Raw genomic sequence first — 57671 nt, forward strand, 5'->3', positions numbered from 1 at the left:
ACATGCCATTGCGCGCGCACGCCCGCTGCGTATGGCACCGATATGACAGATCGATTGCGCGCGCATCGGAACGAACGAAAAACGTTTCGGACATGAAACGCAGGCCTCGAATCGCGCGGCTTTTCGTTTCAGCGATGTCGATGAGCGGTTTCGGCGATGTTCGATGAGTGCGGTCGAACAGGCGTTTCAGTCGCCGCGTTGAAGGACGCGCAACTCGTCGACTGGAATGTGGCAGCGGATGCGATGCCCGTCGCCGGCATCGGTGAAGGGTGGGTCCTGCTGTTCGCAGATCGCGCCGAGCTTGCGCGGACAGCGCGTGTGAAAGACGCAGCCCGAAGGCGGCGAAGCGGGACTCGGCAATTCCCCCGACAGGCGGATGCGCTGCGTGCGACCGTTATTGCGTGTTTCGTCCGGCTCGCCGGCGTGCCCATCGAGCGTGGGCACGGACGACAGCAGCGCTTCCGTATAAGGATGATGCGGACCGCCGAACACGGCGTCGGCGGGACCGATCTCGAGCAGCCGGCCGACGTACAGGACCGCGATGCGATCGGACAGATAGCGCACGACATGCAGATCGTGCGAGATGAACACATAGCTCACGCCGCGATCGCGCTGCAGATCGGCGAGCAGATTGAGGATCGCGGCCTGCACGGACACGTCGAGCGCGGACGTCGGCTCGTCGCACACGACGATGCGCGGATCGCCCGCAAACGCGCGCGCAATCGCGACGCGCTGTTTCAATCCGCCCGACAGTTGCCGCGTACGCGACGTCAGATAGCGGTCGGGCAGCCGCACGGCTTGCGTTAGTGACGCGAGCCTTTCGTCGCGCGCCGGCCCGTGCAGCGAGGACAGGCGCGACAGCGCGCGGCCGATCAGACGCTTGACGGAATGCGCGCGGTTGAGCGCAGAGTCCGGATTCTGGAAGACGATTTGCAGCGACTTCACCTGATCGTCGTTGCGATTCGTGACGCGCGGCGGCAGGCGCGCGCCGTCGAGTTCGATGACGCTGCCCGCATCGGGCGAGATCAGGCCTAGCAGCAGTTTCGCGAGCGTCGTCTTGCCGCTGCCCGATTCGCCGACGAGGCCGAGCGTCTCGCCCTTCGCGAGTTCGAGCGACACGTCGTCGACGGCGCGCAGTGTCGCGCCCGGGACGTGAAAAGTCTTCGACACGTTTTCCGCGCGCAGAACGGCCGAATGATCGTGCGCGCTGCGTGCGGTATCGGACACATCGTTGGGCGCGTCGTCGGAAGCATGTAAGGCCGTCACGCGCGGCAGTTCGATCGCGCGTTCGTGATAGTGGCAGCGCGCCATCTGATCGCCGCGCTGCGACCGCACGCGATAGGGCGGCGGTGCTTCGCGACGGCAGCGGTCATCGGCGAGACGGCAGCGCTCCGCGTAGATGCAGCCCTGCGTGACGGCGCCCGGCTGCGGCAGGCTGCCCGCGATCGTATCGAGCCGGTCGGTGTCCTTGCTGCGGCCCGAAGTGGGCAGACAGCGCAACAGGCCCACGGTGTACGGATGACGCGGCCGCGCAAACACGTCCTGCGTCGCGCCTTCTTCGACGAGCTTGCCCGCGTACAGCACGCCGACGCGTTCGCACATCCGCCCGATCACCGCGAGGTTATGGCTGATGAAGAGCACAGCCGTGCCGAACTCTTCGCGCAGTTGCGCGACGAGGTCGAGCACTTCGGCTTCGACGGTGGCGTCGAGCCCAGTCGTCGGTTCGTCGAGAATCAGCAGCGCGGGTTGCGACGCGAGCGCCATGGCGATCACGACGCGCTGCTGCATGCCGCCCGACAACTGATGCGGATAACTCTCCATCACGCGCTCGGGCTCGGCGATGCGCACCTTGCGCAGCATCTCCGCGGTCCGCGTGAGCGCTTGATCGTAGGTCGCACCGGATGCTTCGAACGCTTCCGACACCTGGCGCGCAACAGTCAGCGAAGGATTCAGCGCGCGCGACGGGTCCTGATAGACCATCGAGATCGCGTTCGCGCGCATCTCGCGCAGCGCGGCGGCGTCGAGCGAATGCACTTCCTTGCCCGCGATCGAAATGCGGCCCGCCTTCACGCGGCCATTGCGCGGCAGATAGCGCAGCGTCGCCATTGCGACCGTCGACTTGCCGCAGCCCGATTCGCCGACGAGCCCATACGATTCGCCGCGCCTGATGCGAAACGACACGTCCTGCAGCACTTCGCGCTCGCGTCCGAGCGTGCGGTAAGTGACGGTGAGGCCGACGATCGTGAGCGCATCCGACTGTTCGCTCTTCGACACGTCGAACGCGGGAAACGAGGCGGGAGGTGAGGGAGGCGGCCCGTTCATCCGTCGACGGCTCCTTGCACGGCATCCGCGATCAGGTTCACGCCGACCACGAGCGAAGCGATGGCCGCCGCGTCGAACACGACTGTCCACCACGCGCCGCCCGCCATCAGCGTGTACGACTCGGAGAGCGCGAGGCCCCAGTCGGCGGAAGGCGGCTGGATGCCGAAGCCGAGAAACGACAGCGTCGCGACGGCGAAGATCGCGTAGCCCAGGCGCACCGTCGCCTCGACGATGATGGGCGGCAGCACGTTCGGCAGGATCTCCGCGAACATGATGTAGAGCGCGTTCTCGCCGCGCAGCTGCGCGGCCGCCACGTAGTCGAGATGCCGTTCGGCGAACACGGCGGCGCGCACCGTGCGTGACGTGATCGGCGCGAACGTGATGCCGATCACGAGAATCACCGTCGCGTTCGATGCGCCGACGGCCGCCAGCGCGAGCAGCGCGACGATCACCAGCGGCAGCGCGAGCACGGCGTCGATTGCGCGTCCGATCACGTTGTCGACCCAGCCGTCGAAGTAGCCGACCACGAGCCCGAGCGCGGTGCCCGCGAGCGTGCCGAGCAGCGTCGCGAGCGGGGCGATCGTCAGGATGTCGCGCGCGCCGACGATCACGCGCGAGAGCACGTCGCGGCCGAGCTGATCGGTGCCGAACCAGTGTCCCTGCGCGGGCGGCGTGAGCGAGTTCAGCGGATCGGATGCATACGGATCGAGCGGCACGATCCACGGGCCTGCAATCGCGCACACGATCCACCACAGCACGATGACGGCGCCGACGATGAACGTCGGCGAGTGCAGCAACACGCGCAGCGTGTCGTAGCGGCGCTCGCGCGAACGCGGCGTCGGTGCTTGCAGCGGCGTTTGCGGTGGCGTTTGTGGTGGCGTGACGGGAGAGGCGGGCGTCGTGCTCATTCGGCGCTCCTCACGCGCAGGCGCGGATTGAGCAGCACGTACAGCGCATCGGCGATGAGATTCACGGCCGTATACACGACGCCGATCGTCAGCACGCCCGCTTCGAGCATCGGAAAGTCCTTGGCCTTCGCCGCGTTGTAGATCAGCGAGCCGATGCCCTGATAGTGAAACAGCGTCTCCACGACGACGAGCCCGCCGATCATGTAGCCGAGCTGCGTCGCGGCCACCGTGATGGTCGGCAGCAGCGCGTTGCGCAGCACGTGCCGCCAGATCACGATGTGCGGCGGCAGCCCCTTGAGGATCGCGGTGCGCGTGTAGTCGGCGTCGAGCGCCTCGACCGTGCCCGCGCGCGCCATCCGCGCGATATAGCCGAAGAACACGAAGACGAGCGGCAGCACGGGCAGGATCAGGTACTTCAGTTGCGTGAGCATGCCCGCATTGGCCGGATACGATGCCTCGATGGGCAGCCATTGCAGCCACACGCCGAACACGAGTATCAGCACGATCGAAGACACGAACTCCGGCACGACCGTCGCCGACAAGCCGGCGATGCTGATCGTGCGGTCGAGCCAGCGTCCCGCGTGCATCGCGGCCCACACGCCGCCCGCGATGCCGAGCGGTACGACCACGATGAACGCGAGAAAGCCGAGCTTCGCGGAGTTCTCCAGCGCGTTGCCGACGAACGGTGCAACCGGCTCGCGAAACGCGTACGACATGCCCATGTCGCCGTGTACGAAGTGCGTGATCCACTGCGTGTACTGCGTGAGAAGCGGCCGGTCGGCGCCCAGTTGATGATTGAGCGCAGCGACGGCGCGCGCATCGGCGAGCGGTCCGAGCAGCGCGCGGCCGATGTCGCCGGGCAGCAACTGCCCGCCCGCGAACACGATGATCGACAGCAGCCACAGCGTGATCAGCGACAAGCCGACGCGCGTCGCGACAAAACGCGCGACACGCGCCGTACTGCCGCCCGTGCTGCGAGCGATGGAAGAGGAGGCCGTGGTCGACATCGATATCTCTTGCTCGCTGCTATATCGCGCGGGGTCAGGCCGCGAGCGTCGCGCGATCGAAATACAGCTGCGCGATCGCGGTGAAGCGCACGCCGTTCAGCTGCTTGCGCGCGGCGATCAGCTGATCGTAGAAGAACGGAAAGATCACGGGCGTTTCGTCGAGCAGCAATCTCTGGATCTGCCCGGACACTTTCTTTTGCGACGCGAGATCGAGTGCCGCGACGTAATCGGCGACCAGCTTGTCGTACTGCGGGTTCTTGAAATGCGCGGCGTTCCAGGTGCCCGTGCTCGTCAGCGGCGCGTTGAGGAACACGTTCGGCACGCCGCGGCTGCCGTAATCGGTGATGCCCAACGGCGAGTCGAGCCAGTCCGACTTGCCCGGCGTGCCCGAGCCGTAGTACTGCGACTGGCCCTCGACCTTCAGGTTGATGCGTATGCCGATGGCCTTCGCGTAGTTCTGCACGACGACGGCGAGGTCGGGAATCTCCATGAACTTCTCGGTCGTGAGCGTCACGTCGAAACCGTTCGGCACGCCCGCCTGCGCAAGCAGCTGCTTCGCCTTGGCGACGTCGATCTTGCGCTGCGGCACCCCCGCATCCGACGACGGAAACGCAGGCGCGAACGGGCTGTCGTTGCCGACCTGCGCGCGGCCCTTGAAGAGGCCCTTGACGATCACATTGCGATCGAGCGACAGCGCGAGCGCCTGGCGCACGCGCTTGTCCTTGAACTGCGGGCTGTCGACGCGCATGTGAATCTGCCGGTGCGCGCTCGACTTCACGCCGATCACCTTGAACTCGGGATTGTTCATCAGGCCCTGGCCGCCCTGCACGGTGAACGTGCCCATCACGTCCGCCTGATGGCCTTGCAGCGCGAGTACCTGTGCCTGCTGGTCCGCGTAGAACGTGAACTGCACGCGCTGCGGCAACGCTTTTTCACCCCAGTAGTCGGGATTGCGCACGAACGTCGCGCCCACTTTCGCCTGATACTTCTCGAGCTTGAACGGGCCCGTGCCGATGAAGCTCTTCTCGTATCCGCCCGTATAGCTCGCGGGCAGGATCACCGCGTTGTAGTTGTCCGACGAAACGTAGTACGGGAAATTGCCGTTGGGCGCGTCGAGATGGAACGCGACGGTGTGATCGTCGACGACCTTCGTCCCGCCTTTCGACAGCACGCCCTTCAGCACCGACAGCGCGGCCGAACCGGCGGCGGGATCGGCGAGACGGTCGAAGGTCGCGGTGACGTCCTTCGCGGTGAACGGCTGGCCGTCGTGGAACTTGACGTTCTCGCGCAGCTTGAAGGTCCACACGTCGCCCTTGTCGTTCGGCTTCCACGACAACGCGAGCGCGGGCTTGAGCACCTGCTTTTCGCCGTCGTCGTCGATCAGGAATTCGCCCGTCTGATTCAGCAGGCAGAGGCTGGCGGCATCGGTGACGGTCATCGGATCGACGGCGCCCGCGGGCGTCAGGTGCGCGACGCGGATCGTTCCGTTCGCCGCGCCTTGCGCGCGGGCGCTGCGCGGCGCGAGCAGGCCGCCGCCCACGAGCGACATGCCGATCACGCTCGCGTATCGCAGCAGCTCGCGCCGCGTGAGGCGGCCGGCCAGCCATTCGTCGATCGCATGATTGCCGTAGGCGTCGGCGCTGCGGCGTGTCGCCTCGACGTCAAAACCGGCTTCTGAAACAGGCGCAAAACGCGGGTCCGCGGAATTCTTCATCGATGGATAGTCCGATCCGTTCTGTTGGGACGCCACGCGTTGTGCGCGCGGCGCTGCGGGTTGACGCAAGCGGTACTGCGGCGACGATGCGGGTTCAGTGTAAGCGATTGCCTATGTGTTGGGAGCATTCGTGTCCGCGATGGGTTCCCTTCAGACGAATCGGCGATGAACATGTGTCGCGCACACAACGGCGCGGCGCGTCTGCGGGCCGCTCGACGCCGTTGCGGCGGCCGATCCGGCGTTCGGGCGACGCATATGCCGTGCTCAGTCGGTGTTTATGGAGCGCTTATGAGGCGCATGCATTCCTGCATCAGCTTGCGCGTGACGGCATCGATGGCGGCGATGTGGTCCGCGTCGACCGCGTGCCGCAGTCCGAAGCCATACGCGAGTAGCGCTGTGCCGAGCAGCAGCGGATAGTGGCGAAACGCGATCAGCGCCCACGCCCACGCGGCGACGTTTGCGCCGATCAGTCCGGCGTACAGCGTGACGAGGCGAGGGCGCAGGGAAGACGGCGGCGTCATGCGGGCGTCGTGCCCGGCGTTGTACTGAGGTTGCGCAGGACGTCAGTGATCGTGCGGATGCTTGTGAATCGGATCGACCCAGTAGACGGTCTCGGGCTTTTCGACGGCATCGATATTCAGGTTCACGACGACGGCTTCGTTGTCGCTGCGCACCAGCACGCATTCGAGGGGATCGTCGGTGCTCGCGTTGATCTCCTGATGCGGCACGTACGGCGGCACGAAGATGAAGTCGCCGGGGCCGGCTTCCGCGGTGAATTCCAGGTGCTCGCCCCAGCGCATCCGCGCATGGCCGCGCACGACGTAGATGACGCTCTCGAGCGCGCCGTGATGATGCGCGCCCGTCTTCGCATTCGGATAAATCGTCACGGTGCCCGCCCACAGCTTCTGCGCGCCGACGCGGGCCGCGTTGATCGCGGCGGCCCGGTTCATGCCGGGCGTTTGCGGCGTGTTCGTGTCGAGCTGGTCGCCCCTGATGACCTTTACGCCGTGCTCGCGCCAGTCGATCGGCGCCTGGGGCGCTTGCTGATGTTCGTCGCTCATGTGTCGTCTCCTTGCTCGGGCGGCGTAGTGCGCGAGTGTTTCCTTTCGCGCTCGCCGCCATGCGTACAACGATGTGATTGCGATATGAGTGGAGTCATTCTGGCACGGCCAAAAACTTCGCGTATGAAGCTGCGCCAGAACGCGAGCGCACACAAAAAAGCCCGTTCCAACGGAACGGGCTTTCATGCTCAACGAGGAAAACGCCTACTTCCCCTTCGAATTGATAATCGCCTCCGACACGTTGTTCGGCGTCTCGGCGTAATGCTTGAACTCCATCGTGTAGGTCGCGCGGCCTTGCGTCAGCGAGCGCAGCGACGTCGAGTAGCCGAACATCTCGGCAAGCGGCACTTCGGCGCGCACGAGCTTGCCGCCGCCGCCCGCAATGTCCTCCATGCCCTGCACGATGCCGCGGCGGCCCGACAGGTCGCCCATCACGTTGCCCATGAAGTCCTCGGGCGTTTCCACTTCGACGGCCATCATCGGCTCGAGCAGCGCCGGCTTCGCGCGGCGCATGCCTTCCTTGAACGCCATCGAGCCGGCCATGCGGAACGCGTTTTCGTTCGAGTCGACGTCGTGGTACGAGCCGAAGGTCAGCGTCACCTTCACGTCGACGACGGGATAGCCCGCGAGCACGCCCGCCTTCAGCGTCTCCTGGATGCCCTTGTCGACGGCCGGAATGAATTCGCGCGGAATCACGCCGCCCTTGATCGCGTCGACGAACTCGTAGCCCTTGCCCGGATCGGGTTCGAGCGTGATCACCGCGTGACCGTACTGGCCGCGTCCGCCCGACTGCTTGACGAACTTGCCTTCGACGTTCTCGATCTTCGTGCGCACCGTTTCGCGATACGCGACCTGCGGCTTGCCGACCGTCGCCTCGACGCCGAACTCGCGCTTCATCCGGTCGACGAGAATTTCCAGGTGCAGCTCGCCCATGCCGGAAATGATGGTCTGGCCGGATTCCTCGTCGGTGGTGACGCGGAACGACGGGTCTTCCTGCGCGAGCCGGTTGAGCGCGATGCCCATCTTCTCCTGGTCGGCCTTGGTCTTCGGCTCGACGGCCTGCGAGATCACCGGGTCGGGGAAGATCATCCGCTCAAGGATGATGATGTTGTTCGGGTCGCACAGCGTGTCGCCTGTGGTCGCTTCCTTCAGGCCGACAGCGGCCGCGATGTCGCCCGCGCGCACTTCCTTGATTTCCTTGCGCTCGTTCGCGTGCATCTGAAGAATCCGGCCGAGACGCTCCTTCTTTTCCTTTACCGGGTTGTAGACGGTGTCGCCCGATTCGACCACGCCCGAGTACACGCGGAAGAAGATCAACTGACCGACGAACGGGTCCGTCATGATCTTGAACGCGAGCGCCGAGAACGGCTCCTCATCGCTCGGATGACGCTCCGCTTCCTTGTCGTCCTCGGTGTGGCCGAGGATCGCGGGCACGTCGACGGGTGACGGCAGATAGTCGATCACGGCGTCGAGCATCGCCTGCACGCCCTTGTTCTTGAACGCGCTGCCGCACAGCATCGGCACGATTTCGTTGGCGATCGTGCGTTTGCGCAGCCCCGTCTTGATCTCGTCTTCCGTCAGGCTCTCGTGATCGGTCAGGTACTTTTCGAGCAGCGCCTCGCTCGATTCGGCCGCTGCCTCGACCATCTTTTCGCGCCACTCGTGCGCGAGGTCCTTCAAGTTGTCGGGAATCTCTTCGTAGGTGAACTTGATGCCCTGGCTCTCGTCGTCCCAGACGATCGCTTTCATCTTCACGAGATCGACGACGCCCTGGAAGTGGTCTTCCGCGCCGATCGGAATCTGGATGGGCACGGCCACGCCCTTCAGGCGCTCGCCGATCTGCCGCTGCACGCGGAAAAAGTCGGCGCCGACGCGGTCCATCTTGTTGACGAACGCGATGCGCGGCACCTTGTACTTGTTCGCCTGGCGCCACACGGTTTCGGACTGCGGCTGCACGCCGCCGACGGAGTCGTACACCATGCACGCGCCGTCGAGCACACGCATCGAGCGTTCGACTTCGATCGTGAAGTCGACGTGTCCCGGCGTGTCGATGATGTTGATCCGGTGCTCCGGATAATTGCCGGCCATGCCTTTCCAGAACGCCGTCGTGGCCGCCGACGTGATCGTGATGCCGCGCTCCTGCTCCTGTTCCATCCAGTCCATCGTCGCCGCACCGTCGTGAACCTCGCCGATCTTGTGAGTCACGCCGGTGTAGAAAAGAATGCGTTCGGTGGTGGTGGTCTTGCCGGCATCGATGTGAGCACTGATACCGATGTTCCGGTATCGCTCGATAGGAGTCTTGCGGGGCACGTGAACCTCCATGAGTTGGCGCGCCGGTAAATGGCGCCGGGCTTTCCGCTGACATCTGCTGCGCGGCCCGGACGATCTCTCTCGGTGCTGCGGGTGAGACTATAAGAATAGCGTGTCGCCCTGGCTTTTGCAGGAATCCTGCCAGCACGCGCGCGATGCCGCACCTGCTTTGCGTTGCGGTGCAGCGGGCGCAAAAAAGCCGGCGAGCCTTGAGGCTGCGCCGGCTTGTGTTCGTTCCGGCCATCGGCGGTTTCCGGCTTGCGCGGTGCGCGTGCTTATCGCGGCTATTGCGGCTATTGCGGCGCCGGCAGCCCCTGAATCTTCATTCCGGGCTTGATGCCCTTCGACGTGAACCAGCCCTTGCTCATCTCGAGCGCATACACGCCATTGTTTTTCGGGCAATGGTTGTTAGTGGTTTCGGCCTGCATCTCGTCGATGTCGGTGATCGTGCCGTCGGCGCGCATGAATGCGATCGACAGCGGAATCAACGTGTTCTTCATCCAGAAGCAATGCACGGCGTTCTCGCCGAACACGAAGAGCATGCCTTCGTTCGGCGCGAGTTGCGTACGGTACATGAGGCCCTGCTCGCGGTCTGCATCGTTCGCGGCAACGGCGGCGTCGATGACGAACATGCCTGCCGAGAGTTTCGCGCGCGGAAAATCGCCCGGCTGTTTAGCGCCCTGAGGCATCTGCTGTGCAAGGGCGTCCTGAGAGGACAGCGTTGCCAGCGACACAACGGACAATGCGGCGACAGGCAGTGCAACTGCAATTGCGAAGCGCGCCATCAACGAGCGCAAAGAAAATCGCACGACGTGACTCCTTGCTGAATATGAACCGCGAATGTTACGCGAGCGCGTCAAAAACAAAAAGGCAGAGAGCCTTGCGGCCATCTGCCTTTCAACGCCGTAAGAACGGCAATGAAGCTAATTCTTGACTGCGTTATTGCAACAAGCTTATTCCGAAGCTGCCGAAGCTGCTGCTGCCGGAGCTGCCTTCTTGTGCGACTTCTTGTGCGATGCCTTCTTGTGCGACGACTTGTGAGCCGACGAAGCTGCTGCTGCCGGAGCTGCCGAAGCTGCTTCCGGTGCCGAAGCTTGTGCGAATGCTGCCGTTGCGAAGAGGCCAGCGACCAGAGCGGCGATCAGTTTGTTCATTTTGTGAATCCTCGACTTTAGTTAATTAACCAAATGACCCGGTTAGGTTGAGTCATGTCGTTAAACGTGCCGTCCACCTTTCGGTTGACATCCGCATCGAAGAAATTTTTCTCAGCGGCTGCTAGCGTTCGGACACCCCATACAGGTCGTCGAAGCGGCTTGTATCAAGGCTCTTGAGGCTCAATGCCGGACAGCTTCAGCGGCATCTGCGTCGAATAACGCGTGAAGTTGCGGCACGGTTGACGAAAATCTTCTGGAATTTTTTTGAGTACGCCGCGCGGACTTTCGAGTGCTTTCTTGAGGCTTTATCGCACGCTTTTCAAATAGCGAAAAGAACAGAAAATGTTTGCCGATACAACGGCTTAGTGCTCTGCCGACAAGGCTTTTGCGAGGTACGGCGATTGCTACGCGAGGCCATCCCATGGTGCGCGCGATGGCAACTCGATGCTCTCGCCGGGCTGCAATCCGAGCGAAAAGATATCGAGCGCGCCGACACCGACGCGCACGAGACGCAGCGTCGGAAAACCGACGGCTGCCGTCATGCGGCGCACCTGACGGTTCTTGCCTTCGGTGATCGACAGTTCGATCCACGTCGTGGGAATCGCTGCGCGATAGCGGATAGGCGGCGTGCGGGCCCATAGCGCATCGTCGGGCTCGACGAAATCCACGCGGCAGGGGCGCGTCACATAGTCGCCGAGATCGACGCCGCGCGCGAGCGCCTTCAGATCGCTCGCACCGGGCGCGCCTTCGACTTGCGCCCAATAGCGCTTCACCAGCTTGTGGCGCGGCTCGGCGATGCGAGCTTGCAATGCGCCATCGTCGGTGAGCAGCAGCAGGCCTTCGCTGTCGGAGTCGAGCCGGCCGGCGGGATAGACGCCGGGCACCTTCACCCAATCGGAAAGCGACGCGCGCGTTTCGTGCGGCGAGAACTGGCAGATCGTGCCGAAGGGCTTGTTGAGAGCGAGCAAAGTCATGCGTGAGCGAAGCACTGTGCGGACGCGGCGTCCGTGCGGCCGCAGCAATGCGATCGCCGTGCGCCGACGGCCAGTACGGGGAGATCCGGTGGCAAATGGCGAGATCTTAATGCATAATACGGAACGTTATGTCTTGTGTCTTATATAAGACATAGGACGCTTGATTCTTCTCGCGCCAGCGAGGCCGCAGCGACGCGCGTCGGTGCTCGACCCGAGGGCGGCGTCACGCCGACGTGGGCTAGAATACCCGCCTGCCTGTCTGCTGCATGGGCCCTGGCTCGCAGTATCGGGCATCGGCATTCGCAGCGGCATCTTGCCTCATCGCGCGCAAGAGGAGCGCCCCGGTTTCGCAGTTCCAACCTGTTCTCACAGACCAGCCATCACTGGAGTCCGATCATGGCGTATCAGCACATCAAGGTTCCGACTGACGGTGACAAGATCACAGTCAACGCGGATTTCTCGCTCAACGTTTCCGACCAGCCGATCATTCCTTACATCGAAGGCGACGGCACGGGCTTCGACATCACGCCCGTGATGATCAAGGTCGTCGATGCGGCCGTTGAAAAGGCCTACGGCGGCAAGCGAAAGATCCACTGGATGGAGATCTACGCGGGCGAGAAGGCGACCAAGGTCTACGGTCCCGATGTGTGGCTTCCCGACGAAACGCTGGAGGTGCTGAAGGAATACGTCGTGTCGATCAAGGGGCCGCTGACGACGCCCGTCGGCGGCGGCATCCGTTCGCTGAACGTCGCGCTGCGCCAGGAACTCGACCTGTACGTGTGCCTGCGTCCCGTACAGTACTTCAAGGGCGTGCCGTCGCCGCTGCGCGAGCCGGAGAAGGTCAACATGGTGATCTTCCGCGAGAACTCGGAAGACATCTACGCGGGCATCGAATGGCCGGCCGAATCGCCCGAGGCGAAGAAGGTCATCAAGTTCCTGCGCGAAGAAATGGGTGTGAAGAAGATCCGCTTCCCGGATACGTCGGGCATCGGCGTGAAGCCGGTGTCGCGCGAAGGCACGGAACGGCTGGTGCGCAAGGCGATCCAGTACGCGATCGACAACGATCGCCGCACGGTCACGCTGGTCCACAAGGGCAACATCATGAAGTACACGGAAGGCGCATTCCGTGACTACGGCTACGCGCTCGCGCAGAAGGAATTCGGCGCGGAGCTGATCGAAGGCGGCCCGTGGATGAAGGTGAAGAATCCGAAGACGGGCAACGACATCGTCGTGAAGGACGTGATCGCCGATGCGTTCCTGCAGCAGATCCTGCTGCGTCCCGCCGAATACGATGTGATCGCCACGCTGAACCTGAACGGCGACTACATCTCCGATGCGCTGGCAGCGCAGGTCGGCGGCATCGGCATCGCGCCGGGCGCGAACATGTCCGATTCCGTCGCGATGTTCGAAGCGACGCACGGCACGGCGCCGAAGTACGCGGGCAAGGACTATGTGAATCCGGGCTCGGAAATCCTGTCGGCGGAAATGATGCTGCGCCACCTGGGCTGGACGGAAGCGGCCGACGTCATCATCTCGTCGATGGAAAAGTCCATTTTGTCGAAGCGCGTCACGTATGACTTCGCCCGTCTGATGGAAGGCGCGACGCAAGTTTCCTGCTCGGGTTTCGGGCAGGTGATGATCGAGCATATGTGATCGCGTCCTGACGTTTCGGTATCCTGCACGGACCCCGGCAAGCTCATGCTTGTCGGGGTTTTTCGTTTGGGCTTGCGTCATCAACGCATCGACCGCACTGCGTTATGATCCCGTGATCCGCTTTGTCATCGGACATCGCATTCCCGTACCCGTCGATAGATACGCATGACTCTGCTTTCGCGCATCCTCATCGTGTTGACGCTCGCCTTGCTCGGCATGCAGGGCGCGTCGGCGTGCGAGCATGAGCATGTGTCGACGTCGACTCGTGCGATGCGCTCGCACGAGTCGATGCGCGTCGTTGCAACGCATTGCGATGCTTCGATGGACACGCGCGATGCCGGCTCGCCTTGCCGCCACGCGCACTCGCTCTGCTGCATGTCGATGTGCGGCGTGCACTGCGCGATGCTGTCGACTGCGGGTGTTCCCGCGCGCATGTCGTCGGCCGACGTGCCGGTTCCTCGCAGTGACCCGGCGCGCACCAGTGTCACGCGTGCGCCGCCCGTGCGGCCGCCGATCGTGTGACCGTTTCGTGTCGTCGCGCTTTTTAGGGGCGCTCAAAACGTAGTTCGATGCGTGAGCGCGCGCGCTCGCAAGTCGTCACACGATCCATGCGCGCAGCGAGCAAATCTGATTGCCGCGCCGCATCAGCAAGGAAACGATCCATGATTCGCAGGGAATTTCTCGTCCGCACGTTGAGCGCCGCCGTTGCTTCACTCTTCGCGCGCGATGTCTTCGCACAGCACTCGATGCACGGCATGTCCGGCATGGACGATATGAAAGACATGCCCGGCATGTCGCCGGATCATGCGGCGCACTCGCACGCCGCTCCGTCCGCTGGGAAGCTCGCTCCCGAAACGGCGCTGCCCGCGGGCGCGCCACTTGCCGCATTCCGCAAGCTCGCGAACGAGAGCAGCAAGCCGGGCGTCTTTCGCGCGACGCTCGTCGCGCAGCCCGTGCGCCGCCAGTTGATGCCGGGCCATTCCACCGCGCTGTGGCTCTACGGCGATGCCGCGCAAGGCTCGATCGTCGGTCCGCTGATCGACGTGCGCGAAGGCGACACCGTCGAAATCCGTTTCGTCAACCAATTGCCGCAGCCGTCGACGATCCACTGGCACGGGCTGCCCGTGCCGCCCGACCAGGACGGCAATCCGACGAACCCCGTCGCGCCGGGCGCCACGCACGTCTATCGCTTCACGCTGCCACGCGGCAGCGCGGGCACGTACTGGTATCACCCGCATCCGCACATGTTGACGGCGGAGCAGGTGTTTCGCGGGCTGGCTGGGCCGATCATCGTGCGCGCGGCCGACGATCCGCTCGCCGCCTATCCGGAACGGCATCTGTTCTTCTCGGACCTGAAGCTCGCGAGCGACGCGTCCATCGCGCCGAACGACATGATGGACTGGATGAACGGCCGCGAAGGCCAGTTCGTCCTGGTGAACGGCGCGCGCCGTCCGCGTCTCACCGTTGCGCAAGACGAGCGCTGGCGTTTGTGGAACGGGTGCAGTGCCCGCTATCTGAGATTGTCGCTCGGCAACGAACAGATTTTCACGCAGGTCGGCACGGACGGCGGTTTGCTCGACAAGCCGCGCGACGGTCTGACGGAGCTGCTGCTCGCGCCCGGCGAGCGCGCGGAGATTGTCGTGCGCGCAGGTGCGCAGCCGTCGACGGCGGTTCTCACCGCTGCAGTCTATGACCGCCGCAAGATGACGATGACGGAAGGCCGCAGCCTGCCCGCTGATCCGGCGAAAGTGCTCGCCGATGTCCGCTTCGAGCCGGGCCCGACGGCGGCGCGCGCCGTGCCGCCGACGCTGCGTCCCATTGCGCCGCTGTTGTCGTCGGGTGGCACGGCAGCCGACAAGGTGCCGCGCAAATCCGTCGTCTTCGACGAAGCGATGGACATGAAGGCGATGCACCGTCGGGGCGCGATGATGTCCGCGCTGCCGCCCGGCATGAAGTTCATGATCAACGGCGCGACTTTCGATCCATCGCGCATCGCGCTAACCAGCCGGGCGGGCGAAGTCGAAATCTGGTCGATCGAAAACCGCACTGACATGGATCATCCGTTTCATCTGCACGGCACGCAGTTCCAGGTGATCGAGCGCGAGCAGGGAAGTGCGAAAACGCCCGAGCCGTATCTCGCATGGCGGGATACCGTCAACGTGCAGCGGGGAGAGACGGTGCGCATCGCGACGGTCCAGCGCGACGCGGGCGAGCGGATGTTCCACTGCCACATTCTGGAACACGAGGATCTCGGCATGATGGCGACCCTCAAGGTCGTCTGATTGCGGCCGTAGATACCGATAGCGGCGCGACGTGCGCCAGAAACGAAAAAACCCGGCGTGACGCCGGGTTTTCAAGGGTGCCGTATCGAACGTATCAGGCTGCGGCCTGAATGTTCGATGCCTGCTTGCCCTTCGGGCCTTGAACGACCTCGAAGCTGACCTTCTGGCCTTCCTTGAGGGTCTTGAAACCGTTCATCTGGATAGCCGAAAAGTGTGCAAACAGATCTTCTCCGCCTTCGTCGGGCGTAATGAATCCGAAACCCTTCGCGTCGTTGAACCACTTGACCGTACCAGTTGCCATACCAACTTCCCCTGTAACTCAAAAGCTGCCACGAGCCCTCGAAAAGCTCAACGACCGCGGGATGCAGTCGCCCCTCCTCACAAGCTCACCAACGGCATTTTTTCGTATAGACCACTTATTGAAAAAAGTGCCAGCTTGATTGTTGAGTCTCTTTATTCGAGTGTCAAGAAAATTTTGAGACGCTCAATTCTCCGTTGTAAAGAACCAATTTCCAGGGTTTTTACCGCTTTGCATGTGTGCTGTCGCGCAAGCGTCGCATCTTGAAAAGTCGCATAATCAACGCACATGCTGTTCTGCGGGGAAGAGGCCGGCGTTGAACGGACGCGCCGTCAGCCCGCTGGCCCGGGTTGTGCGATACTCAATCCGACCGAAGTCATTACGCTGCAACACAGATGTACATCGAATATTTCGGAGGGCCGCGACCGCAATCGGCCCGGCGCAAAGCGCACCCACGAGAGGCCGCTCCAACGGGCCGGAGGGAACTGATGTCCGACCAGCTGGTCGGGTTTTGACAGGATTGCGGGCCTGTCCGAGTTGTTTAGAATGGGTGTATGGCGATTATCCCGGACAAGCAGGACAACACCGTACTGGAGCGGCAGGAACAAAAGCTGAAACCGCCTGCCATGTTCAAGGTGGTGCTGTTGAATGACGATTTCACGCCGATGGAATTCGTCGTGATGATCGTGCAGGAATATTTCAATAAGGATCGTGAGACCGCGACACAAATCATGTTGAAGGTCCATCGCGAGGGCAGGGGAGTTTGTGGGGTCTACACGCGGGACATCGCGTCGACCAAAGTCGAGCAAGTCGTTACCCACGCACGGCAGGCCGGGCATCCGCTGCAGTGTGTGATGGAGGAAGCATGATTGCCCAGGAACTGGAAGTCAGCCTGCACATGGCGTTCATGGAAGCGCGCCAGGCGCGGCATGAGTTCATTACGGTCGAACATCTTTTGCTGGCGCTGTTGGACAACCCGACGGCGGCCGAAGTGCTGCGCGCGTGCGCGGCCAACATCGAAGACCTGCGTCAGAACCTGCGCAACTTCATTCACGACAATACGCCGACCGTTCCGGGCACCGACGACGTCGATACTCAGCCGACGCTGGGTTTCCAGCGCGTGATCCAGCGCGCGATCATGCACGTTCAGTCCACGTCGAATGGCAAGAAGGAAGTCACGGGCGCGAACGTGCTCGTCGCGATCTTCGGCGAGAAGGACTCGCACGCGGTCTATTACTTGCAGCAACAGGGTGTCACGCGTCTGGACGTCGTCAACTTCATTTCGCACGGCATCGCGAAGACGAATAGCTCGGAAGCCGCGAAGTCGACCGACGCGAGCGCCGAATCGGACGAAGCCGCTGCGCAGAAGGAAACGCCGCTCGCGCAGTTCACGCAGAACCTGAACCAGATGGCGAAGGACGGCCGCATCGATCCGCTGATCGGACGCGAGGCGGAAGTCGAGCGCGTCGTGCAGGTGCTGTGCCGCCGCCGCAAGAACAATCCGCTGCTGGTCGGCGAGGCGGGCGTCGGCAAGACGGCGATCGCCGAAGGCCTCGCCTGGCGCATCACGCGCGGCGAAGTGCCGGACATTCTGGTGGACGCGCAGGTCTACTCGCTCGACATGGGCGCGTTGCTCGCGGGCACCAAATATCGCGGCGACTTCGAACAGCGCCTGAAGACGGTCCTGAAGGAATTGAAGGAGCGTCCGAACGCAATTCTGTTCATCGACGAAATTCATACGCTGATCGGCGCGGGCGCCGCATCGGGCGGCACGCTGGACGCATCGAACCTGCTGAAGCCGGCGCTGTCGTCGGGCACGCTCAAGTGCATCGGCGCGACGACGTTCACCGAATTCCGCGGCATCTTCGAAAAGGACGCAGCGTTGTCGCGTCGTTTCCAGAAGATCGACGTGACCGAGCCGACCGTCGAGCAGACGGTGGCGATCCTGCGCGGCCTGAAGTCGCGCTTCGAAGAGCACCACGGCGTCAAGTATTCGTCGGGTGCGCTGTCGGCGGCGGCTGAGCTGTCGGCACGCTTCATTACGGATCGTCATCTGCCCGACAAGGCGATCGACGTGATCGACGAAGCGGGCGCGGCGCAACGCATCCTGCCGAAGTCGAAGCAGAAGAAAACGATTGGCAAGAGCGAGATCGAGGAAATCATCTCGAAGATCGCGCGCGTGCCGGCGCAAAGCGTGTCGCAGGACGACCGCAGCAAGCTGCAGACGCTCGATCGCGATCTGAAGGCCGTCGTGTTCGGCCAGGACCCCGCCATCGACGCGCTCGCTGCGTCGATCAAGATGGCGCGCGCGGGTCTCGGCAAGACCGACAAGCCGATCGGCGCGTTCCTGTTCTCCGGCCCGACGGGGGTCGGCAAGACGGAAGTGGCGCGGCAACTGGCGTTCACGCTGGGCATCGAGCTGATCCGCTTCGACATGTCGGAGTACATGGAACGTCACGCGGTGAGTCGTCTGATCGGCGCGCCGCCGGGATACGTCGGTTTCGACCAGGGCGGCCTGCTGACGGAAGCCGTGACGAAGAAGCCGCATTGCGTGCTGCTGCTCGACGAAATCGAGAAGGCGCATCCGGACATCTTCAACGTGCTGCTGCAAGTGATGGACCACGGCACGCTGACGGACAACAACGGACGCAAGGCGGATTTCCGCAACGTCATCATCATCATGACGACGAATGCGGGCGCCGAGTCGATGCAGAAGTCGTCGATCGGTTTCACCACTCGCCGCGAGACGGGCGACGAAATGGTCGACATCAAGCGCATGTTCACGCCGGAGTTCCGCAACCGTCTGGATGCAACGATCAGCTTCCGCTCGCTCGATGAAGAAATCATCATGCGCGTGGTCGACAAGTTCCTGATGCAGCTCGAAGACCAGTTGCACGAGAAGAAGGTCGACGCGCTCTTCACCGACGCGCTGCGCAAGCATCTCGCGAAGCACGGTTTCGATCCGCTGATGGGCGCGCGTCCGATGCAGCGTCTGATCCAGGACACGATCCGCCGCGCGCTCGCCGACGAACTGTTGTTCGGCAAGCTGATGAACGGCGGCCGCGTGACGGTCGACGTCGATGCGGACGACAAGGTCCAGCTGACGTTCGACGAGAACTCGGCGCCGCCGCGCAATCCGAATCCGGAAGCGGTGGAAGTGGACTGAGCGTCAGTCGCTCCGCAGATCTGAAGCAGAAACAAAACGGCGTGGGTTTTACGACCCACGCCGTTTTTATTTGCTGCACGTCAAACGCTTCAAATTGAAAGCAGGCAATGCCTCAGTGCTTGCCGGTGCTGCCGAAACCGCCTTCACCGCGCTCGCTCGTGTCGAACTCGTCGACGATATTGAACTCGGCTTGCACGACCGGGACGATCACGAGCTGCGCGAGACGCTCCATCGGATTCAGCGTGAAGGTGGTCGTGCCGCGGTTCCACGTCGAGATCATCAACTGGCCCTGATAGTCCGAGTCGATCAGGCCGACCAGGTTGCCGAGCACGATCCCGTGTTTGTGGCCGAGGCCCGAGCGCGGCAGGATCAGCGCCGCGTAGCCGGGGTCTCCGACATGGATCGCGAGGCCCGTCGGCACGAGCGCCGTTTGTCCGGGTTCGAGCTTCAGCGGCGCTTCGAGGCAGGCGCGCAGGTCGAGGCCCGCGCTGCCCGTCGTCGCGTAGGCGGGGAGTTGTTCGCGCATGCGCGGATCGAGAATCTTCAGGTCGAGTTTCATGCAGTTCGGTTGAGAGGTTGAAGAAGTAGCGTTGTCTGTTGATTCGGATATGTTTCTACGACTTGCCGAGTTCGAACGCCCCGGCAAGCAGTTCATACGAGCGCAGACGCGCGCGATAGCTGCCCGCGACGGTGAGCACGATCAGTTCGTCCGCGTCGAACTGTTCCTGCAACGCATGCAGCCGTTCCGTCACCGACTCCGGCGTGCCGATGATGCTGCGCGGCTTTTCCCTGTCGATGACCAGCACTTCGCGCTCGCCGTATTCCTGTGCGAGCCCTTGTTCGATCGACGGAATCGGCGCGTTGAGACCGTACGCCATCTGCACGCGGCGCAGATCGACGGCCTTTTCGAGGTCGGCGGCTTCGCGTTCGGTGTCCGCGCAGATCACGAAGACAGCGGCCGCGAGATACGGTTTCTGCTCGTGACCGGGTTTGAAACGCTCGCGATACGCCTGCGCGACGGCATGTCCGAAATGCGCATTGATGAAATGCGCGAACGAGAAACGAATGCCCAGTTGCGCCGCCAGCAGCCCGCCGAAATCGCTGGAACCGAGCACCCACATTTGCGGACACGTTTCGACCTGCGGCTGCAGCAGCACGCCGTAGCCGAGATGATCGGAAGGCAGCGTGCCGTCCATCATTGCGACGAGATCGGCCACCTGCTGCGCAAACTGTTCGCCGCGGTTGTAGGCGCCCGCCGCGACCGCCTGCGCCGTGCGCATGTCGCCGCCAGGCGCGCGTCCGACGCCCAGATCGACGCGGTTCGGAAACAGCGCCTCGAGCATCATGAACTGCTCGGCGACCTTGAACGGACTGTAGTACGGCAGCATGATGCCGCCCGAGCCGATGCGGATGCGCTTCGTCACGCTGCCGAGCCGCGCGAGCATCACCTCCGGACACGGGTTCGACAGGCCAGAAAGCCCGTGATGTTCGGCGCACCAGTAGCGCGTGTAGCCGAGATCGTCGGCGAGTTGCGCGAGTTCGACCGTCGCGGCAATCGCGTCGGACACCTTATGCCCGTCGATCACGGGCGTCTGGTCGAGCACGGAGAGCAGGGTCATGACAGCACCATGGCATTGGCTGAAGGATCGTATTCGAGCGTGAGCATTTGCGATGACACGATGAGCGCGGCGACGCTCAGGCGATCACGTTCGCATCCGGCAGGCGCTTGGCGATTTCCGCGATCAATGCGCGCGCGAGCGTCTGCTTGTCCGCGCGCGGAAGCCGCGTGATGCCGGTGGCTTCGAAAAGCACGACTTCGTTGTCGTCGAGCCCGAACGTCTGCGGGCCGAGATTGCCGATCAGAAGCGGCACGTTCTTGCGCTTGCGCTTCTCTTCGCCGTGCACGTCGAGATCGCCGCTTTCCGCCGCAAAGCCGACGCAGAACGGCGGATGCGGCAGCTTCGCGACCGACGCCAGGATGTCCGGATTCTCGACGAAGGAGAACGACGGGATCGCGCGATCGGCGGTCTTCTTGATCTTGTGGTCGGCGACATGATCGACGCGCCAGTCCGCGACGGCCGCCACGCCGATGAAGATGTCGCAGTCGGGCACGGCACGCATGACGGCGTCGTGCATCTGCTGCGCGGTCTGCACGTTCTCGCGATAGACGCCCCACGGCGTCTCCAGGCCGACGGGCCCGGCGACGAGATGCACGTCCGCGCCCGCCTGTTGCGCCGCGCGCGCGAGCGCGAAGCCCATCTTGCCGCTCGATCGATTCGTGATGCCGCGCACGGGATCGATCGGCTCGAACGTCGGTCCGGCCGTCAGCAGCACGCGGCGGCCTGTCAGCGTTTTCGGCGAGAAAAACGACGCGATCGCTTCATAGACGGCTTCCGGTTCGAGCATGCGCCCGTCGCCGACTTCGCCGCACGCCTGCGCGCCCGAATCCGGCCCGAGCAGTTCGATGCCGTCCGCGCGTAATTGCGCGACGTTGCGCTGCGTCGCGGGATTCATCCACATCTGACGGTTCATCGCGGGCACGACGAGTAGCGGACAGTCACGCGCAATGCAGAGCGTTGACAGAAGATCGTCGCACAGGCCGTTAGCGAGCTTCGCGAGGAAATCGGTGGAGGCGGGGGCGATCACGATCGCGTCGGCTTCACGCGACAGATCGATGTGCGGCATGTTGTTCGGAATGCGCGCGTCCCACTGGCTCGTGTAGACGGGGCGGCCGGACAGCGCCTGCATCGTGACGGGGGTGATGAATTGCGTCGCCGCGTCCGTCATCGCGACCTGGACGGTCGCGCCCGCCTTCGTCAGAAGGCGCGTGAGTTCAGCGATCTTGTAGCAGGCGATCCCGCCTGTCATGCCGAGGACGACGTGTTTTCCGGCGAGTTCTGTGGCCAACTGATGCCTCCGACAAGACGTGATGGCCGACGCATCGGTGAAGCGCGCCGGCTTCGCACTGCAAGACTGCTGCCTGATCGCGAGCGGCACGGCTTATGGTTTTGCCGAGGGCCCGCGCTGCGTGCGGCCGGACATGCGCCGCGCGCAGCCTGTTGTTATTCAAGTCAAACGCGGCGCTCAGCGCGCGCCGCGCACGCGCCGCAGTTCGTCGAACACGAGCAGCGCCGCGCCGATCGTGATCGCGCTATCCGCGAGATTGAACGCCGGCCAGTGCCACGTGCCGACATGAAAGTCGAGGAAGTCGATCACGTGGCCGTACAGCAGACGGTCGATCACGTTGCCGATCGCTCCGCCCATGATCAGCGCGAGCGCCGTGCAGAAGAGCTTCTGCGTGCCGTGGCGCTTGAGCAGATAGCAGATCAGCAACGCTGCCCCGACGCCCAGCGCGGTGAACGCCCAGCGCTGCCAGCCACCCGCCATCGCGAGAAAGCTGAACGCGGCGCCGCGGTTGTAGACGAGCACGAGGTTGAAGAACGGCGCGATCGCATGCGACGAGCCGTATGCAAACACCTTCGCCACCGCGATCTTCGTCAACTGGTCGAACAGGATCACGACGACCGCGACGCCCAGCCACGGCGCGAGCGAACCGCCCGTCGATTTCGACAGCGTTCTGGACATTATGCCGCGCTCCTCGCTTCGCCGTTGCCGAACAGATTGCTGATGCAGCGGCCGCACAGCGTCGGGTGCTCGGCGTCTTCGCCCACTTCCTTGCGGTAGTGCCAGCAGCGCTCGCACTTCAGGTACTTCGACGTGATCACCTCGACGCCTTCTTCCGCTTCGCTGTTCACCTTCACGACCGTCGCGCCCGACGTGATCAGCACGAATTTCAGGTCGGCGCCGAGGCTCGCGAGCGCATCGTGGCGCGCGCCGCTCGCGCGGATTTCTACTTCCGCCTGCAGCGACGAGCCGATCTGGTTCGCGACGCGCGCTTCTTCCAGCGCCTTCGTCACGTCGCTGCGCACCGAGCGCAGCAGCGTCCACTTGTCGAGCAGCGCGGACGCGTCCGGCACTTCCGGATACGCGTGATACGTCTCGGTGAAGATGGTTTCGCTTTGCGGCTGGAACACCTTCCACGCTTCTTCTGCCGTGAACGACAGGAAAGGCGCCATCAGGCGCAGCAGGCCTTGCGCGACGTGATACAGCGCGGTTTGCGCCGAACGGCGCGCGTTCGAATCGGGCGCCGTCGTGTACAGGCGGTCCTTCAGCACGTCGAGATAGAAGCCGCCCAGGTCTTCCGAGCAGAACGTCTGAAGCTTCGCGACGACCGGGTGGAACTCGTACCTGTCGTAGTGCGAGAGGATGTCGGCTTGCAGATTGGCCGTCAGCGCAACCGCGTAACGGTCGATCTCGAGCCACTCGCTGACGGGCCGCGCGTTCTTCTCGAAGTCGAAGTCCGACAGGTTCGCGAGCAGGAAGCGCAGCGTGTTGCGGATGCGCCGATAGCTTTCCGTCACGCGCTTCAGGATTTCCTCGGAGATCGCCAGTTCGCCCGAGTAGTCGGTCGACGCGATCCACAGACGGATGATTTCCGCGCCCAGCCGGTTCGCGACTTCATGCGGATCGATGCCGTTGCCGAGCGACTTCGACATCTTGCGGCCCTCGCCGTCGACGGTGAAACCGTGCGTGAGCAGCGCGTTGTACGGCGGGCGGCCGTCGAGCATCGAAGCGGTCAGCAGCGACGAATGGAACCAGCCGCGATGCTGGTCCGAGCCCTCCAGATACAGATCGGCCGGGAATTGCAGCTCGTCCTTGTGCGAGCCGCGCAGCACGTGCCAGTGCGTCGTGCCCGAATCGAACCACACGTCGAGCGTGTCGCGGTTCTTGTCGTACATGTTCGCGTCGTCGCCGATCAGCTCGCGCGGGTCGAGCGTTTGCCATGCCTCGATGCCCGACACTTCCACGCGCTTCGCGACTTCTTCGAGCAGCTCCAGCGTGCGCGGATGCAGCTCGCCCGTTTCCTTGTGCACGAAGAACGCCATCGGCACGCCCCATTGGCGCTGGCGCGACAGCGTCCAGTCGGGACGGTTCGCGATCATCGCGAAGAGGCGCTGCTTGCCCCACGACGGATAGAACGCCGTCGCTTCGATGCCTTCCAGCGCGGTTTCGCGCAGCGTCTTGTCGCTGTCGTTCGGCTTGATGTCCATGCCCGCGAACCACTGCGACGTCGCGCGGTAGATGATCGGCGTCTTGTGGCGCCAGCAGTGCATGTAGCTGTGCACGTACTTTTCGGTGCGCAGCAGCGTGCCCGCTTCGTCGAGCGCTTCGACGATCTTCGGATTCGCCGCCCAGATCGACAGGCCGCCGAACAGCGCGAGCGATTCGATGTAGCGGCCGTCGCCCATCACCGGGTTGATGATGTCCGAGTCGGCCATGCCGTGCGACTTGCATGAAATGAAGTCTTCGACGCCATACGCCGGCGACGAGTGCACGATGCCCGTGCCCGTTTCCGTCGTCACGTACTCGCCCAGATAGACGGGCGACGTGCGCTTGTAGGCCGGGTGCGCGGACGCGAGCGGGTGCGTGAAGCGCACGTTCGCGAGCTTCGCGCCGAGCGCGGTCGCGATCACGCGGCCTTCGAAGCCGTACGTCTTCAGGCACGCCTCGACGCGTTCCTCAGCGAGGATCAGCAGGCCGCGCGGCGTATCGACGAGCGCGTATGCGATTTCCGGGTGCACGTTGAGCGCTTGGTTGGCGGGGATCGTCCACGGCGTCGTCGTCCAGATGACGATGCCGCCCTCGTCGCGCGGCAGCGACGCGAGGCCGAACGCCTGCGCCGTCTTGTCGGCGTCCGCGAACGGAAACAGCACGTCGATGGTCGGATCGGTCTTGTCCTTGTACTCGACTTCCGCTTCCGCCAGCGCCGAGCCGCAGTCGAAGCACCAGTTCACCGGCTTCAGGCCGCGGAACACGTAGCCTTTTTCGATGATCTTCGCGAGCGCGCGGATTTCGCCAGCTTCGTTCGCGAAGTTCATCGTCTTGTACGGATTGTCCCAGTCGCCGAGCACGCCCAGACGGCGGAAACCGGCCTTCTGCTTCTCGATCTGCTCGGTCGCGTAGGCGCGCGCCTTCTGCATCACTTCGGCGGCGGGCAGCGACTTGCCGAACTGCTTTTCGATCTGGATCTCGATCGGCATGCCGTGGCAGTCCCAGCCCGGCACGTAGACGGCGTCGAAGCCCGCCATGTTGCGCGCCTTGACGATCATGTCCTTCAGGATCTTGTTCACTGCGTGGCCGAGGTGGATGTCGCCGTTCGCATACGGCGGGCCGTCGTGCAGCACGAACTTCTGGCGCCCCTTGGAGGCAGAACGGATCGTCTCGTAGACCTTGCGTTCCTGCCAGTCCTTGACCCATTGCGGCTCGCGCCTGGGCAGGTCGCCGCGCATCGGGAAGGGCGTGTCCAGCAGGTTGACGGGATACCGGGCCTGCGGTTTCGAATCGGCTTTCTTGTTGCTCATGGTGACGTAGCGGTGAATACGGTGTTAGGGCGCGGCATGCGCGAAAGGCCTGAGTGGCGCCGGGCGCGGTGCGTTGCGCCCGACGTCGCGCACGACGCGGGGGCCATTGCATTGCACGCTGCTGTCGAAGCTTCATGCTGTGCGCGGCGCCCCTCGATGCGCGGCGGACGGTACGTGCGTCATGCGATGCGTCGCGCACGTACCGCGTCGGTCATCTAATTCGATCGGTGGCCGATGTGGCGAAACCCGTGGAACGGCTGCCCGGCGCATCGCCAATTGCTTCGAACCACGCGCGGGCATGGGTGACGTCGCGCGCGATCGCGGCCGTCAGCGTTTCGAGGTCGACGAATTTTTCCTCGTCGCGCAGCTTCTTCAGAAACTCGACGCGCACCAGCTTGCCGTACGCATCGCCGTGCCAGTCGAGCAAATGCACTTCGAGCAGCACGCGGCCGGAATCGTCGACGGTCGGACGCAAGCCGAGGCTCGCGACGCCCGGCAACGGCTTGTCTTCGATGCCATGCACGCGCACGATGAAAATGCCCGACGGCGCCGGACGCTTGTGCGCGATCGGCAGATTCAGCGTGGGAAAACCGAGATCGCGGCCGAGCTTCAGCCCGTGCACGACGTGGCCGCTGATCAGATAGTCGCGGCCGAGCGCAGCGCGCGCCGCGTCGAGATCGCCCGACACCAGCGACGCGCGCACGCCGGAACTCGAAATGCGCGCACCGGACGGGTCGGCGACGGTCGCCATCTGCTCGACTTCGAAGCCGTACTGCTCGCCCGCCGCCTTGAGCGATGCGAAATCGCCGGCGCGCCTGGCGCCGTAGCGAAAGTCGTCGCCGATCATCACCCAGCGAGCATGCAAGCCGTTGACAATGATCCTTTCGACGAACGCATCCGGCGACTGGCTCGCGAACGTGTGGTTGAAATGCTCGACGACCACGCGATCGACGCCGTTCATGCGCAGTGCTTCGAGCTTGTCGCGCAGCATTGCGATGCGCGGCGGCGCGCTCGCGGGACTGAAGAACTCACGCGGGTGCGGCTCGAAGGTCATCACGCAGACGGGCAGGCCGCGCGCGTCTGCGGCGGCGCGGACACGGGCGAGCAATGCCTGATGCCCGCGGTGGACACCGTCGAAATTGCCGATGGTCAGCGCGCAAGGCGCACGGCTCTCGGCATTGGGAAGACCGCGAAAGACTCTCACAATAGCGGGCGATGGGATTTGAGCGGGCCAGATGCCGCAAAACAATCGATTATAAACGCACAGGGCCACGCACGGCGCCGCAGCGCGGATTGGCGGTTGCCGAATGATAAAATCCGCGGATGAAAAATCTCGTCATTCTGATTTCCGGACGGGGCAGCAACATGGAAGCCATCGTACGCGCCTGCGCGAGCGAAGGCTGGCCGGCGCGGATCGCCGCCGTGATTGCTAACCGTCCAGACGCCGCCGGGCTTGCGTTCGCGGCGTCGCAAGGCATTGCGACGGCGGTCGTCGACCACCGCCAGTTTCCCGACCGCGAAACCTTCGATGCGGCGCTCGCGCGCGAAATCGACGGTTTCAAACCCGACCTCGTCGTGCTCGCCGGCTTCATGCGTGTCCTGACGAACGGTTTCGTCGATCGCTATGCGGGACGCATGCTCAACGTGCATCCGTCGCTCCTGCCGAGCTTTCCGGGCCTCAAGACGCATCAGCAGGCGCTCGACGCCGGCGTGCGGCTGCACGGCGCATCGGTGCATTTTGTCACCTCGCAGCTGGATCATGGGCCGATCGTCGTCCAATCGGCGGTGCCCGTGCTTGCCGGCGACGACGCCGCGACGCTCGCCTCGCGCGTGCTCAAAACCGAGCACGTGATCTATCCGCGCGCGGTGCGCTGGTTCGTCGAAGGGCGCATCGCGCTCGATGGCCTTCGCGTCGCGGTGACGCCGCCCGAGCCTCAGTGGCTCTTCGTTGACACAGCAAGCCAGAACGCTGCCGGGGAGGCTGCATGAGACTGCATGGATTTCTGATCGGACAAACCGAGACACTGCTCGCGGACGTCCTTAAGTTCACCGGCCCCGCGGATGCGACGACCAGCCGGTTTTTCCGCGCGCATCCGAAGCTCGGCCATGGCGAGCGCGGTGTGATCGCGGAAGCGGTGTTTGCGGTGTTGCGTCGGCGGATGGAATTCGCGCATCTGGCGGAAAGCGGAACCGGCAGTCCTGCCCGGCGTCTCGCGCTGCTCGGACTGATGCAGACGGCGGGCCGGACGGCGCTGAAGCCGTTCGTCTCCGACGCGGAAGGCGTGTGGCTCGAGCATGTGTCGAAGGTCGATCCGCAAAGCCTGCCGCTGCGCACTCGTCTGAATCTGCCGGACTGGATCTGCCAGGCGCTCGGCACGCGGTTCGAAGCCGAGGAGCTCTCACATCTGGCCGCCGCGCTGAACTATCCGGCGCCTCTGGATCTGCGCGCGAATCCGATCAAGGCGAGCCGCGATGAAGTGCTGGACGCGCTGTCGAAGGCGGGCATCGAGGCGGGCGCCACGCCCTATGCGCCGCTCGGCGTGCGTGTAGTTGGCAAGCCGCCGCTGTCGAAGCTCGACGCGTTCCAGAACGGCTGGCTCGAAGTGCAGGACGAGGGCAGCCAGTTGCTGTGCGCGCTGGTGGCGCCGAAGCGCGGCGAGATGGTCGTCGACTTCTGCGCGGGCGCGGGCGGCAAGACGCTGGCGCTCGGCGCGATGATGCGCTCGACGGGCCGTCTCTATGCATTCGACATTTCCGAGCGCCGCCTTGCCAAGCTCAAGCCGCGCCTTGCGCGCAGCGGCCTGTCGAACGTGAACCCCGTGCTGATCGACAGCGAACACGACGCGAAGATCAAGCGCCTTGCGGGCAAGATCGACCGCGTGCTGGTCGATGCGCCGTGCAGTGGTCTAGGCACGTTGCGCCGCAATCCCGATCTGAAATGGCGCCAGTCGCCGGAATCGATCGCCGAGCTGACGCCGAAGCAGTTGTCGATCCTGACAAGCGCGGCGCGTCTCGTGAAGAAGGGCGGGCGGCTCGTCTACGCGACGTGCAGCATTCTCGAAGCGGAAAACGAAGGCATCGTGCAGCAGTTTCTCGCGGATCATCCCGATTTCGAGCTGGTGCCCGCGCGCGACGTGCTCGCCGAGCAGCGTATCGATCTGGAAATGGGCGACTTCCTTTCGCTGTGGCCGCACCGTCATTCGACGGATGGCTTCTTTGCCGCCGTGCTCGAGCGCCGTGGATAAGGCCGGTCGCGCGACCGGCCGGGACTGACGCGGTCCCGCCGGCGCACGCGTCAGCGCTGCGCCGGCTGCAGGAAACATCATGCAAAACCATCTTTTGTTCCACACGCTGGGCGATGTCGTGCGCGACTTCGGCCAGCCCGTCATTCTGTGGCAGCTCGGCGTGCTGCTGGGCGCGCTGGCGCTCGCGTGGGTGCTCGCGCGCGTCGCGCGCCGCGCGCTCGATGCGCAGCGCGAAACCCGTTACGGCGCGCTGCGCTTCGGCGCGGAGGCGCTCAATCGCGCGCTGTTCCCGCTGCTCGGCGGCATTCTCGTGTGGATCTCGCAGGCGATTACGGGGCAGTTCATCCATACGTCGCTGCTCGAGCTCGCGATGGTGCCGCTCTTCGGCATCGGGCTGATCTACATCGTGTTCTATCTCGCGCGTCGCGTGTTCGGACGCGACGGCAGCACGCATACGTGGCTGTCGCTGGTCGAAAAGCTCGTGTCGCTGATCGTCTGGGTCGGCATGGTGCTCACTGTAATGGGCATCCAGAGCGACGTGCTGAAGTGGATGGCGAGCGTGCAGTTTCGCCTCGCCAATACCCATCTGACGCTGCTCTCGCTGCTGTCGGGGTTGCTGTGGGTGTGCGTGACGATGATCGTCGCAATGTGGCTCGGCGCGGCGCTCGAAGACAAGCTGATGCGTTCGCGCTCGCTCGACGCGAACCTGAAAGTGGTGCTGTCGCGCGTCGGACGCGCGCTGCTGATCCTCGCGGCGGTGCTCATCAGCCTGTCGCTGGTCGGGATCGACGTGACGGTGCTCGGCGTGTTCGGCGGGGCGCTCGGCGTCGGCCTCGGTTTCGGCTTGCAGAAGATCGCGAGCAATTACGTGTCGGGCTTCATCATCCTGATCGACCGGTCGCTGCGCATCGGCGACACGATCAACGTCAGCGGCCTGCAAGGCATGGTCACGCAGATCCGCACGCGCTATACGGTGGTGCGAGGGCTCGACGGCATCGAAACGCTGATTCCGAACGAAAAGCTGATCACCGACGTCGTGCAGAACCAGTCGTCGTATTTGACGCGCGGCAACGCGAAGGCAGCTGTGCAGGTGGCGTATTCGACGGATGTCGAAAAGGCGATGGCGCTGCTGGTCGAGGCCACGCACGGCGTCGAGCGCGTGCTGCAGGAACCGAAGCCGACGCCTTTACTCGCAGGGTTCGGCCCGGACGGCATCAATCTGGAGCTCGGCTACTGGATCGAAGATGCGGCCACGGGCACGGCCGGCGTGCGTTCGAACGTGAACCGCAATATCTGGCGGCTCTTCACGGAAAGCGGCATCTCGATTCCCTATGCGCAGCGCGACGTGCGCATCGTCACCAGCCCAAGCGACATCATGCCGCAGGCAGTCACAACGACTGCCGGGCGCGCGGCGAACGAACCCGGCAGCGCGGCCTGAAAGGCGCCTCCGCGGATAGCAACCGGACGTTTCCAGACCAATATCGGGAAACGTCCGGTTGATGCAACACAACAATTTTCTTTTTTGTTACAGACACTTGGAACGGTTCGCGTAAAATATCGTCCAAAACAGTTTGCTTGCTTTCACTTTCTTGACATTCGCCGTTGTATCCTTCCGCGCATGTCTTCCATTCCCAGGTAAATGGCCTTGCTGAATTCCCTGCTTGATTTCCTCGCGCACGGCGCGTTGCGTTTTTCGTGGTGGCAAATCGCGTTGTGGGCGCTCGCCGTCACGCACGTGACGATCATCGGCGTCACTGTCTATCTGCACCGCTGCCAGGCGCACCGCGCACTGGACTTGCACCCCATCGCGAGCCACTTTTTCCGCTTCTGGCTGTGGATGACCACGGGCATGCTGACGGGCCAGTGGGCCGCGATTCACCGCAAGCACCACGCGAAGTGCGAAACCGAAGACGATCCGCACAGCCCGCAGACGCGCGGCATCTGGAAGGTGCTGCTCGAAGGCGCGGAGCTGTACCGCGCTGAAGCGAAGAATGAAGAGACGATGCGCAAGTTCAGTCACGGCACGCCAAACGACTGGATCGAGCGCAACGTCTACACGAAGTACCCGATCCTCGGCGTGAGCTTGATGATGGTGATCGACGTGGCGCTGTTCGGCATCGTCGGTCTGACCGTGTGGGCCGTGCAGATGATCTGGATTCCGTTCTGGGCAGCTGGCGTTGTGAACGGCCTCGGACACTTCTGGGGTTATCGCAACTTCAACTCGGCAGATGCGAGCACGAATCTGTTCCCGTGGGGCATCATCATCGGCGGCGAAGAGCTGCACAACAATCACCACACGTATGCGACGTCGGCCAAGCTGTCGAACAAGTGGTACGAGTTCGATATCGGCTGGATGTACATCCGCATCATGTCGGCGTTCCGTCTTGCCAAGGTGAAGAAGCTCGCGCCAACGCCCCGTCTGACCACTGGCAAGCTCGTGCTCGACCAGGACACGTTGCAGGCCGTGCTCGCGAACCGTTACGAAGTGATGGCGCGATACGCAAAGGCGATCAAGCGCGCGTACCGTCAGGAACTCGCGCATCTGAAGGAAATGGGGGCACGCGAGAAGTATCAGCTGATGCGCGGCGCCCGCAAGTGGTTCCACAAGGAAGAAGCAGGTCTGGACGAGCCGCAGCGCCGTCAGCTTCCGCAGATTTTCGCGAACAGCCAGAAATTGCGCACGTACATCGAACTGCGCAACGAACTGTCGCAGATGTGGGAGCGTTCGAACGCGTCGCGCGAGCAACTGCTGGTGCAATTGCAGGATTGGTGCCATCGCGCCGAACAAAGCGGCATCAAGGCCCTGCAGGAATTTGCGATGCGCCTGCGTCGCTACGCATGATCCCCGACGAAATCCATTAAACTTTCGTTACGTCACAAAACCCCGCGTTGGCGGGGTTTTGCTTTTTTGGGCCGCCGGAATTGCACCACTGAAGGCTGTCGGCGGCGGATTCAGCAGGGCAGAGGAGATCATGAATCAGGCGATCAGGAGCGTCGAATACGACCGTCCGCAAGGCGCGGCCTGCGGCGTCGGCCAGGCTTGGGCGAAAGTGCCAGAGGCACCCTCCGCGCAGGAGCGGGTCGCGCTGAAGGAGCGTATTCGCGGGTTGCTCAAGCGTGAGAAAGCGGTGCTCGTTGCGCACTACTACGTCGATGCGGAGTTGCAGGAACTGGCGGACGAAACGGGCGGCTGCGTGGCCGATTCGCTGGAAATGGCGCGTTTCGGACGCGATCACGATGCACAAACGCTGGTTGTCGCTGGCGTGCGTTTCATGGGCGAGACCGCGAAGATTCTCAGTCCAAACAAGCGCATTCTGATGCCCGATCTGGATGCAACCTGCTCGCTCGATCTCGGTTGCCCAGTCGACGAATTTTCTGCGTTCTGCGATGCGCATCCGGACCGCACGGTCGTCGTCTATGCGAATACCAGCGCCGCAGTGAAGGCGCGCGCCGACTGGATGGTGACGTCGTCGATCGGGCTGGAAATCGTCGCGGATCTGCACGCGCGCGGCGAAAAGATCATCTGGGCGCCGGACCGGCACCTGGGCGCCTATATCCAGAAGAAGACGGGCGCCGACATGCTGCTGTGGCAAGGCTCGTGTCTCGTGCACGACGAGTTCAAGGGCGTCGAGCTCGATCTGGTGCGCGCCGAGTATCCGCACGCGAAAGTGCTCGTGCATCCGGAGTCGCCGGAAAGCGTCGTTGCGCAGGCGGATGTCGTGGGGTCGACCACGCAACTGATCGACGCAGCGAAGAACAGCGACGCGACGCACTTCATCGTCGCCACCGACCTGGGCATTCTGCACAAGATGCGTCTCGCGGCACCCGGCAAGACCTTCATCGAAGCGCCGACGGCCGGCAGCAGCGCGACGTGCAAGAGTTGCGCGCATTGTCCGTGGATGGCGATGAACGGCTTGCGCAATCTCGCCGAGGTGTTGGAGCGCGGCCACAACGAAATCTTCGTCGATCCGTCCATCGGCGAGCGTGCGCGTCTGCCGATCGACCGCATGCTTGATTTCGCTGCGCGTCACAAGAAGCGCGTGCAGGCAAGCGGCGATCTCGCGCGCGATACGGCGCTGTTCTCGAATGTCGGAGCGGCGTGATGGGCGCGAATGAATCGATGGAGTTGAGGGACGCGGTGTCGCCGCTTTTCGCGGAAATCCGTGCGCAGTACGGCGAGGCACTCGATGTGGCGATCGCGCGCAACGTCAGCGATGCGCTTGCAGAGGACGTCGGCACAGGCGATCTGACGGGCCTGCTCGTTCCCGCCGACGAGATGCGCGACGCGCGCATCATCGTGCGCGAACAGGCAGTGTTGTGCGGCGTGCCATGGTTCAACGAAGTGATGCGCCGTGTCGATCCGCGTATCGACGTGCAATCGCGGTATCGCGAGGGCGACCTCATGGCGACGGATTCCGTCGTATGCACGTTGCGCGGTCCGGCTCGCGCCCTGCTCACCGCCGAGCGCAACGGTCTCAACTTTCTGCAGATGCTGTCGGGTGTCGCGAGCGCGACGCGTAGATTCGCCGACGCGATCGCGCATACGCGCGCACGCGTGCTCGACACGCGCAAGACGCTGCCGGGGCTGCGTCTCGCGCAAAAGTACGCAGTGCGCGTCGGTGGCGGCGCGAACCAGCGGCTCGCGCTCTATGACGGCATTCTGATCAAGGAGAATCACATCGCAGCGGCGGGCGGCGTCGGCGCGGCGATGAACGCGGCCCTTGCGCTGAACGCGGGCGTCCCGATCCAGATCGAAGTCGAAACGCTCGAGCAGCTGGCGTCGGCGCTCGCGCATGGCGCGCAGTCGGTTCTGCTCGACAACTTCTCGCTGGACATGATGCGCGAAGCGGTGCGTATCACGGCCGGCCGCGCGGTGCTCGAAGTATCGGGCGGCGTGAACTTCGATACGATCCGACAGTTCGCGGAGACGGGTGTCGACCGCATCTCGGTCGGCTCGCTGACGAAGGACGTGCGCGCGATCGACTTTTCGATGCGCATCGTGTGACTGCGTAACTGGTGCCGGAAAGCAAACGGCCATCACCCGATTTACGGGAGATGGCCGTTTCGCTTTACTGGTCAACAGTGGCGAACATGAAATGCGCTACACGTTCCGATTGGGCACGCGCTCCGGGGACAGCACGGTCGGCAGCGCCTTGGGCAACGAGTTCGGCCAGTCGCGGCTGTAATGCAGCCCGCGGCTCTCGCGCCGCGAACGCGCGCTATCGACGATCAGCGAGGCTACGTCGACCAGGTTGCGCAGTTCGAGCAGATCGCGGCTCACCTTGAAGTTCGCGTAGTACTCGTGGATCTCGTCGCGCAGCAGCGCAATCCGGTGCCGCGCGCGCGCAAGGCGCTTGTCCGTGCGCACTATGCCGACGTAATTCCACATCAGGCGGCGCAACTCGTCCCAGTTGTGCGCGACGACCACCTCCTCATCGGGATCGGACACGCGGCTCTCGTCCCAATCGGGCAGCGGAGCGTGCACGGCCGCGCCAAAGCCTTCTTCCTCGATAGCCTGCGCGGCCGACCGGCCTATCACGAGACACTCGAGCAGCGAATTGCTCGCGAGCCGGTTTGCGCCGTGCAAGCCGGTGCACGACGTCTCGCCGACGGCATAGAGCCCCGTCAGGTCCGTGCGCCCGGCGAGATCCGTTACGACGCCGCCACAGGTGTAATGAGCCGCCGGCACGACGGGAATCGGCTCTTTCGTAATGTCGATGCCGAATTCCAGGCACCGCGCGAGAATCGTCGGAAAATGCTCACGTAGGAATTCGGCCGGCTGGTGGCTGATGTCGAGATATACGCAGTCGATGCCGCGCTTCTTGATCTCGAAGTCGATCGCGCGCGCGACGATATCGCGCGGCGCCAGTTCGGCGCGTTCGTCGTGGGCGGGCATGAAACGCGTGCCGTCGGGCAGCTTGAGGATGCCGCCTTCGCCACGCACCGCTTCCGAAATCAGAAACGACTTCGCGTATGGGTGGAACAGGCACGTCGGATGAAACTGGATGAATTCCATGTTCGACACGCGGCACCCGGCTCTCCAGGCCATTGCGATGCCATCGCCCGTCGCGGTATCGGGATTTGTCGTGTAGAGATAAACCTTGCCGGCGCCGCCCGTCGCGAGCACGGTGTGCGGTGCCTCGATCGTGACCGTGCGGCCGCTCGCCAGATCGAGCGCATAGAGGCCGTGGCAGCGGCGTCCCGGCATGCCCAGGCGGTCCGACGTGATCAGATCGATCGCGTAGTGATCTTCGAGCAGCGTGATGTTCGGATGATGCCGCACGCGTTCGCTCAGCGTCGCGACGACGGCATGGCCTGTAGCGTCCGCCGCGTGAATGATGCGGCGATGGCTGTGGCCGCCTTCACGCGTCAGATGGAAGCCGAGCTCGGCCGCGTCGTCTTTCGTGAACGGCACGCCTTGGTCGATCAGCCACTGGATGGCCTCGCGGCCATGTTCGACGATAAAGCGCGTCGCGGCTTCGTCGCACAACCCGCCGCCGGCGATCAGCGTGTCATCGACGTGATTCTCCGTGCTGTCCGCCGAATCGAGCACGGCCGCGATGCCGCCTTGCGCCCAGTCGCTCGCGCCGTCGGTCAGCGAACGTTTGGCGACCACGGCGACGCGACGCGTCTGCGCGAGATTGAGCGCGACGGTCAAGCCGGCGAGCCCGCTGCCGACAATCGCTACATCGAAATTCATCTCCTCTCTCCGTCGTATTGCGTGGCTGGTGCGGTGGACACCGCCGCAGCCATTCGATTGGGAAACCGAAGAGCATACGCGTTGCAGCCGTCAAGGGAAAGCTGGTCGAATCGCGAAGTCTATTGCGCGCGGCGGAAGGGATGCAGACCGTCGGCGACGCCGACAGGAAAGAGCGGCAATCGGCGTCAGAAGGCAGGAGAGGGAAGCGCCAAGAAACAAAAAGCCCCGCGTAAAGCGGGGCTTTTCGTCGTCAACAGGCTGGAAACCGGATTACTTGATCTTCGTTTCCTTGTACGCCACATGCTTGCGAACGACGGGATCGAACTTCTTGATCTCCATCTTTTCCGGCATGTTGCGCTTGTTCTTCGTGGTCGTGTAGAAGTGACCCGTACCAGCGGTCGATTCCAGCTTGATCTTGTCGCGTGCGCCTTTGGCCATGATTTACTCCTTAGGCTTCGCCACGTGCGCGCAGGTCTGCGAGCACCGAGTCGATACCGTTCTTGTCGATCAGGCGCAGACCGGCGTTCGAGACGCGCAGGCGCACCCAACGGTTTTCGCTTTCAACCCAGAAACGGCGGTTTTGCAGATTCGGGAGAAAACGACGCTTGGTCTTGTTGTTCGCGTGGGAAACGTTGTTGCCGCTCATCGGCGCTTTCCCAGTTACTTGGCATACGCGTGCCATGAGAGCACTCCTAATACGCTAATTCTGAGTTCGAACGCCGTGAAGTTTCCCAAGAAAACTAGAGGACCGAGCCGTAGCCGACTTCAATCACTTGCTTTCCGGAAAGGCCTTGGTGGCTTCGGAACAGGGTTGGAAAGAGGCAAACCGAGAGTCTAGCAGAAAAAGAGCCGCAAAATCAAACCTTATTTGGAGACGGCTGGCGGTCGCGCAACGGTATCTGCGCTTGGCGTCCACTGTTCCGTAGGTCACGGCCAGCCTGCGCGGGCAAACGAGAACGTGTCGTTCGCGCCGATCACCAGATGGTCGATCAGTTGCACGTCGATGAGCGCGAGGGTATCGCGCAGCACCCGCGTGAGCTGCCGGTCGCTGGCGCTTGGCTTGACGGCGCCGGAGGGGTGATTATGCGCGACGATCAGGCTCGCCGCATTCACCGACAGCGCCCGCCGCACGATTTCGCGCGGATACACGGCCATGCGGGTGAGCGAGCCGCGCGAATTCTCCTCCGAGCGGATCAGCCGGTGGCGTGTGTCCAGAAACAGGCAAATGAACACCTCATAAGGCCGCGAGCCGATCAGCAGCCGCAAATAGTCTTCGACTGCTTCCGGGGAATCGATCAATGGGCGCTCGCGTATCTTCTCCGCGAGCGCGCGCCGCGCCAGCTCCATGATGGCCAGCAACTGCGCCCGCTTGGCGGGGCCGACGCCGCGCACGCCGTTGAGATCCTCGGGCGTCGCGTCGAGCATCGCGCGCAGTGAGCCGAAGCGCTGCAGCAGCGAGCGCGCGACGTCGAAGACATTATGTCCGGGCAGCCCGGAGCCCAGCACGAGCGCGACCAGTTCCGTATCGGACAGCGCCGCCGCGCCCGCGTCGAGCATCCGTTCGCGCGGCATGTCCCGCAGCGGCCATGCGGGTGCAGACACGGACATGGGCACGGACGCCGAAACGGGCGCCGGCAAGGGCGCGGGGCGGCGAACGGAGGGTTTCTCCGCCTTGTTGAGCGGGATGACTATCGGATCGTTCATGGCAAGGTCCTCCGTGATTCAGTGGAGCGGCGACGACGCGCCGCGCAGCCGCGTTCCAGCCGGCTCGGGATATGTGGCTTACAATAGAACCTTTGCGCACGGCGCCAGACGGCCTGCCATGCGCGCGACCCCTGCCGCCGCGCCCTGCGCCGCGCGCCACGACTGAATGAGTACCGCATGAGCATCATCGACATCTCCGAAGTGAAACCCGGTTCGCACGTCACGCTTCACTACCGGCTTTTGCTCGCCGATGGCGCCGAGATCGTCAGCACCTTCAACGACAAGCCCGCCACGCTGCTGCTGGGCGCCGGCCAACTGGCGCAGCCGCTGGAAGACATTCTGCTGGGCCTGAAGGCGGGGCACCATTCGACCTTTCAGCTAGAGCCGGGCCAGGCATTCGGTCCGCGCAATCCTGAAATGATTCAGCGCGTATCGCTGGCCACGCTGCGTGAAAACAGCATGATCGGGGAGGATTTTTCTCCCGGCGATCTCGTCGAATTCAATGCGCCGGGTGGCGGCCGCTACGCCGGCGTACTCAAGGAAGTCGGCGAAACCTCGGCTCTCTTCGATTTCAACCATCCGCTCGCCGGCCAGGCGCTGACGTTCGAAGTAAAAATCATCGGGATCCTGTAAACATGAGCATCACGGACACGACTCTCGCCGAAGCTGAAATCCTGCTTGCGCAACCGCGCGGATTTTGCGCCGGCGTCGACCGGGCGATCGAGATCGTCGAACGCGCCATCAAGCTGTACGGTTCGCCAATCTACGTGCGTCACGAAATCGTTCATAACGCGTATGTCGTCGAAGACCTGCGCAAGAAGGGCGCGATTTTCATCGAGCAGCTCGAAGAAGTGCCCGCGGGCAGCACGGTGATCTTCAGTGCGCACGGCGTGTCGAAGGCGGTGCGCGCCGAGGCCGAAGAGCGCGGGCTGCGCGTGTACGACGCGACTTGTCCGCTCGTCACGAAGGTGCACATCGAAGTCGCGAAGATGCGCGCGGAAGGCTTCGACATCGTGATGATCGGCCACAAGGGTCATCCGGAAGTCGAAGGCACGATGGGGCAGACGGGCGAAGGCATGTATCTCGTCGAAGACATCGAGGACGTGCAGGCGCTGCAACTCGCCGATCCGCAGCGCATCGCCTATGTGACGCAAACGACGCTGTCCGTCGACGACGCCGCGCAGATCATCGCCGCGTTGAAGGCGAAGTATCCGGACATCAAGGAGCCGAAGAAGCAGGACATCTGCTATGCGACGCAGAACCGCCAGGATGCCGTCAAGTTCATGGCGCCGCAATGCGACGTCGTGATCGTCGTCGGCAGCCCGAACAGTTCGAATTCCAACCGGCTACGCGAACTCGCTGAGAAACTCGGTGTGCCTGCCTATATGGTGGATTCGCCCGATCAGATCGATCCCGCCTGGGTTGCGGACAAGCGCCGCATCGGCGTGACGGCTGGCGCATCGGCGCCGGAGGCGCTGGCGCAGGCTGTGATCGGCCGTCTGCGCGAACTCGGCGTGCGCAGCGTGCGCGCGCTAGAAGGCATAGAGGAAAACATCGCTTTTCCGCTGCCGCGCGGCCTCGGATTGCCGGCCTAACGAACCGACCCCAATCGAAAAAGCGCGCCATGGGCGCGCTTTTTTTGTATCGGCCAGGCCCGGAAATCGCCCATAAAACGGTGCCGCATCACAGAAAAACGAGAGTTGCACGGTGTCGGCACGCACATTCTTTTTGATTTTTGGGGCGTATTTTGCCCTGAAATGGATGATCGCGCCCCGTTTTACATCAGACGAACGATCAGCCGGCAGATTGGTCGCACCGATTCGGTGAATTTTCAGATGCGTGATTCGCCGCAAGGCTTCCTTGTGTCGAAGTCCGCTCCATAGGGCTCACAGCGCCGTCGATGCAACAACTGATGTTGCGGAGCGACATTCATGGTGCAACTGGTGCGCGAAAATATGGCGCAACCGGGTTGCAATCCGCATGTGCTAGAGATCCCGAAAAGCGGTTGCAATGCAGGAAAACCCTGCGCATTCAACAATATTGCCCGTCGCATAATTGGAGTTACAATGCGCGCGTTCTCAAGGCTTCAGCGCCTCGGAACGCCAGATTTAGCAAGGCGCAGGAGACCTATTTAATGCGAGTCAAGTTTGCTTGTGCCGTGTCCATCGCGGTCGCGGTTGCGATGTTGACCGCGTGCAGCAAAAAGAACGATGGCGAGGCAGGCACGGGTGCATCGGCTGCAGTGGCAGCGTCGGCACCTGCAAGCGAAGCGACTGTCGTGAAGATCGGTCATGTGGCCCCGTTGACGGGCGGCATTGCGCATCTCGGAAAGGACAATGAAAACGGAGCGCGTCTGGCGATAGAGGAGATCAACGCGCAGGGATTGACCATCGACGGCCGCAAGATCCAGCTTCAACTCGACGGGCAGGACGACGCAGGCGACCCGAAAACGGGCACGCAGATCGCGCAGAAGCTGGTCGACGATCACGTTGTCGCCGTCGTCGGGCATCTGAACTCGGGCGTCTCGATTCCCGCATCGAAAATCTATAGCGACGCAGGCATCGTGCAGATCTCGCCGTCCTCGACGAATCCGGCCTATACGCAGCAGGGTTTCAAGACGACCTTCCGGGTCGTCGCGACAGATGCGCAGCAAGGTCCGGCGCTGGCGAACTACGCGACGAAGTCACTTGGCGCGAAACGGATCGCCGTCGTCGACGACGCGACTGCCTATGGCAAGGGTCTTGCTGACGAATTCGCGAAGACGGCCGAGGCGGGCGGCGCGAAGATCGTCGCGCGCGAGGCGACCAATGACCGGGCCACGGATTTCCGGGCCATTCTCACCAAGATCAAAAGTGCCCAGCCGGACGCCATCATGTTCGGCGGCATGGATGCAACGGGCGGGCCGTTCACAAAACAGGCGGCCGCGCTCGGAATCAGGGCAAAAATCCTTGGCGGCGACGGCGTGTGCACCGACAAGGTAGGGGAGCTGGCGGGTAGTGCCGTTCAGAACCTCGTATGTTCGGAGGCAGGTCTTGCGCTTTCGAAGATGGACAGGGGAGCGGACTTCGAAAAGAAGTACGACGCACGCTTCCACACGCCGGCGCAGATTTACGCGCCGTTCACGTATGACGCTGTGTACGTGATCGTCGATGCAATGAAGCGCGCCAATTCGATCGAGCCGTCCAAGGTGCTCGCTGTGATGCCGTCGACCGACTACACAGGTGTCATCGGCCACATCGCATTCGACAACAAGGGCGATTTGAAAGAGGGCGCGATTACGCTTTACGACTTCAAGGACGGCAAGAAAGCAGTCCTCGATGTCGTGAAGATGTAATGACGGGACGTACAGCCTGACGGCACCGGACCATCCGACGGTGCCGTTTTTGCATCCGCGTCGAGTGCGACGGCCGCTGCAACCCGGCGACCACGAACGCTCGACGGAGATAACCCTTACCGGTCTTTTATATCAGTACCCGCAGTGCCGTTGCGATTCCGCAAAGCATCAACGCCAACCGGCAGATGAAGAGCGCGAATCCAGTCGCACGGGCTAAGGAGCATTAAATGGATATTTTCATCCAGCAGGTTCTCAACGGGCTGGTGCTCGGCAGTGTCTACGCCATCATTGCACTCGGCTATACGATGGTGTACGGCATTCTCGGCATCATCAACTTCGCTCACGGCGACATCCTGATGGTGGGGGCGATGGTTGCCCTGTCCTGCATCGGTGTATTGCAGAACCATTTCCCCGGTCTCGGCAACGTGCCGACGCTGTGCATCGCGCTGGCCATCGCCGCCGTGGTGTGCGCAGTGGTGGGCTACACGATCGAGCGCGTCGCGTACCGGCCGCTGCGCAAAGCGCCGCGTCTCGCCCCGCTGATCACCGCAATCGGTGTGTCGATCCTGCTGCAAACGCTCGCGATGATGATCTGGTCACGCAACCCGCTGCCGTTCCCGCAGCTTCTGCCGACCGATCCCCTCAACGTGATCAAGGCCACCGACACGACGCCGGGCGCCGTGATTTCGATGACTGAAATCGTGATCATCGTCGTGGCGTTCCTCGTGATGGCGGGCCTCCTGCTGCTCGTGCACAAGACGAAGCTCGGCCGCGCGATGCGCGCGATCGCCGAGAACCCGGGCGTCGCCTCGCTGATGGGCGTGAACCCGAACTTCGTGATCTCGGCGACCTTCATGATCGGTTCGGCGCTGGCTGCGCTGGCGGGCGTGATGATCGCGTCGGAATACGGCAACGCGCACTTCTACATGGGCTTCATCCCAGGCCTGAAAGCGTTCACGGCTGCCGTGCTCGGCGGTATCGGCAACCTCGGCGGCGCGATGGTCGGCGGCGTGATTCTCGGTCTGATCGAGCAGCTCGGTGCGGGCTACATCGGCAATCTCACGGGCGGCGTGTTCGGCAGTAACTATCAGGACGTGTTCGCGTTCATCGTGCTGATCATCGTGCTGGTGTTCCGTCCGTCGGGCCTGCTCGGCGAACGTGTTGCGGACCGTGCCTAACGGCGCAGGGAAAAGGAGTAAACACAATGACCTCAATTCAACCGATCGAGCCGTCCACGACGCTCGTCCCTGAACGCAACATGACGAAGACGCTGACGGTGGGCATCCTCACCGCCGTGTTCGTGATCGCCGCGCCGATGATCATTGGCACAGCAGGCGGCAACTACTGGGTGCGCGTGCTCGACTTCGCGATGCTGTATGTGATGCTCGCGCTGGGCCTGAACGTGGTGGTCGGCTTCGCCGGCCTGCTGGACCTGGGCTACATCGCGTTCTACGCAGTGGGCGCCTATACGGCGGCATTGCTGAGCTCGCCGCACCTGTCGTCGCAGTTCGAATGGATCGCGCATCTCGCGCCGGGCGGGCTGCACACGCCGTTCTGGATCATCGTGCCGATCGCGATGGCGATTGCCGCGTTCTTCGGGGTGATTCTCGGTGCACCGACGCTGCGTCTGCGTGGCGACTACCTCGCGATCGTGACGTTGGGCTTCGGGGAAATCGTCCGGATCTTCCTGAACAACCTCGACCGTCCGGCGAACATCACGAACGGCCCGAAGGGCGTCACGGGCATCGATCCGATCCACGTCGGCGACTTTAGCCTCTCGCAGACGCACTCGCTGTTCGGCTTCCAGTTCCCGTCGGTGTACGCGTACTACTACGTGTTCGTGCTGTGCGCGCTGCTGGTGATCTGGGTGTGTACGCGTCTGCAGCACTCGCGCATCGGCCGCGCATGGGCCGCGATCCGCGAGGACGAAATCGCCGCGAAGGCAATGGGCATCAACACGCGTGATGTGAAGCTGCTCGCGTTCGCGATGGGCGCGTCGTTCGGTGGCCTGTCGGGTGCGATGTTCGGCATGTTCCAGGGCTTCGTGTCGCCGGAATCGTTCACGCTGCCGGAATCGATCGTCGTGCTCGCGTGCGTCGTGCTGGGCGGCATGGGCCACATCCCGGGCGTGATTCTCGGCGCGGTGCTGCTCGCCGTGCTGCCGGAATTCCTGCGCTCGACGATGGGCCCGCTGCAGAACCTGGTGTTCGGTCACGAGATCGTCGATACGGAAGTGATCCGTCAGCTCGTCTACGCACTCGCGATGGTGCTGATCATGCTGTACCGCTCGGAAGGCCTGTGGCCGTCACCGAAGCATGAGGACAAGATCGCGAAACTGGCGAAGCGCAGCGGCAAGAAGCCGGTGCGCGCGTAACGGACCACGGATCGAAGGGGAAACACACATGAGCGACAAACAAATCCGTCTGTCCGTGAAGGGCGTGAACAAGCGCTTCGGCGGTCTGCAGGCGCTGTCGGATGTCGGCCTCGAAATCGAGGAAGGCTCCATTTACGGTCTGATCGGCCCGAACGGCGCCGGCAAGACCACGTTCTTCAACGTGATCACGGGCCTCTACACGCCGGACTCGGGCGAGTTCAGGCTCGATGGCCAGAACTACACGCCGACGGCCGTGTATCAGGTGGCGAAGGCCGGCATCGCGCGCACGTTCCAGAACATCCGTCTGTTCGGCGGCATGACCGCGCTGGAAAACGTGATGGTCGGCCGGCACGTCCGCACGAAGCACGGGCTGCTGGGCGCCGTGTTCCAGACGCCCGCTGAGCGTCAGGAAGAGCGCGAGATCAAGGAACGCGCGCTGGAACTGCTCGAGTACGTCGGCGTGCTGCAATACGCCGACTACACGTCGCGCAACCTGTCGTACGGCCACCAGCGTCGTCTGGAAATCGCGCGCGCACTGGCGACCGATCCGAAGCTGCTCGCGCTCGACGAACCGGCTGCCGGCATGAACGCAACGGAAAAGGTCGAACTGACGAAGCTGCTCGACAAGATCCGCAGCGACGGCAAGACGATCCTGCTGATCGAGCACGACGTGAAACTGGTGATGGGCCTGTGCAATCGCATGACAGTGCTCGACTATGGCAAGGTGATCGCCGAAGGTCTGCCGCATGACGTGCAGAAGGACCCGAAGGTGATCGAGGCTTATCTGGGTGCGGGGGTCCACTGATGGCTACGGCAATGTTGAAAATCAAGGGCCTGCAGGTCAACTACGGCGGCATTCAGGCCGTCAAGGGTGTCGACCTGGAGATCGCGCAGGGCGAACTCGTCACGCTGATCGGCGCGAACGGCGCAGGCAAGACGACCACGATGAAGGCGATCACGGGCCTCAAGCCTTACTCGGCCGGCGACATCGAATACATGGGCCAGTCGATCAAGGGCGTGCCGCCGCACGAGTTGCTCAAGCGCGGTCTCGCGATGGTGCCGGAAGGCCGTGGCATCTTCGCGCGCATGTCGATCGTCGAGAACATGCAGATGGGCGCGTATCTGCGCACCGACAATGAAGGCATCAAGAAGGACGTCGAGCGCATGTTCGGCTTCTTCCCGCGCCTGAAGGAACGCGCGACGCAGCTCGCGGGCACGCTGTCGGGCGGCGAACAGCAGATGCTGGCGATGGCGCGCGCCGTCATCTCGAAGCCGAAACTGCTGCTGCTCGATGAGCCGTCGATGGGCCTGTCGCCGATCATGGTCGAGAAGATCTTCGAAGTGGTGCGCGAGATCTCGAAGGAAGGCATCACGGTGATGCTGGTCGAGCAGAACGCGCGTCTCGCACTGCAGGCAGCGGACCGTGGCTACGTGATGGACTCGGGCACGGTCACGATGTCGGGTGACGCGAAGCAGATGCTCGATGATCCGAAGGTGCGCGCGGCGTATCTCGGCGAGTAAGCTCAGCCAGCTCAAGCGCCGGTTCTTGCGACCGGCAACGTGCAATAAACAAAGGCCGCATGCGTCAAGCATGCGGCCTTTGTGTTTTCAGCGATTCAAATGCGCGGCGGCGCAACCGCTCAAGCCAACGCGCCCAGCCGCTTGCCGAGGCTGACGACCTGATCGGCGCGATAGCCGAGCGTTTCGTAGAAAGCCCGCACGTCGGCCTTCGCGCTCAGCACCTGAAGATTGACCTTCGGGCAGCCGCGCGCCGTCAATGCCGCTTCCGCGTGCCGTACCAGCCGCGTACCGATGCCCTGGCGCCGTTGCGTCGGATCGACCGCGAGCGAGTACAGCCAGCCCCGATGCCCGTCGTAACCGGCCATCGCCGTGCCGACGATGCCAGCGTCCTTCACCGCGACAAAGAACAGTTCGGGCTGCGTCGCGAGCTTGTTTGCGATCGACAGATGCGGATTGCGCTGCGGCTTGCTCGCGTCCTTGTACTCCGGGAACGCGTCGAGCCACAGCGCGACGACGGCATCCGTGTCGGCCGCGTCGAAGCAGCGGATCGACAGTGGCGAAGCAGTCGTCACAGCGTGTCCAGGATCGAGCGCAGCATCGACATCATCTGGTCGATCTCTTCCGTCGTCACGTTGAGCGCGGGCATGAAGCGCAGCAGATTCGGACGCGCCGCGTTGAGCAGCAGGCCGTCGGGCTGCATCAGGCGCGCCTTCTCGACGATCTGGTTGCCGATGTCCTTGCCGAGCAGCAGCGCGCGCAACATGCCTTCGCCGCGCTCGCCCGCAAAGCCGCGCTCCTCAGACAGTTCGAGCAGCTTCGCGCGCAGATATTCGCCGCGTGCCTTCACGCCATTGAGGAAGCCGGGTGCCGTCAGTTGCGAGATCACCGAATGGCCGACTGCCGTCATCAGCGGATTGCCGTTGTACGTGCCGCCCTGTTCGCCCGCTTCGAACACCTCGACTTCCTTCTTGCACAGCAGCGCACCGAGCGGCACGCCGCCGCCGATGCCCTTCGCAAGCGTCATCACGTCGGGCTCGATACCCGACAGCTCGTACGCGAACAGCGTCCCCGCGCGGCCGCAACCGCTTTGCACTTCATCGACGATCAGGAGCAGGTTGTGCTTCTTCGTCAACTCGCGCAGCTGCTGCATGAATCCGCGCGTTGCGGGAATCACGCCGCCTTCGCCCTGGATCGGTTCGAGCATCACGGCGACTGTCTTGTCGCCGATCAGCTTCTCGACGGACGCGATGTCGTTCAGATCCGCTTTCGGGAAGCCTGGCACCTGCGGTGCGTAGATCGTGTCCCAGCCCGGCTTGCCGCTCGCCGACATCGTCGCGAGCGTGCGGCCGTGGAAGCTGTGATCGAACGTGATGATTTCATACGCGCCGTTCTTGAATTTCTTGCCGTATTTGCGCGCGAGCTTGATCGCACCTTCGTTCGCTTCGGCGCCGCTGTTGGTGAAGAACACCTTGTCGAAGCAGCTGTGCTGCGTGAGCAGGCCGGCGAGCTTCGCCATCGGCTCGTTGTAGAACGCCGGCGACGGGTTGATCAGCGTGCGCGCCTGGTGCGTGAGCGCTTCGATGATGCCTTCGTTGCAGTGGCCAAGGGAATTCACCGCCCAGCCCTGGATGAAGTCCAGATAGCGCTTGCCGTTGTTGTCATAGAGCCACGAGCCTTTGCCGTGCGTGAAAACGATTTCGGGCCGGTTCGTGATGTACATCAGCGAATCGATCGGGTACTCATTGAAGTTCATGGCTACAGGCTCCAGGCAAACAGGGATAAGAAACCGCCTCGGACAAAATGGCCCAGCAACGGAGAGAAAACGCCGACGAGTACGCGTGTTCAACAGCCTGTGTTCAACAGCACGTCGTCGACAGAACGTCAAAGCAGCGACGAAATACAAAAAGCCACGGCATGCCGTGGCTTTCGTGATTTGAACTGCGTGCGCGTGATACTAAGCTGATACGCGCAAACCGTGACGAAGCCAGCGGCGCCCCTATGGGAGCAGCGAGCGGCGACGTCGAAGTTCGGACAGGATGCGGTTCATGCGCGAAAGAATACGACAATGCCGGCGCTCGTGTAAACCGGCAATTTGCGCGCGCCGGCCGATTCGTTCATGCAGGATGACAACGCAACGATCAGACGGGGTTCGCGAGATCGGCGGCGCTCGTGAACGAATCCGCGTAGAACTCGTCTTCCGGCAGGCGATGATGCTGCGTGAAATCGCGCTGCGCGGATTCGACCATCACAGGCGCGCCGCACGCATACACCTGATATGCCGACAAGTCTGGCAGATCTTCGATGACGGCGCGATGAACGAAGCCCGTGCGGCCCGTCCAGGCGTCGTCCGCGTCCGGTTCGGAGAGCACGGGCACGAACTTGAAGTTCGGCACTTCGCGCGCCCATTGCTCGGCGAGATCCATCATGTACAGGTCTTTCTTGCGGCGAGCGCCCCAGTACAGCGTCATCGGGCGCGTGATGTTCTTGAAGACGGCATGCTCGACGATCGCCTTCAGCGGCGCAAAGCCAGTGCCGGATGCGAGCAGGACGATCGGCTTGTCCGATTCTTCGCGCAGGAAGAACGTGCCGAGCGGGGCCTCGAAGCGCAGGATGTCGCGCTCCTTCATCGTGTTGAACACGTGATCGGTGAACGCGCCGCCCGGCATGTGGCGGATATGCAGCTCGATCGGGCCTTCCGTATGCGGCGCGTTCGCCATCGAGTAGCTGCGGCGCTTGCCGTCCTTCAGGATGAACTCGAGGTACTGGCCGGCCATGTATTGCAGGCGCTCGTTCGCGGGCAGTTGCAGCTTCAGCGCGATGACGTCGTCGGCCTTGCGCTCGATCGAATTCACACGGCACGGCAGCTTCTTGATCTGCACGTCGCCGACGCCCGTCACTTCGCGGATATCGACCTCGAGGTCCGTGCAGGCCGTCGCGCAGCAGAAGAGGGCCATGCCGCGCGTCTTCTCGTCGTTCGACAGCGCCGACGACGAATGCGCTCGCTGTTCGATTTCGCCGCCGACGACCGTGCCCTTGCACGAGCCGCATGCGCCGTTCTTGCAGCCGTACGGCAGGCCGATGCCCTGGCGAAGGGCGGCCGTCAGCACGGGTTCATCGGGTTCCACCTGAAACTGCCGGCCGCTTTGCCGGAGCGTTACGTTAAATGCCATAGGTCGTTCAGAGTTCGAGTACAGGGAGTCGGTAACCAGTGCGTACCATGGATCGCGGCTACAATGCGTCCACGATGAAAGCGACACGAAACTTGCGCAGACCGCGCGTGCTGATCGTCGGTTGCGGCGATGTCGGCATGCGCTGCGTGCGGCAACTGCAACGGCGCGCGCGCCTCTACGCGCTCACGCATCACGCCGAGCGCCGCGACGAACTGCGCGCGGCGGGCGTCACGCCGATCGTCGGAGATCTCGACGCGCGCAAGAGCCTCTGGCGTCTCGCGGGTCTTGCGCCGACCGTGCTGCATCTCGCGCCGCCGCAAAAGACGGGCGACATCGACATGCGCACGCGCTCGCTGATCGCCACGCTGACCGCGCCGCGCATCCGGTATGCCCGCCATATCGGGGCACGGGCGACGGGGCGGCTCAGGTCCGCGCAGCAAGGCATTCGTGCTCGCAAAACATCCGATATTGTACCCGACGGGGGTATCACGGCCCTTAGGGCTGGACACTACGCGAGCGGGCGTCCGCGCATCGTCTACGCAAGCACGACGGGTGTCTATGGGGATTGCGGCGGCGCGTGGCTCGACGAAACGCGTCCCGTCGCGCCCGCGAACGAGCGCGCGAAGCGCCGCGTGTCGGCGGAGACGCAGCTGCGGCGCGCGGCTACTCGTCATGCGATTGCGGCGAGCATCGCGCGCATTCCGGGCATCTATGCGGGCAACCGGCTGCCGCTTGCGCGGCTCGAGAGGCGCACTCCCGCGCTCGTCGATGCCGATGACGTCTACACGAATCACATCCACGCCGACGACCTCGCCGCGATCCTGCTGCGCATGGCGACGCATGGCCTGCCATCGCGCGTGATCCACGCATCCGACGACACGACGCTGAAGATGGGCGAGTACTTTGACCGGGTGGCGGACGCGTTCGGCGTCGAGCGGGCGCCGCGCACCACGCGCGACGAAGCGCAGCGGCAACTCGAACCGATGATGCTGTCGTTCATGCGCGAGTCGCGGCGCCTCATCAACCGCCGGCTCAAGCGCGAGTTGCGCGTGAAGCTGCGCTATCCGAGCGTCGATGATTTCTTGCGCACGGCCGCCCGTCGCGCGTAAAGGCGCCTCGCGCGGCCACACGCAGCGATGCCGCGAAGAGCAGCGAGCGAAACTGAGAAGCCGTCAGGTGAGGGCAGGCAGCGCTTCCAGCAGCAGGAAGCAGCAGATCGCGCCGATCAGCGCTGCGATCAGATTGGGCGCGTACTTGTGCCGCATGTGCATGACGGCCAGCAGCCCGCCGACAAGCAGTATCGCGAAGAAGATGATCGCGATCATCCCATACGAAATCGCCAGGTTGCCGTAGATGACCATGGCGCCTCCTTGCCTGCTTTGTAATGTTTCTTAATGCGAGTATAGGACGGGCGTTCGTATCAAGCATGCTGCGTCGCAGCGTTCGGAATGGCTTTTGTCGTCGCTTTGTTCGGAATCCAACGCAGTATCAGGGCATCTGAAAGCAGGCGGGCGCGGAACGCCTCGCTTAACCAACGCGCAGCGATTCGAGGCCGGCTTCATCGAGCCATTGCCACGCGCCTTCAGCAAGCGATGCCGGCAGCGCGAGCCCGCCGATCCGCTCGCGATGCAGCGCTTCCACGCGATTGCCGGCCGCCGCGACCATCCGCTTGACCTGGTGGTACTTGCCTTCCAGCACGGTCAGCTCGAGTTCGTGCTTGCCGCGAGCATGTGCAGCGACGGCCGCAACCGGCTTCGCTTCGCCATGCAGCAGCACGCCTTCGCGCAACGCGGCGAGTTGCGCGTCGTCGAGGGGATGACGGGTTGTCGCCAGATAGACTTTCGGCACCTTGCGTTTCGGCGACGTGTACGCGTGGACGAACTGGCCGTCGTCGGACAGCAGCAGAAGCCCGGTAGTGTCCTGATCGAGCCGTCCGACGCACTGGACGCCGCGCGTCGCGAACTGCGCGGGCAGCAGGTTGAAGACGCTCAAGTGATGCTGCGGATCGCGTGAGCACTCATAACCCGCGGGCTTGTTGAGCACGATGTACGCGCGTTCGCGATACGGCCACGGCGTGCCGTCGACTTCGAACGTGAGCGTGTCGGTCGCGACATCGGCGTTGGGATCGTCGATCGTCGAGCCGCCGATCGACACGCGGCCGTCCGCGATCAATGCGCGGCACTGGCGGCGCGAGCCGAAACCTTGGGAAAAGAGAACGCTTTCGAGATTCATTGGAACGGGCAGAGGGCGGCCACAAGCCGCGATGCATCAGGCGATGACGGCGCCCGCAAATATCGAGGACGCCGTCATCGCGTGCATTCTACCCGCCGCCTTCGCGGCCTTGCGCCGCTCGCTTCAACGCAAGCGGCGCGGCACGCGCAAGCTCAATGTGCTCCGGACCGCCGTTCGACGAAACGTGCGACGTAGTCGTCGGCGGGCTGCGTGAGGATTTCGTCCGGCGTGCCTTCCTGCACCAGCGTGCCGTCGCGCAGGATCGCGATGCGGTTGCCGATGCGCAGCGCTTCGTCCAGATCGTGCGTGATGAACACGATGGTCTTGTTGAGCGTCGCCTGCAATTGCAGCAGCTGATCCTGCATTTCCGTGCGGATCAGCGGATCGAGCGCGGAGAACGCTTCGTCCATCAGCAGCACGTCGGTATCGGCGGCGAGCGCGCGCGCCAGCCCGACGCGTTGACGCATGCCGCCCGACAGCTCGTCCGGATAGTGGTCGCCATAACCGTCGAGTCCGACCTTGCCGAGCCACGTGCGCGCCTTCTCGTTCGCGTCGGACTTGCGCTCGCCGCGCGTGCGCAACGCGTAAGCGGTGTTGTCGAGCACGGTCTGATGCGGCAGCAGCCCGAAGTTCTGGAACACCATGCTCACCTTGTAGCGGCGAAGCTCGCGCAGGCCGTGCGCATCGAGCTTGATGACGTCCGAACCGTCGATGACGATCTCGCCCGACGTCGGCTCGATGAGCCGGTTGAAGTGCCGCACGAGCGTCGACTTGCCCGAGCCCGACAGGCCCATGATCACGTAGATCTCGCCCGAGCCGATATGCAGGCTCACGTCGTTGAGTCCCACGTTGCAGCCCGTTTGCGCGAGCACTTCGGCCTTGGTCCGGCCGCTCTTCAGCAGGTCGAGCACGCGCCCGTGTCCCGCTTCCGGGCCGAAGAGCTTGTACACGTTTCTGACTTCGATCGATGACATGTCCGTGCCCTCCGTCAATCCGCCGCGCGGGTTTCGAGACCGCTCTGCGCAGCGTTTTCGCTGCCTGCTGCCGCCGACGCCTCGTCACGCGGCGAGCCTGCCGTCCGATACGGAATGCGCGAAGCCGCCTTCGCCTTGCGCCGCTGCGCGACGAGCCGCCGCGTGCGCCCGTCCTGTCCGTAGCCCTGGCTGATCCGGTCGATGACGATCGCGAGAATCACGATCGCGATGCCCGCCTGCATGCCCTTGCCGATGTCGAGCGTCTGGATGCCCGCGAGCACGTCTTCGCCGAGTCCGCGCGAGCCGATCATCGACGCGATCACGACCATCGACAGCGCCATCATCGTCGTCTGGTTGATGCCCGCCATGATGCTCGGGCGCGCGAGCGGCAACTGCACGTTGACGAGCAGTTGCCAGCGCGTCGTGCCGAACGCGCGCGCCGCCTCGACGACGTCGGCATCGACGTGGCGTATGCCGAGATCGGTGAGGCGGATCAGCGGCGGCAGCGCGTAGATGATCGTCGCGAGAATCGCGGGCACCTTGCCGAGACCGAACAGCATCAGCACGGGAATCAGATACACGAAACTCGGCAGCGTCTGCATGATGTCGAGCACGGGCAACAGCACGCGGCGCATCCACGGACTGCGCGACGCCCAGATGCCGAGCGGTATGCCGAGCGCGACGGACAGCACGGTCGCGACGAGCATCAGCGCGAGGGTTTGCATCAGCTTGTCCCACAGCCCGAAACAGCCGATCACATACAGCAGCAGCACGAAGAAGGCCGCGATGCCGATGCGCCGCGTCGCGTTCAGCGCGAGCAGCCCGACGGCGACGAGGATCAGCCACGGCGGCGTCGCGCGCAGCGCGCCTTCGAGCGGCACCAGCACGTCGCGCAAGACGGCCGTGCTGAAGTCGTGAAAGCTGTCGCCGTACGCGGCGACGAACGACTGCACATGATCGTTCACCCAGTCGGCGATCGACAGATGCAGGAAGATCGAGTTCATGATGAAACCCTCCGATGCTTCGTGACGCGTCGCCGCGAATCTCAGGCGCCCGCGAGCGCGGCCTGAACCTTTTGCGCGACGTCGGTCGGCACCCAGGCCTTCCACATCTCCGGATGCTCGCGCAGGAACTGCTTCGCCATCGTCGGGCCGTCGATCTTCTTGCTCGTCATGTCGAGGATGGTCTTGTTGAGAAAGTCCATCGGGAAGCTGACCTTCGAGTACGCGTCCATCAGTTGCGGCTCGGCCTGATAGAACTGCGTCGACACGCCGACCTTCAGATGCGACACGAGATACGACGACGCGCATTGCGACGCGCTGTTGTCCGCGCGCAGCGTGTCCCAGCACTTCTGGTTGAACGCCGGCATCTTCAGCTGGACGAACCGGTACTTCGCCATCAGCGCGGCGGGCTCCCAGTAGTAGAAGAGGATCGGCTTGCCGCGCTCGTAGGCCGAGGCGATCGCGGCGTCGAGCGCCGCGCCCGTGCCGGGGCGGAAGTCAGTGTACGAGTCGTCGAGATTCAGCGTCTTCAGCAAACGCCGGTTCACGCGCTCGCAGTCCCAGCCCGACGGACAGTTCAGGAAGCGCCCCTTGCCCGGCTCTTCATCGTCTTCGAACACGTTCTTGTACTTCGGCAGGTCCGTCACTGAAATCAGATTCGGCGCGAGCGGCTTGATGTTGCGCTTCGCGTCGCCCTTCACGACGTACTCGGGCACGAACCAGCCTTCGTTGGTGCCGCCCGGCAGCGTATCGCCGAGTAGCTTCACGTGGCCGTCGGCGACGGCCTTCGCGATGATTTCCGAGCGGCCCGTCCACTGCTCGGACCACACCTGCAGATCGTCGCGCGACAGCGCCGTTTCCGTTGCCGCCGTGTTGCCGGGCACCGTGTCCGTCTTGCAGCCGTAGCCCTTCTCGGTGATGAAGCGCAAGACTTCGGACGTGAACGCGCCGCTTTCCCACGTGACGCCCGCAAAGCGCACGGTCTTGCCGCTCGAGCACCAGTTGCCGGCGTGAGCGGCGGCGGGCCATAACGCGCTGGCCGCAAGCGCGACCGTGGCGGCGCGCATCAGGGATTTGATCTGCATGGTTGTCTCCGTTTATGTGATTGGATCTCGGGCGCTGTCGTGGAGCGCCTTGTCGGGTAGTGCGTTGCTGCTGCGGGCCGGTAGCGTCAGCCGTAGGTGCTGCGCGCGCTGAGCGTCGCCGCGAGGATGTCTTCGTCGATCGAGAGACCGAGGCCGGGCGCATCGGATAGCGTGATCCAGCCTTCGCTGTCGATATCGATGGGATTCCTCAGCATGAAGTCGCGGCGCTCGATCGACCATTCGGGCGGGTCGTATGGGAACTCGATGAACGGCGCGCTCGCGGCGCCCGCCGTCAGATGCAGGTTCGCGGCGAGGCCGATGCCGTTGCCCCACGTGTGCGGCGTGAACACCTTGCCGCGCGCCTCGACGGCTTGCGCGAGCCTGCCCAGGCCTTCCATGCCGAGCGAGCACGCAACGTCCGGCTGGAACACGTCGAGGCAATCGCGCGCGAGCAGCTGATCGAACTCGTAGCGCTCGCGCGTCATCTCGCCGCCAGCGATGCGCAGCGCGGGCGACACCGCCTGACGCAGCCGCGCGTGACCGTCGTAGTCGCCGCGATGCAGCGGCTCTTCCATCCAGTAGACGCGATGCTGTTCCAGCTCGCGCGCGACGGCGAGCGCCTCGTCGAAAGTCCATGGCGCGGCCGTATCCCACGGCATGCGCCAGCCCTGATTGCAGTCGACCATCAGCTCAAGCCGGTCGCCGACTGCTTCGCGCACGGCGGCAAGCACCGCGAAATCGTCTTTCAGATGCGCGCGGCCGAAGCGAATCTTCAGCGCCGGAAAGCCGCGCTCCGCGATATGCAGCGCCAGTCGCGCCATCTCGTCGGGACGGCGATGCACGCCGCTCGACGCATACGCGCGAATCCGCCTGCTGCGCGCGCCCGCCATCCGCCAGCACGGCTCGCCACGGATTTTCCCGGCGAGATCCCATAGCGCGATATCGAGCGGCCACGGGCGGCCGGCGTGAAAGCCGATGTTGTCGAGCACGGTGCTGTGACGCGCGAGATCGAGCGGATCGGTGCCGATAAAGAGGTGCTGATAGTCCGCGAAGCCGTACATCGCGTCGCCGGAACCGAAGCCGACGCGGCCCGAGTCGTCGTGCACGCGCACGATCGTCGCGGGAAATTTGCGGCGGGGCTGGCTATCCCAGGACGCGGGGAAGGGCGGATCGAGCACCAGCTGATGGTGCGTCACGTCGATCCGGGTGATCCGGGCCGTCTGCACGGCCTGGCTTGCTTCACGATCCATCAGGCGTCTCCTCCTGTGTCGGAGGGAGCGGGTGCTTTGGCACTTACTCCCATCCCACGCTGAATGCCGCAGTGCCGCATGCAAAACGCTTTGCAATGCATACCGAACGGCAAAGAATGACGCCATGCTATGAAGCCATTGCGGGCAACTCAATCGCTTCAATTAAAGTAAATGACCGCATCCAATTTCAGGATGCGCGGTGCGTATCATCCGAATGACACAACTCAACAGACTCACGGAGACCGTCGCATCATGGCGATGAATGCCTGGCTGCCGAGAATCGAGGCGGGCAGCGAACCGAAATACCAGGTCATTGCGCGCGCGTTCGCGCAGGCCATCCTGAACGGGCAATTGCCCGCGGGCGAGAAGTTGCCGCCGCACCGTTCGCTCGCGAGCGAATTGCACGTGACGACGGGCACGATCAGCCGTGCTTATGCCGAACTGGAGCGTCAGGGGCTCGCGAATGCGCGCGTCGGCGACGGCACCTATGTCGCGCAGGCGCGCGCCCGCGAACTGCCGGCCGTGGGCAACGGTCATGCGGCGCAGCGCTTCGGCGCGAACGTCGCGCCGCCGCTGATCGATCTCGGACAGAACGTGCCGCAATCGACGGAAGAGGCGGCCGCGCTGTGCGCGACGCTCGCCGAAATCGCCACCGACCAGCGCCTCACCACAGAACTGCTTCAATACGCGCCCGAAGCGGGCTCGATGCGCCATCGGCTCGCGGGCGCGGCGTGGCTCGGGCGCGCGGGCAGTCCGGCGAGCGCCGCGCGCGTGCTCGTCACGCAGGGCGCGCAGCATGCGCTCGCGTCGGTGCTGCGCGCCGTCACGCGCCCGGGCGATACGGTGCTCGCCGAAGTGGTCAGCTATCCGGGGATCATCGCGCTCGCGCGGCAATTGCGGCTGCATCTGGTCGGCGTCGAGATCGATCAGGAAGGGCTCGTGCCCGCGGCGCTGGAACTCGCGTGCAAGTCGCTGCATCCGCGCGCGATCTTCTGCGTGCCGACCATCCACAATCCGACGACGGCGACGATGTCCGGACCACGGCGCGATGCCGTCGCGGAAATCCTGCAACGGCACGGCGTGCTGCTGATCGAGGACATCGTTCCGGCGATGCTGCTGGAGTTGCCGCCCGAGCCGCTGTCGGTGCGCATGCCGGAGCAGGCGTTTCTGATCGCGGGGCTGTCGAAGTCGGTTGCGCCGGGTTTGCGCGTCGGCTATCTGCAGGCGCCGAGCGCGTGGTGCTCGAAGATCGCCGCCGTGATCCGCAGCGACTGCTGGATGACGGCGCCGCTGATGGCCGAGATCGTGTCGCGCTGGGTCGAAAGCGGCGAGATGGAGCGGCTCAACGGCTTGCAGCGCGCCCGGATCGACGCGGAGCACGCAATCGCCAACGACGCGCTCGCCGGCATCGCGTACCGGCACGCGCCGACCAGTTCGCATCTGTGGCTCTCGCTGCCCGAGCCGTGGCGCGCGGCGGAGTTCGCGGCGGCGCTGCGCCAGGAGGGTGTGCTCGTCAAGACGGCCGACAGCTTCGTGATCGGACGCAACGCCGCGCCGCACGCGATCCGCATCTGCATGAGCGGCGCGGCGTCGCTCGATTCGCTCGCCCGCGGACTCGCGCTGATCCGCACGACGCTGGAACATGGGCTCGAAAGCGGGATGGCGGCGTCGTATGCGCCTTGAGCGCGTCGTCCGCCTTCCTCGCGGACGAATCGCTGGCTCGTAGAAAGGGAATCACACAGCAAGAACCGGAGCGCACCGACAGGCCCAAATCGCGACGATGGGCTTCTCGTCATCGTGTCACGGAGCCCCCGATGCGTTCCCGCCTTCCGCGTTTTCGCTTTCCCATTGCCGGCGCCAGCTTGCCCGCGTCGTTCCATCAGCTCGCGTGGTCGAACCTGATCGCGCAATCGGCCGAACAGATCAGTCTCGCCGCTGCGCCTCTCGTTGCCGTGTTCACGCTCGGCGCGACGGCCCGCGATACGGGGCTTCTGCAAACGGCGCAGACGCTGCCGTTCCTGTTGCTGTCGATACCCCTCGGCGTCGTTGCCGACCGCCGCTCGCGCCGCACGCTGATGGCCGTCTCGGAGAGCGTGCGAGCGCTGGCGATGGCGTGTGTGCTGCTGCTCGTGCTGTCGCATGCGCTGACGCTCCCGCTGCTCGCCGTGCTCGGCTTTCTGGGCGCAACGGGCACGGTTGCGTATAGCGTCGCCGCGCCCGCGCTGGTCCCCGCGCTCGTGACGCGCGACGCGCTGCCCGCCGCGAACGGACGCATCGAGCTCGCGCGCAGCGTCGCGTATTCGGCGGGGCCGGCGTTGGGCGGGCTGCTGGTCGGCTGGATCGGCGCGGGCTGGGCGTATGGCTGCGCGGCTGCGCTGTCGGCGCTCGCGGCCGCGCTGCTCGCAGGTTTGCGCGAGCCGCCGCGCGCCGTCGGCGCCGCGCGTCACTTCATGACCGAGTTGCGCGAAGGCGCTCGCTTCGTCATCGGCGACGAGTTGCTGCGGCCAATGCTCGCGACGGCCGTGTTCTTCAACATCGGCTTCTTCACGTTGCAGGCGGTGTATGTGCCATACGCGGTGCATCGGCTCGGCCTGAGCGCGTCGGCTGTAGGCGTAACGCTCGGCGCGTATGGCGTCGGCATGGTGTGCGGCGCGCTGGCCGCGCCGTCTGTCTCGCGACGAGTAGCGTTCGGGCGCACGCTGATCGTCGGGCCGTTTTGCGGGCTGGCCGCTTCGCTGACGATGGTCGCGACGCTCGCCGCGCCGTCGTTCTGGCTTGCGGCAGCGAGCTTCTTTCTGCTGGGCGCGGGGCCGATCCTGTGGACGGTCGGCTCGACGACGCTGCGTCAGGCGATCACGCCCACGAACATGATGGGCCGCGTGTCGGCGCTCAACAGCACGGCGACGTATGGCGCGCGGCCGCTCGGCGCGCTGCTGGGCGCGGCCGTCAGCGCGCGCTTCGGAATGGACGCCTGTCTCGTCGTGGCCGCGCTCGGCTTCGTCGCGCAGGCGTGGATCATCGTGATGTCGCCTGCTGCGAGGCTTGCGCGGATTCCGGACGGCGTGGCCGTGCTGTCGTCGTGATCCGCGCCGTACGCGCGCGCTTCACGAGCCGTCACTCCTTGCCGAACTCCTTCGCCGCGCGGGCGATCGCATCGGCCGTCGCGCCCGCGTGCGCGACGGACACGAGATGGCTCGACGGCGTCTCGACGATGGTCGCGCCGATCCGGTGCGCCATCCAGCGCTGGATTTCCGGCGATACGGCGCGATCGCGCGTCGTCACGATGTACCACGACGGCTTGTAGCGCCAGGCGGCCTGTGTCACGCGCTCCTCGAACGCCTTGCCCGCGATCGGCTGCTGCGCGGCGACGAGCACGCGGGTGAGGCTTTCGGGCACATCGGCGGCGAAATCGCCGTGGTATTTCGCCGGGTCGAGCCACAGGAAGCCGGCGGCATCCCTGGTCATCGCCGAGCCGATGGGCATCTGCGGGCCGCGCTTGAGCACGTCGCCGGTCGATTCTCCAACGTCGGGCGCGATCGCCGCCACATAGACGAGGCCGACCACCTTCGATGCGTCCGGTCCCGAACCCGCCTCCGTGATCACGACACCGCCCCACGAATGACCGACCAGCACGGTCGGCCCGGATAGCCGGGCGAGCACGCGTTTGGTCGCGGCGACGTCGTCGGCGAGCGACGTCAGCGGAATCTGCACCGACGCGACGCGATAGCCCTTCTTTTGCAGCCGTTCGATCACGCCGTTCCAGCTCGATCCGTCGACGAACGCGCCGTGCACGAGGACGATGTTTTGCAC

At 64.0% G+C, this 57671-nt stretch carries 51 protein-coding genes and 1 pseudogene (1 of these 52 cut by a window edge); 21 read left to right on the plus strand and 31 right to left on the minus strand.

From position 1 onward, the window contains the following. Positions 1–186: 186 nt before the first annotated feature. From BN2476_RS08855 to BN2476_RS08900, 10 genes and pseudogenes are all read right to left on the minus strand, one after another. The gene (locus BN2476_RS08855; RefSeq protein WP_087733780.1) at positions 187–2322 is read right to left on the minus strand and encodes an ABC transporter ATP-binding protein; all 2136 of its coding nucleotides are present in this window, start codon (positions 2320–2322) and stop codon (positions 187–189) included. Continuing rightward, positions 2319–3230 (minus strand): ABC transporter permease, encoded by a 912-nt coding sequence (locus tag BN2476_RS08860; RefSeq protein WP_087733781.1) that lies wholly within the window; start codon positions 3228–3230, stop codon positions 2319–2321. Before BN2476_RS08860 ends, BN2476_RS08855 begins: the two co-directional genes overlap by 4 nt. Beyond that, positions 3227–4237, minus strand: coding sequence for an ABC transporter permease (locus BN2476_RS08865; RefSeq protein WP_087733782.1), 1011 nt, complete (start codon positions 4235–4237; stop codon positions 3227–3229). Before BN2476_RS08865 ends, BN2476_RS08860 begins: the two co-directional genes overlap by 4 nt. A gap of 34 nt (positions 4238–4271) precedes the next feature. After that, positions 4272–5951: an ABC transporter substrate-binding protein gene (locus BN2476_RS08870; protein WP_087733851.1), complete on the minus strand. Its 1680-nt coding sequence runs from the start codon at positions 5949–5951 to the stop codon at positions 4272–4274. A gap of 305 nt (positions 5952–6256) precedes the next feature. After that, a pseudogene (locus tag BN2476_RS08875) lies at positions 6257–6472 on the minus strand (HoxN/HupN/NixA family nickel/cobalt transporter); the annotation flags it as partial. 42 nt (positions 6473–6514) lie between these two features. Continuing rightward, entirely contained in the window at positions 6515–7012 is a 498-nt protein-coding gene (locus BN2476_RS08880) for a cupin domain-containing protein (RefSeq protein WP_087733783.1), read from the minus strand. A 204-nt stretch (positions 7013–7216) separates the two neighbouring features. After that, complete coding sequence (gene fusA / locus BN2476_RS08885) at positions 7217–9322, minus strand: elongation factor G (RefSeq protein WP_087733852.1); 2106 nt, start codon at positions 9320–9322, stop codon at positions 7217–7219. Positions 9323–9615: 293 nt separating this feature from the next. Further along, the gene (locus tag BN2476_RS08890) at positions 9616–10131 is read right to left on the minus strand and encodes a DUF192 domain-containing protein (protein WP_087733784.1); all 516 of its coding nucleotides are present in this window, start codon (positions 10129–10131) and stop codon (positions 9616–9618) included. A gap of 144 nt (positions 10132–10275) precedes the next feature. After that, a complete protein-coding gene (locus BN2476_RS48065; protein ID WP_087733785.1) occupies positions 10276–10476 on the minus strand; it encodes a hypothetical protein in 201 nt (66 codons plus the stop codon). Positions 10477–10880: 404 nt separating this feature from the next. After that, positions 10881–11450: a pseudouridine synthase gene (locus BN2476_RS08900; RefSeq protein ID WP_087733786.1), complete on the minus strand. Its 570-nt coding sequence runs from the start codon at positions 11448–11450 to the stop codon at positions 10881–10883. Between the two features lie 396 nt (positions 11451–11846). Here BN2476_RS08900 and icd point away from each other — a divergent pair, with 396 nt between their 5' ends. From icd to BN2476_RS08915, 3 genes are all read left to right on the plus strand, one after another. Then, entirely contained in the window at positions 11847–13103 is a 1257-nt protein-coding gene (gene icd / locus BN2476_RS08905) for an NADP-dependent isocitrate dehydrogenase (RefSeq protein ID WP_087733787.1), read from the plus strand. Positions 13104–13268: 165 nt separating this feature from the next. Further along, the gene (locus tag BN2476_RS08910) at positions 13269–13625 is read left to right on the plus strand and encodes a hypothetical protein (protein ID WP_087733788.1); all 357 of its coding nucleotides are present in this window, start codon (positions 13269–13271) and stop codon (positions 13623–13625) included. A 140-nt stretch (positions 13626–13765) separates the two neighbouring features. Further along, positions 13766–15385, plus strand: coding sequence for a multicopper oxidase family protein (locus BN2476_RS08915; protein ID WP_087733789.1), 1620 nt, complete (start codon positions 13766–13768; stop codon positions 15383–15385). Between the two features lie 94 nt (positions 15386–15479). Here BN2476_RS08915 and cspD read toward each other — a convergent pair whose 3' ends face one another. Then, positions 15480–15686, minus strand: coding sequence for a cold shock domain-containing protein CspD (cspD, locus tag BN2476_RS08920; protein WP_017776809.1), 207 nt, complete (start codon positions 15684–15686; stop codon positions 15480–15482). Between the two features lie 551 nt (positions 15687–16237). Between cspD and clpS the strand changes: the two genes are divergently transcribed. Both clpS and clpA read left to right on the plus strand, forming a co-directional pair. Continuing rightward, on the plus strand, positions 16238–16552 hold the full coding sequence (clpS, locus tag BN2476_RS08925; protein ID WP_012399982.1) for an ATP-dependent Clp protease adapter ClpS: 315 nt from the start codon (positions 16238–16240) through the stop codon (positions 16550–16552). After that, complete coding sequence (gene clpA / locus BN2476_RS08930) at positions 16549–18849, plus strand: ATP-dependent Clp protease ATP-binding subunit ClpA (RefSeq protein WP_087733790.1); 2301 nt, start codon at positions 16549–16551, stop codon at positions 18847–18849. Before clpS ends, clpA begins: the two co-directional genes overlap by 4 nt. Before the next feature lie 112 nt (positions 18850–18961). Here the strand turns inward: clpA and dut are convergent, their stop codons facing one another. The 6 genes from dut to BN2476_RS08960 form a co-directional block, all read right to left on the minus strand. Next, the gene (gene dut, locus BN2476_RS08935) at positions 18962–19408 is read right to left on the minus strand and encodes a dUTP diphosphatase (protein ID WP_087733791.1); all 447 of its coding nucleotides are present in this window, start codon (positions 19406–19408) and stop codon (positions 18962–18964) included. Positions 19409–19463: 55 nt separating this feature from the next. Continuing rightward, on the minus strand, positions 19464–20468 hold the full coding sequence (locus tag BN2476_RS08940; RefSeq protein WP_087733792.1) for an LLM class flavin-dependent oxidoreductase: 1005 nt from the start codon (positions 20466–20468) through the stop codon (positions 19464–19466). A gap of 76 nt (positions 20469–20544) precedes the next feature. After that, complete coding sequence (gene coaBC, locus BN2476_RS08945; RefSeq protein WP_087733793.1) at positions 20545–21756, minus strand: bifunctional phosphopantothenoylcysteine decarboxylase/phosphopantothenate--cysteine ligase CoaBC; 1212 nt, start codon at positions 21754–21756, stop codon at positions 20545–20547. A 177-nt stretch (positions 21757–21933) separates the two neighbouring features. Then, positions 21934–22434, minus strand: a complete 501-nt coding sequence (gene lspA / locus BN2476_RS08950; protein ID WP_087733794.1) for a signal peptidase II — start codon at positions 22432–22434, stop codon at positions 21934–21936. Continuing rightward, positions 22434–25271 carry an isoleucine--tRNA ligase gene (gene ileS, locus BN2476_RS08955; RefSeq protein WP_087733795.1) on the minus strand — a complete coding sequence of 946 codons (2838 nt, stop codon included), beginning with the start codon at positions 25269–25271 and terminating at the stop codon, positions 22434–22436. Before ileS ends, lspA begins: the two co-directional genes overlap by 1 nt. A 211-nt stretch (positions 25272–25482) precedes the next feature. Next, positions 25483–26475, minus strand: coding sequence for a bifunctional riboflavin kinase/FAD synthetase (locus tag BN2476_RS08960; protein ID WP_087733796.1), 993 nt, complete (start codon positions 26473–26475; stop codon positions 25483–25485). Between the two features lie 119 nt (positions 26476–26594). On the opposite strand from BN2476_RS08960, the gene purN reads away from it, so the two are divergent. The 6 genes from purN to nadC all read left to right on the plus strand — a co-directional run bounded on the left by purN (position 26595) and on the right by nadC (position 33521). Beyond that, positions 26595–27260: a phosphoribosylglycinamide formyltransferase gene (gene purN, locus BN2476_RS08965; RefSeq protein WP_087733797.1), complete on the plus strand. Its 666-nt coding sequence runs from the start codon at positions 26595–26597 to the stop codon at positions 27258–27260. Then, a complete protein-coding gene (locus BN2476_RS08970) occupies positions 27257–28516 on the plus strand; it encodes an RsmB/NOP family class I SAM-dependent RNA methyltransferase (protein ID WP_087733798.1) in 1260 nt (419 codons plus the stop codon). Before purN ends, BN2476_RS08970 begins: the two co-directional genes overlap by 4 nt. A 79-nt stretch (positions 28517–28595) precedes the next feature. After that, positions 28596–29954, plus strand: coding sequence for a mechanosensitive ion channel family protein (locus BN2476_RS08975; RefSeq protein ID WP_087733799.1), 1359 nt, complete (start codon positions 28596–28598; stop codon positions 29952–29954). A gap of 207 nt (positions 29955–30161) precedes the next feature. After that, positions 30162–31358 (plus strand): DesA family fatty acid desaturase, encoded by a 1197-nt coding sequence (locus tag BN2476_RS08980; protein ID WP_087733853.1) that lies wholly within the window; start codon positions 30162–30164, stop codon positions 31356–31358. 130 nt (positions 31359–31488) lie between these two features. Then, entirely contained in the window at positions 31489–32619 is a 1131-nt protein-coding gene (nadA, locus tag BN2476_RS08985) for a quinolinate synthase NadA (protein ID WP_087733800.1), read from the plus strand. After that, positions 32619–33521, plus strand: a complete 903-nt coding sequence (gene nadC, locus BN2476_RS08990; RefSeq protein ID WP_087733801.1) for a carboxylating nicotinate-nucleotide diphosphorylase — start codon at positions 32619–32621, stop codon at positions 33519–33521. The genes nadA and nadC overlap by 1 nt, the downstream gene beginning before the upstream one ends. A 96-nt stretch (positions 33522–33617) precedes the next feature. On the opposite strand, the gene nadB is transcribed toward nadC, so the two are convergent. The 4 genes from nadB to radC form a co-directional block, all read right to left on the minus strand. Continuing rightward, positions 33618–35216, minus strand: a complete 1599-nt coding sequence (gene nadB / locus BN2476_RS08995) for an L-aspartate oxidase (RefSeq protein WP_087733802.1) — start codon at positions 35214–35216, stop codon at positions 33618–33620. Between the two features lie 270 nt (positions 35217–35486). Next, positions 35487–35654 carry a 50S ribosomal protein L33 gene (rpmG, locus tag BN2476_RS09000; protein WP_087733803.1) on the minus strand — a complete coding sequence of 56 codons (168 nt, stop codon included), beginning with the start codon at positions 35652–35654 and terminating at the stop codon, positions 35487–35489. A gap of 10 nt (positions 35655–35664) precedes the next feature. Further along, complete coding sequence (gene rpmB / locus BN2476_RS09005; protein WP_004186391.1) at positions 35665–35898, minus strand: 50S ribosomal protein L28; 234 nt, start codon at positions 35896–35898, stop codon at positions 35665–35667. Positions 35899–36143: 245 nt separating this feature from the next. Next, a complete protein-coding gene (radC, locus tag BN2476_RS09010; protein WP_438942868.1) occupies positions 36144–36824 on the minus strand; it encodes a RadC family protein in 681 nt (226 codons plus the stop codon). Between the two features lie 273 nt (positions 36825–37097). On the opposite strand from radC, the gene BN2476_RS09015 reads away from it, so the two are divergent. From BN2476_RS09015 to BN2476_RS09045, 7 genes are all read left to right on the plus strand, one after another. Continuing rightward, positions 37098–37553 carry an FKBP-type peptidyl-prolyl cis-trans isomerase gene (locus BN2476_RS09015; protein WP_087733805.1) on the plus strand — a complete coding sequence of 152 codons (456 nt, stop codon included), beginning with the start codon at positions 37098–37100 and terminating at the stop codon, positions 37551–37553. A 2-nt stretch (positions 37554–37555) separates the two neighbouring features. Next, entirely contained in the window at positions 37556–38515 is a 960-nt protein-coding gene (ispH, locus tag BN2476_RS09020; protein WP_087733806.1) for a 4-hydroxy-3-methylbut-2-enyl diphosphate reductase, read from the plus strand. A 539-nt stretch (positions 38516–39054) separates the two neighbouring features. Further along, positions 39055–40254, plus strand: a complete 1200-nt coding sequence (locus tag BN2476_RS09025; RefSeq protein WP_087733807.1) for a branched-chain amino acid ABC transporter substrate-binding protein — start codon at positions 39055–39057, stop codon at positions 40252–40254. A 227-nt stretch (positions 40255–40481) separates the two neighbouring features. Then, entirely contained in the window at positions 40482–41432 is a 951-nt protein-coding gene (locus BN2476_RS09030) for a branched-chain amino acid ABC transporter permease (protein ID WP_087733808.1), read from the plus strand. Between the two features lie 26 nt (positions 41433–41458). Next, positions 41459–42628 (plus strand): ABC transporter permease subunit, encoded by a 1170-nt coding sequence (locus BN2476_RS09035; RefSeq protein ID WP_087733809.1) that lies wholly within the window; start codon positions 41459–41461, stop codon positions 42626–42628. A 28-nt stretch (positions 42629–42656) separates the two neighbouring features. After that, positions 42657–43433 (plus strand): ABC transporter ATP-binding protein, encoded by a 777-nt coding sequence (locus tag BN2476_RS09040; protein WP_087733810.1) that lies wholly within the window; start codon positions 42657–42659, stop codon positions 43431–43433. Next, positions 43433–44149, plus strand: coding sequence for an ABC transporter ATP-binding protein (locus BN2476_RS09045; protein WP_087733811.1), 717 nt, complete (start codon positions 43433–43435; stop codon positions 44147–44149). The genes BN2476_RS09040 and BN2476_RS09045 overlap by 1 nt, the downstream gene beginning before the upstream one ends. 119 nt (positions 44150–44268) lie before the next feature. Here the strand turns inward: BN2476_RS09045 and BN2476_RS09050 are convergent, their stop codons facing one another. From BN2476_RS09050 to BN2476_RS09060, 3 genes are all read right to left on the minus strand, one after another. After that, the gene (locus BN2476_RS09050) at positions 44269–44721 is read right to left on the minus strand and encodes a GNAT family acetyltransferase (RefSeq protein WP_087733812.1); all 453 of its coding nucleotides are present in this window, start codon (positions 44719–44721) and stop codon (positions 44269–44271) included. Continuing rightward, a complete protein-coding gene (locus BN2476_RS09055) occupies positions 44718–45902 on the minus strand; it encodes an acetylornithine transaminase (RefSeq protein ID WP_087733813.1) in 1185 nt (394 codons plus the stop codon). The genes BN2476_RS09050 and BN2476_RS09055 overlap by 4 nt, the downstream gene beginning before the upstream one ends. A gap of 385 nt (positions 45903–46287) precedes the next feature. Beyond that, positions 46288–47319 (minus strand): CDP-6-deoxy-delta-3,4-glucoseen reductase, encoded by a 1032-nt coding sequence (locus tag BN2476_RS09060; protein WP_087733814.1) that lies wholly within the window; start codon positions 47317–47319, stop codon positions 46288–46290. A 74-nt stretch (positions 47320–47393) separates the two neighbouring features. Between BN2476_RS09060 and BN2476_RS09065 the strand changes: the two genes are divergently transcribed. Next, the gene (locus BN2476_RS09065) at positions 47394–48428 is read left to right on the plus strand and encodes an NAD-dependent epimerase/dehydratase family protein (protein WP_087733854.1); all 1035 of its coding nucleotides are present in this window, start codon (positions 47394–47396) and stop codon (positions 48426–48428) included. A 63-nt stretch (positions 48429–48491) separates the two neighbouring features. On the opposite strand, the gene BN2476_RS09070 is transcribed toward BN2476_RS09065, so the two are convergent. From BN2476_RS09070 to BN2476_RS09095, 6 genes are all read right to left on the minus strand, one after another. Beyond that, the gene (locus tag BN2476_RS09070; protein ID WP_087733815.1) at positions 48492–48680 is read right to left on the minus strand and encodes a hypothetical protein; all 189 of its coding nucleotides are present in this window, start codon (positions 48678–48680) and stop codon (positions 48492–48494) included. Between the two features lie 166 nt (positions 48681–48846). Next, positions 48847–49551 carry a pseudouridine synthase gene (locus BN2476_RS09075; protein ID WP_087733816.1) on the minus strand — a complete coding sequence of 235 codons (705 nt, stop codon included), beginning with the start codon at positions 49549–49551 and terminating at the stop codon, positions 48847–48849. 152 nt (positions 49552–49703) lie between these two features. Then, positions 49704–50525 carry a quaternary amine ABC transporter ATP-binding protein gene (locus tag BN2476_RS09080; RefSeq protein WP_087733855.1) on the minus strand — a complete coding sequence of 274 codons (822 nt, stop codon included), beginning with the start codon at positions 50523–50525 and terminating at the stop codon, positions 49704–49706. Between the two features lie 14 nt (positions 50526–50539). Beyond that, positions 50540–51529, minus strand: coding sequence for an ABC transporter permease (locus tag BN2476_RS09085; RefSeq protein ID WP_087733817.1), 990 nt, complete (start codon positions 51527–51529; stop codon positions 50540–50542). A 41-nt stretch (positions 51530–51570) separates the two neighbouring features. Then, positions 51571–52611 carry an ABC transporter substrate-binding protein gene (locus BN2476_RS09090; RefSeq protein WP_087733818.1) on the minus strand — a complete coding sequence of 347 codons (1041 nt, stop codon included), beginning with the start codon at positions 52609–52611 and terminating at the stop codon, positions 51571–51573. 86 nt (positions 52612–52697) lie between these two features. Continuing rightward, positions 52698–53861 (minus strand): mandelate racemase/muconate lactonizing enzyme family protein, encoded by a 1164-nt coding sequence (locus tag BN2476_RS09095; RefSeq protein WP_087733819.1) that lies wholly within the window; start codon positions 53859–53861, stop codon positions 52698–52700. Positions 53862–54113: 252 nt separating this feature from the next. On the opposite strand from BN2476_RS09095, the gene BN2476_RS09100 reads away from it, so the two are divergent. Continuing rightward, positions 54114–55544 (plus strand): aminotransferase-like domain-containing protein, encoded by a 1431-nt coding sequence (locus BN2476_RS09100; RefSeq protein ID WP_087733820.1) that lies wholly within the window; start codon positions 54114–54116, stop codon positions 55542–55544. 131 nt (positions 55545–55675) lie between these two features. Then, positions 55676–56944 carry an MFS transporter gene (locus BN2476_RS09105; RefSeq protein ID WP_087733821.1) on the plus strand — a complete coding sequence of 423 codons (1269 nt, stop codon included), beginning with the start codon at positions 55676–55678 and terminating at the stop codon, positions 56942–56944. A gap of 31 nt (positions 56945–56975) precedes the next feature. On the opposite strand, the gene BN2476_RS09110 is transcribed toward BN2476_RS09105, so the two are convergent. Further along, a protein-coding gene (locus BN2476_RS09110) for an alpha/beta hydrolase (protein WP_087733822.1) crosses the window boundary here: on the minus strand, positions 56976–57671 show its 3' portion. 270 nt of this gene lie beyond the right edge of the window; 696 of the gene's 966 nt are visible here — the last part of the coding sequence; the start codon falls outside the window, past its right edge; the stop codon is at positions 56976–56978.

The organism is Paraburkholderia piptadeniae (genome assembly GCF_900007165.1).
Lineage (GTDB): Bacteria > Pseudomonadota > Gammaproteobacteria > Burkholderiales > Burkholderiaceae > Paraburkholderia > Paraburkholderia piptadeniae.

Coding starts and splice junctions, on each gene's coding strand:
- BN2476_RS09045 (WP_087733811.1), top strand. CDS start 43,433: ATGGCTACGGCAATGTTGAAAATCAAGGGCCTGCAGGTCAACTACGGC.
- BN2476_RS09015 (WP_087733805.1), top strand. CDS start 37,098: ATGAGCATCATCGACATCTCCGAAGTGAAACCCGGTTCGCACGTCACG.
- BN2476_RS09065 (WP_087733854.1), top strand. CDS start 47,394: ATGAAAGCGACACGAAACTTGCGCAGACCGCGCGTGCTGATCGTCGGT.
- nadB (WP_087733802.1), bottom strand. CDS start 35,216: ATGAATTTCGATGTAGCGATTGTCGGCAGCGGGCTCGCCGGCTTGACC.
- BN2476_RS08880 (WP_087733783.1), bottom strand. CDS start 7,012: ATGAGCGACGAACATCAGCAAGCGCCCCAGGCGCCGATCGACTGGCGC.
- BN2476_RS09055 (WP_087733813.1), bottom strand. CDS start 45,902: ATGAACTTCAATGAGTACCCGATCGATTCGCTGATGTACATCACGAAC.
- BN2476_RS08915 (WP_087733789.1), top strand. CDS start 13,766: ATGATTCGCAGGGAATTTCTCGTCCGCACGTTGAGCGCCGCCGTTGCT.
- BN2476_RS09070 (WP_087733815.1), bottom strand. CDS start 48,680: ATGGTCATCTACGGCAACCTGGCGATTTCGTATGGGATGATCGCGATC.
- BN2476_RS09090 (WP_087733818.1), bottom strand. CDS start 52,611: ATGCAGATCAAATCCCTGATGCGCGCCGCCACGGTCGCGCTTGCGGCC.
- dut (WP_087733791.1), bottom strand. CDS start 19,408: ATGAAACTCGACCTGAAGATTCTCGATCCGCGCATGCGCGAACAACTC.
- BN2476_RS08975 (WP_087733799.1), top strand. CDS start 28,596: ATGCAAAACCATCTTTTGTTCCACACGCTGGGCGATGTCGTGCGCGAC.
- BN2476_RS09025 (WP_087733807.1), top strand. CDS start 39,055: ATGCGAGTCAAGTTTGCTTGTGCCGTGTCCATCGCGGTCGCGGTTGCG.
- nadC (WP_087733801.1), top strand. CDS start 32,619: ATGGGCGCGAATGAATCGATGGAGTTGAGGGACGCGGTGTCGCCGCTT.
- ispH (WP_087733806.1), top strand. CDS start 37,556: ATGAGCATCACGGACACGACTCTCGCCGAAGCTGAAATCCTGCTTGCG.
- BN2476_RS08870 (WP_087733851.1), bottom strand. CDS start 5,951: ATGAAGAATTCCGCGGACCCGCGTTTTGCGCCTGTTTCAGAAGCCGGT.
- BN2476_RS08910 (WP_087733788.1), top strand. CDS start 13,269: ATGACTCTGCTTTCGCGCATCCTCATCGTGTTGACGCTCGCCTTGCTC.
- cspD (WP_017776809.1), bottom strand. CDS start 15,686: ATGGCAACTGGTACGGTCAAGTGGTTCAACGACGCGAAGGGTTTCGGA.
- purN (WP_087733797.1), top strand. CDS start 26,595: ATGAAAAATCTCGTCATTCTGATTTCCGGACGGGGCAGCAACATGGAA.
- BN2476_RS08970 (WP_087733798.1), top strand. CDS start 27,257: ATGAGACTGCATGGATTTCTGATCGGACAAACCGAGACACTGCTCGCG.
- BN2476_RS08940 (WP_087733792.1), bottom strand. CDS start 20,468: ATGACCCTGCTCTCCGTGCTCGACCAGACGCCCGTGATCGACGGGCAT.
- ileS (WP_087733795.1), bottom strand. CDS start 25,271: ATGAGCAACAAGAAAGCCGATTCGAAACCGCAGGCCCGGTATCCCGTC.
- lspA (WP_087733794.1), bottom strand. CDS start 22,434: ATGTCCAGAACGCTGTCGAAATCGACGGGCGGTTCGCTCGCGCCGTGG.
- rpmG (WP_087733803.1), bottom strand. CDS start 35,654: ATGGCCAAAGGCGCACGCGACAAGATCAAGCTGGAATCGACCGCTGGT.
- BN2476_RS09035 (WP_087733809.1), top strand. CDS start 41,459: ATGACCTCAATTCAACCGATCGAGCCGTCCACGACGCTCGTCCCTGAA.
- icd (WP_087733787.1), top strand. CDS start 11,847: ATGGCGTATCAGCACATCAAGGTTCCGACTGACGGTGACAAGATCACA.
- BN2476_RS08865 (WP_087733782.1), bottom strand. CDS start 4,237: ATGTCGACCACGGCCTCCTCTTCCATCGCTCGCAGCACGGGCGGCAGT.
- BN2476_RS09080 (WP_087733855.1), bottom strand. CDS start 50,525: ATGTCATCGATCGAAGTCAGAAACGTGTACAAGCTCTTCGGCCCGGAA.
- BN2476_RS08855 (WP_087733780.1), bottom strand. CDS start 2,322: ATGAACGGGCCGCCTCCCTCACCTCCCGCCTCGTTTCCCGCGTTCGAC.
- BN2476_RS08900 (WP_087733786.1), bottom strand. CDS start 11,450: ATGACTTTGCTCGCTCTCAACAAGCCCTTCGGCACGATCTGCCAGTTC.
- BN2476_RS09085 (WP_087733817.1), bottom strand. CDS start 51,529: ATGAACTCGATCTTCCTGCATCTGTCGATCGCCGACTGGGTGAACGAT.
- rpmB (WP_004186391.1), bottom strand. CDS start 35,898: ATGGCACGCGTATGCCAAGTAACTGGGAAAGCGCCGATGAGCGGCAAC.
- BN2476_RS08860 (WP_087733781.1), bottom strand. CDS start 3,230: ATGAGCACGACGCCCGCCTCTCCCGTCACGCCACCACAAACGCCACCG.
- radC (WP_438942868.1), bottom strand. CDS start 36,824: ATGTCCGTGTCTGCACCCGCATGGCCGCTGCGGGACATGCCGCGCGAA.
- BN2476_RS09100 (WP_087733820.1), top strand. CDS start 54,114: ATGGCGATGAATGCCTGGCTGCCGAGAATCGAGGCGGGCAGCGAACCG.
- BN2476_RS09060 (WP_087733814.1), bottom strand. CDS start 47,319: ATGGCATTTAACGTAACGCTCCGGCAAAGCGGCCGGCAGTTTCAGGTG.
- clpA (WP_087733790.1), top strand. CDS start 16,549: ATGATTGCCCAGGAACTGGAAGTCAGCCTGCACATGGCGTTCATGGAA.
- nadA (WP_087733800.1), top strand. CDS start 31,489: ATGAATCAGGCGATCAGGAGCGTCGAATACGACCGTCCGCAAGGCGCG.
- clpS (WP_012399982.1), top strand. CDS start 16,238: ATGGCGATTATCCCGGACAAGCAGGACAACACCGTACTGGAGCGGCAG.
- BN2476_RS09030 (WP_087733808.1), top strand. CDS start 40,482: ATGGATATTTTCATCCAGCAGGTTCTCAACGGGCTGGTGCTCGGCAGT.
- BN2476_RS09095 (WP_087733819.1), bottom strand. CDS start 53,861: ATGGATCGTGAAGCAAGCCAGGCCGTGCAGACGGCCCGGATCACCCGG.
- BN2476_RS09105 (WP_087733821.1), top strand. CDS start 55,676: ATGCGTTCCCGCCTTCCGCGTTTTCGCTTTCCCATTGCCGGCGCCAGC.
- BN2476_RS48065 (WP_087733785.1), bottom strand. CDS start 10,476: ATGAACAAACTGATCGCCGCTCTGGTCGCTGGCCTCTTCGCAACGGCA.
- BN2476_RS09040 (WP_087733810.1), top strand. CDS start 42,657: ATGAGCGACAAACAAATCCGTCTGTCCGTGAAGGGCGTGAACAAGCGC.
- BN2476_RS09075 (WP_087733816.1), bottom strand. CDS start 49,551: ATGAATCTCGAAAGCGTTCTCTTTTCCCAAGGTTTCGGCTCGCGCCGC.